Raw genomic sequence first — 56,983 nt, forward strand, 5'->3', positions numbered from 1 at the left:
GTTGGCCCGGCCAACGGCAACCACCAGAATATCGGCCTGGCTAGCCAATTGCCGGACATTGGCGCTACGCGAATGCAACACGGTGACGGAACAATGCGCCTGCAGTAACAGGGCAGCCATCGGTTTGCCGACAATATTGGAGCGCCCAATCACCACTGCATGTTTGCCGCCAAGATCCGGGCACGCTGTCTGCAGCAGCCGCATACAGCCGAGCGGCGTACAAGGCGTGAGCACCTCACGGCCCTGTACCAGCCCACCCACGTTCTCATGGTGAAAACCATCAACATCCTTCAGCGGGCTGATAGCATGGATCACTGCGTGTTCATCGATCTGCGGCGGTAACGGCAGTTGAACCAAAATGCCATTAACCGCCGGTTCCTGGTTCAACCGGGTGATGATCGCCAGCAACTCCGCCTGCGGCAGCGCTGCATTAAAGCGGTATTCATGTGAGGTAATGCCGGCATTTTCCGCCTGGCGGATTTTATTGCGCACATAAACGGCGCTGGCGGGATCGTCCCCCACCAGAATCACCGCCAGCGCGGGCTGAATGCCCTGTTCACGCAGCGCAGTCACCTCTTTGGCTACAGTGTCTAACAGCGCCTGCGCACAGGCTTTGCCATCAATGATTTGCGCACGGGCTTGTGCCGTTTGTGCCGAAGGAACCAGACTCATTTGAAAATCACCGTTTTGTGTTCATCCAGGAAGATACGGCGCTCAATGTGATATTTAACCGCCCTGGAGAGTGCGATAGTTTCGGTATTGCGGCCCACCACCACCAGATCATCCGGACGATAGGTGTGATCCACTCGCTGCACTTCCTGCTCGATGATCGGCCCTTCGTCCAGCTCGGCGGTGACATAATGCGCCGTTGCGCCAATCAGTTTTACCCCGCGGCTATGGGCCTGGTGATAGGGCATTGCGCCTTTGAAGCCGGGCAAGAACGAGTGGTGGATATTAATCGCCCGGCCTTTCAGCCGTTGGCACAAATCATCGGAAAGGATTTGCATATAACGCGCCAACACCACCAGTTCGGTGGCCGTTTCTTCCACTATCTGCAACAGCGCCGCTTCCTGTTGTGCTTTGTTTTCTTTATTTACCGGCAAATAAACAAAGCGGATCCCCTGCCGCTCCGCCATCGGGCGCAAATCCAGATGGTTGGAAACAATAGCGGTAATACGCATATCCAACTCCCCCTTGCCGTGGCGATATAACAAATCGTTCAGGCAGTGATCGAACTTGCTGACCATCAGCAGCACGCGCATCGGTTCAGCAATGTCATGGATTTGCCAGGCCATCTCAAAGCGGTTGGCGACGCTGGAGAAGCCACGGCGCACGCTATCAATATCGCCGTTCACTCCCTCATTAAAACGAAAGCGAGCACGTAAAAAGAAGCGCCCCAGTTGCTCATCATCATATTGTGCCAACTCACTGATATAACATTGGTTATCGCTTAAATACGTAGTGACGGCCGCAATAATGCCGGAGGTGGCGGCACAGGATGCGGTGATGATATAGGAATCCTGATTGGTCTTCATTCAAATCTCCACATACAAATATTCAATTTTATATATGAATATTTATGGCAATTATTTGCCTGTAACAGGCTTGAAATCGTTGCTCTGCAATACGTCTACTTCAAAAAAAATTGCTTGTCGAGATTTTTTGCTTCACACAGGTGAAAATAACCAAATTAATTTATATATAAATAAAAAAACTCATATATAAAATATAAAATCTAATTTACGCTAAATAACCACACTTATTGTTTATTTTTTACATTAAAAATTAAAATTTATTAACAACCACACGGCAACATACGCACCAAAAAAAATCACATTTCGCACTTAATTAGTGCACTGAACGCACTTTGCAGCATTAAAAATAACATTCATATATGAATTAACGTTTTGAGAAATTTCAAGACACTGATTCTCATTAGCAATTTATTTTCCCCGTTTAAATATTAGGCCGTACAGCGATCTTGGCACGCCGCCTGCATTTTACTTTTAAGAAAAAAAAATTCCCTACAGGAATTAAAACATCATCGGCGCAGCCGCACCTGCTTAGGCCGCGCAACATCGCAACCCTGCTGTTGAAGGAGAGATCATGTCCCCTGAAGAAGCTGTGAAATTTCTGCAAGACAATGAGATTCGTTACATCCTGGCGCAGTTCGTCGACATTCATGGCGTAGCAAAAACCAAGTCAGTGCCCGCCGGTTGCCTGATGGACATTGTGGAGAAAGGCGCAGGATTTGCCGGCTTCGCTATTTCAGGGATGGGCATGCAGCCACAGGGGCCGGACTATATGGCACGGGCCGATCTTGCCACGCTGTCGCTGGTACCCTGGCAGCCCGGTTATGCCCGCGTAGCCTGCAGCGGTTATGTCAATAATGCCCCCCACCCTTACGATAGCCGCGTGGTGTTGATCAAGCAGCTCAAGCGCTTGCAGGAGAAACGTTGGACACTGAACAGCGGCCTGGAACCGGAGTTTTCGCTATTCAAACGCGGCGAGCGTGGTGAACTGTTGCCAGCGGACTATAGCGATACGCTTGCCAAACCCTGCTACGACTACAAAGGGTTGTCGCGGGTGCGCGCGTTTCTGGAGCAACTTAGCGAATCGCTGATGGCCGTGGGTTTCGACGTTTACCAAATAGACCATGAAGACGCCAACGGTCAGTTTGAGATCAACTACGCCTACAGCGACGCCCTAACCTCGGCCGATCGCTTCACTTTTGTGCGCATGGCAGCCGGCGAAATCGCCTACGATCTGGGTTTGGTCTGTTCCTTTATGCCCAAACCTTTTGCCGACAAACCCGGCAACGGCATGCACTTCCACCTTTCGATCGCCGACGAGCACGGCCGCAACGTGTTCGGCGACGACAGCGATCCGCAAAATCTGGGGTTATCCCGTACCGCCTATCACTTTATCGGCGGCCTGCTGCACCATGCCAAAGCGCTGTGCGCCTTCGCCGCGCCGACGGTGAACTCCTATAAACGCCTGGTGAGCGGCGGTTCCAACAGCGGCGCCACGTGGGCGCCGGTCTTCATTACTTATGGCGACAATAACCGTTCGGCGATGGTACGAATCCCCTACGGCCGCCTGGAATTCCGCCTGCCAGACACCAGCGCCAACCCTTATCTGGTGCATGCAGCCATCATCGCCGCCGGGCTGGATGGTGTGCAGCGCGAGATCGATCCCGGCAAGGCCTGCAACCTTAACCTTTACCAATTGACCGGCGAACAGTGCCGGGAACAGGGGATCGACAAGCTGCCGGAAAACCTGAAAGAGGCGATTGACGCGCTGGCAGGCGACACCGTACTGCGCGAGGCGCTCGGCAATGAGATTGTCGACGAATTCATCCAGGTTAAACGTCAGGAATGGCATGAATACCACCGTCACGTCAGCGAGTGGGAATCCCGCCGTTACAGCGAAATGTTCTGAACCTTTTATGGCCTAAAACAGAGGAAAGTATATGTGTGGAATTGTGGGTTTGTACTTTAAAAAGGCCGAACTGGAAAGCCAGCTCGGCGCGCTGTTTGCTCCGATGTTGATCTCAATGACCGAGCGAGGGCCAGACAGCGCAGGCTTTGCGGTTTACGGCGATGACTACGATCAGGGTGTTAAGCTGACGCTGCGTAGCAGCACTGACAACTACAACTGGCAAGCCTTGGCCGAACGGCTGGGCAGCGCGTTCGGCACCGTCGATACCTGGTTCCAAAACGCCAGCGTCGCGGTTTATAAACTGCCGGCGGATGAAACTGCCGCGCTGAACTGGCTGGCGCAGTACGCGCCAGATGTAGACGTATTGAGCGCGGGCCATAGCATCGAGATCCTCAAAGGCGTCGGGTTGCCTGCCACGGTGGCCGAGCGCTTTAACCTTTCAGCCATGAAAGGCAGCCATGCTATCGGCCACACGCGCCTGGCGACGGAAAGTGCAGTTACCCTGCAGGGGAGCCACCCTTTTTCCACCGGGTTGGATCTGTGCCTGGTGCACAATGGTTCCCTCTCCAACCACAATCGCCTGCGCGAAAAGCTCAAACGCGCCGGCATAGTGTTCAAAACCGAAAACGACTCCGAAGTGGCGGCCGGATATCTCACTTGGCGCATGAGCCAGGGCGATAGCCTTAACCAAGCGCTGACCCATGCGCTCAAGGATCTGGACGGTTTCTTTACCTTCGCCGTCGGTACCCGCGATGGTTTTGCCGTTGTGCGTGACCCAATCGCCTGTAAACCGGCCGTGATCGCCGAAACTGATGATTATGTCGCCATGGCTTCAGAATACCGGGCGCTGGCGAATCTGCCCGGTATCAAAAACGCTAAAGTTTGGGAGCCGGAACCGGCAAAAATTTACCTGTGGCAACGTGGCGAGGAAAGCCACGCGGAGGTGGCACAATGAAAACCTACAATCTGAGCGCGGGTCTGCGCGCACTGAACCAAGCACTGCACGATAGCCAGATTACCGCGCAAGAAAAAGTATGGCGCGTCATTCAGCCCAACGGCGCGCACAACATCGCCTGCGGCATTAACGCCGATATCAGCGTCGATATCGACGGCCACGCCGGGTACTACTGCGCCGGGATGAACCAGCAAGCCGCGATAACCGTACACGGCAACGTGGGCGTTGGCGTAGCGGAAAATATGATGTCCGGTAGCGTGCGTGTCAAAGGCGATGCCTCGCAATCCGCCGGCGCCACCGGTAACGGCGGATTGCTGGTGATCGAAGGCAACGCCTCTGCGCGCTGCGGGATCTCGATGAAAGGCATCAACATCGTGGTGAAAGGCAATATCGGTGCTATGAGCGCATTTATGGGCCAGGCGGGCTGCCTGGTGGTATGCGGCGACGCCGGTGAAGCGCTGGGAGATTCGCTGTACGAGGTACATATCTACGTCAAGGGCAAAGTGGCGTCGCTCGGCGCAGACTGTGTGCAAAAAGAGATGCGTGCCGAGCACTATCAAGAGCTGGGCGAACTGCTCAAACAGGCCGGTTTTGACGACGAATCGCCTGAAGCGTTCACCCGCTACGGTTCGGCGCGCCAGTTGTACCACTTTAAAGTTGATAATTCCTCAGCATACTGACAGGAGCCGGAAATGAGCGATAAATTCAATCCTACGCTGAGAGAGTCAGCAACTTACGGCCGCGACGTCATTGCCGAAATCCAGCGCGCCGCCGAAACCGGTATCTACGATATCCGTGGCTGGGGCGCCAAACGCAAAGTCCCCCACTTTGACGACCTGCTGTTTCTTGGCGCCAGCATGTCCCGATATCCGCTGGAAGGCTACCGGGAAAAATGTGGCACGGAAGTGACGTTGGGCACCCGCTATGCGAAAAAGCCACTGGTGATCAGCACCCCGGTGACCATCGCCGGAATGAGTTTCGGCGCACTGTCGGCGCAGGCCAAAGAAGCGTTGGGGCGCGGCGCGTCGGCAGTAGGCACCTCGACCACCACCGGTGACGGCGGCATGACGCCGGAAGAACGTGGCCAGTCGTCAAAACTGGTTTATCAATATCTGCCTTCACGCTACGGCATGAACCCCGACGATCTACGCAAAGCCGATGCTATTGAAGTGGTACTTGGCCAAGGGGCCAAGCCGGGCGGCGGCGGTATGCTGCTGGGGCAGAAAATCTCTGAACGCGTTGCGGGCATGCGCTGCTTGCCGCAAGGAATTGACCAGCGCAGCGCCTGCCGCCACCCAGACTGGACCGGCCCGGACGATCTGGCGATCAAGATTGCCGAGTTGCGTGAGATCACCGACTGGCAGGTGCCGATTTACGTCAAGGTAGGCGCCACACGCACCTACTATGACGTCAAGCTGGCAGTACACGCCGGCGCCGATGTGGTAGTGGTGGACGGTATGCAGGGTGGCACCGCGGCCACCCAGGAAGTCTTTATCGAACATGTGGGCATCCCCACGCTGGCGGCCATTCCCCAGGCAGTTCAGGCACTGCAGGAGCTGGGCGTCCACCGTGAAGTTCAGTTGATCGTCTCCGGCGGTATCCGCAATGGCGCCGATGTGGCGAAAGCCATTGCACTCGGCGCCGATGCCGTCGCCATTGGCACCGCCGCGTTGATTGCCCTGGGCGATAACCACCCACGTTTTGAAGCGGAATATCAAAAGCTGGGTTCCGCCGCCGGCTTCTACGATGACTTCCAGGACGGCAAAGACCCCGCCGGCATCACCACCCAGGATCCGGAACTGAGCCAACGCCTCGATCCGGTCGCCGCCGGCAAACGGCTGGCGAACTACCTACGGGTGCTAACGCTGGAAGCACAAACTCTGGCGCGCGCCTGCGGCAAATCTCACCTGCATAATTTGGAACCGGAAGATCTGGTGGCGCTAAACGTGGAGGCCGCGGCAATGGCGCGGGTGCCATTGGCGGGCACCTCGTGGATCCCGGGGCAAAAAATCTGACACTTACTCCACTGGGGGCCTGGCCCCCTTTTCCCCATGCCGAATAATCAACCGCAGTCGAGGTTAATCATGAAGTCAGTTTCTTTACGGTGGAAAGTGCCGGCCGGCGCATGCTGCCTGCTGTTCGCCCAGCACGCCAGCGCGGCGGTGCCAACGGTGGTCATGAGCGGCGCTGATACCGCGTTTGTCTTTACCTGTTCGCTGGCGGTGCTGTTGATGACGCTCCCTGGCCTGGCGTTGTATTACGGCGGCCTGGCTCAGACCAAAAACGTGTTGTCGGTGCTGATGCAAGTGTTTAGCGTGGCCGCGCTGATGAGCCTGCTATTCGCCATTTATGGCTATAGCCTGGCATTTTCCGACGGCGGCGGCCTGCAAACCTTCATCGGCGGCATCGACAAGCTGTTCCTGCGCAACATCACCACTGACTCACTGGTGGGTACCCTGCCAGAATACCTGTACGTACTGTTTATGATGCTGTTCGCCTCCATCACCCCCTGCCTGATCGCCGGATCGTTCGCCGAGCGGATCAAGTTTTCAGCGGTGATGATATTTATGGCGATCTGGCTGACCATCGACTATATCCCGCTGGCCCATATGGCCTGGGGCGGCGGTTGGATCTTGAACTGGACGGATCAGGATTTTGCCGGCGGCAATGTGGTGCATGTGAATGCCGGTATCGCCGCGCTGATTGGCGCCTTACTGATTGGCCCACGCCGCGGTTTTGGCCATGCCATACTGCCGCCGCACAACATGACCATGACGCTTACCGGCGGCTGTTTGCTGTGGGTAGGCTGGTTTGGTTTCTGTGGCGGCTGCGCACTGGCCGCCAACGGCTACTCAATGCTGGTGGTGCTCAACACGATGTTGGCAAGCTGCGCCGGTGCAATATGCTGGCTGCTGATTGAATGGAAGATCCAACGTAAACCCAGCTTGTTGGGGGCGATAACCGGCGCCATCGCGGGGCTGGTCGCTATCACGCCGGCCTGTGGTTATGTCGGCCCTATGGGGGCGATCGCGCTGGGTGTTATCGTATCGCCAATCTGCATGTATGCCGTGATCCGCCTCAAAGCACGTATGAAGCTGGACGATGCCTTTGACGTATTTGCGATTCACGGCATCGGCGGCATCGTCGGCGGTGTGCTAACGCCGGTGTTTGCCCTGCCGTGGCTGGGCGGCCAGGGCTTTATCGAAGGCAGAAGTTTTATTGAACAGTTGGGGGTAAACGTGGCTTCGATGCTGTTTTGTATCATCTGGGCCGCCGTCGCCAGTTGGCTCGCCTATAAGGCCGCGGCGCTATTATGCGGCGGGCTGCGGGTGGATGACGAACAGGAGATCGACGGGCTGGATCTTTCCAGCCATGGCGAAGTCGGCTACCGCACAGTGAACTAGCGGCGGCCAGCGAGTGGGCCAGACAGGGCGCGAGTTATTTCCCTGCGTAGACTTCGGCGGCAATGATTTTCTGCGCCTTACCCTTCTCTGGCGTACGGGACTTCAGGTATTCCAACGCCACTGCCGCCGCAGCCAGTACGTGATCGACGCAGGCCTGATATGCTTTGTGCGGATCGCCGCTTTTTATCGCCGCCACCAGCCGTTCCATCTCCAGGTTACTGTGCCGGCGCCGGTCGCCCTGCGAAACCGTTGTGGCACGCAGATAGCTGATGCGAGCCTGCAGTTGGCGCAGCTGTTGGGCGGCAATCCGGTTGCCGGCGCCGGTCATTAGCACGTCATAAAAATCCTGCACCGATTTCAGAACCTGCGGCAGTTCGCCCTTTTCCAGCATGATTCGGTTGGTTTCCAGCGCAATTTCCAGCTCTTGCAGCTGTTTTTGTGTCGCGCGCTGGGTAAACAGTTGGACAATCATCCCCTCCAGCACGCAGCGCAACTCATACAATTCGCAGGCATCTGCCAGGGTGATCACCGCTACGCGCGGGCCTTTGGCACCGGCATACTCCACCAACCCTTCCGATTCCAGATGCCTTAACGCCTCACGCACCGACGTACGGCTAACGCCAAGCCGCTCGCACAGATCGCGTTCCACCAACCTGTCGCCCGGCAGCAATTGGAAATTCAAGATCGCGTTACGTAGCTTATCCAGCACGATCTCACGCAGCGTGACCTGATTGCGTTTAACTTTAAAACCATCGTCAAAAGGAAGGCGTTCCATAATAAGCTCTGTTTATCCAATAACGTTGGCCCAGCGAGTATCGCGGCCGGGCGCAAATAATACTGATACGTTAAATAACACGACACAAATTCAGCAAAAACATGGCTGCAGCGCCTACGCTGGCTGCCGAGTAAATTCGGCTACCGACAGCGGCCACATCGGGGCGAGGCCAGGGTTTGGCCGAGCTATCGCACCGGCGCACATGCAACCTAAAGTATGACGAGTCTATCAGACTAACGCATCACAAAAGGATCGGGCATCGGCTGCTGCGACAGGTTGATCCACACCGTTTTACACTCAGTATAGGCCAACAGCGAGTCAATCCCGCCTTCCCGGCCATAGCCGCTTTGCCCAAAACCGCCGATCGGCGCCATCGCCGACACCGCGCGATAAGTGTTCACCCAAATAATCCCGGCACGGGTATCACGCGCCATACGGTGCGCACGGCCGATATCGCGCGTCCAGATGCCGGCCGCCAGGCCATATTGGCTGTCATTGGCCAGCGCCAGCGCCTGAGCTTCATCCTGAAAACGGATGATAGCGGCAACCGGGCCAAACACCTCATCCTGCATGATTTCAAGCGCTGAATCATTGCATTCAAGCAATGTTGGCTCATAAAACCACCCACCCGCCGGCAGCGTCAGGCGGCGGCCGCCGAAACATAACCGTGCGCCTTGCTGCTGCGCGCGCGCCACCATACGCTCCACTACCGCCAATTGCTGTTTGGTCGCCATTGGCCCCATATGGGTGTTCTCATCCTGCGGCAACCCAATGTTAATGCGCTTTACCCGCTCATGCAGGCGAGCGACAAAGACATCATAGATCTCATCCTGCACCAACAGACGCGAACCGGCGACGCAGCTTTGGCCGGAGGCGGCATACACACCAGCCACTACGCCATTAATCGCATCATCCAGATTAGCATCGGCAAAAATAATGTTGGGCGATTTGCCCCCCAGTTCCAGTGACAGGCTAGCGAAGTTTTCAGCACTGTTGCGGATCACGTGCTGCGCCGTGGCACCACCGCCGGTAAACGCAATGCGGCGAACCAGTGGGTGGCAGGTTAATGCCGCGCCGGCGGCCGGCCCGTCGCCGGTTACCACGTTGATCACCCCAGGCGGGAAGCCAACCGTTTCCACCAACCGAGCCAGCGCCAAAATAGAAGCCGAGGCGTGCTCGGACGGTTTTAATACCAACGTATTACCGGCGGCCAGCGCCGGGGCGATTTTAATGGCGGTCAGATAAAGCGGGCTGTTCCATGGGATCAGGCAGGCGACCACTCCCAGGGCTTCGCGCACCGTGTAGGTGAACAAGTCGGGCTTATCCATCGGCAAGGTACCACCTTCCAACTTATCAGCTAACCCGGCCATGTAGTGAAAAAACTCTGGCAGATAGGCGACCTGGCCGCGCGTTTCACGAATCAGCTTGCCGTTGTCGCGGCTCTCTAACTGAGCCAACTGTTCCTGATGAGCAGCAATGGCATCCCCCAGCTTGTGCAGTAATTTACCCCGCTGCGTGGCGTTAATACCACGCCACGCAGCGGCGTTGAAAGCCTGGTGCGCAGCCCTGACCGCCCGATCGACATCCACCGACGCCGCTGCCGGGAACGTAGCCCAGGCTTCCCCGGTTGCCGGATTATAGCTAGGGAAGGTCTGGCCGCTTTGCGCTGCGACCCACTCGCCGCCAATCAGCATGCTGAAACGTTCGGTTGTCATCGCCGCAGTTCCTCAGTGTGTTGGTGATTGAAAAACGCATCCTGCAGGAAGGCCAACAGCAACGCATTTACTTGCTCCATCGCTTCCAGCACCATCATATGCTTTTGCCCTGGTATAATCGCCACGCGGGCGCCAGGTATTTTGCCGGCCAGCGCCTTGCTCATCGCCGGGGTCGAACCGCTGTCATATTCGCCGGTAGCGACCAGCACCGGTACGCGAATATTGCCCAGTTGTTCGCTCAGATACCGATCTTCGCGGGCGAACAACCGATAACTGGTCAGGTAGCCAAACTTGTCGTTGTTCAGCAACGTTTGCCGCAGCGCCGCCAACTGCGTGGCGTGGGTGCGGCGATACTCATCACTGAACCAACGCTGCAGCGCCGCTTCGACGTTAGCCGCCGGGCCATCCAGAGCAACCTGATGGGCACGCGCCACCACTGCGGCCTGCTGCTGCGGCGTACGTTCATAAACGCTGTTGAGGATCGCCAAACCTGAGGCGGCGGTGGGATAATGCAGCGCAAACGCACGCGCCACCAACCCGCCCATGGAAAAACCAATCACCAGTGCCCGTTTGATATGCAACGCCGCCAACAGCGCATGCAGTTGATCGGCATAAGTCTTCAGCGATGCATCCGGCGGCGGCGGTGGGCTACGCCCATGCCCCAGCATGTCATAGGTGATCACTTGATAATATTGGCTCAGGCAAACGACCTGCTGCGCCCACATATGCTGATCCAGCCCTACGCCATGAATCAATACCACCGGGCGCCCGCAGCCGGTGACCTGATAGCAGGTGCCTTGCGCGCTAAAGGCTGGTGCAGCGGCCGCAACCACAGAGTTTGTTTCATTCATCAGGCTTGCTCCGCTTGTTCCTTCGCCAGCGCTTCCAGATCCAGATAGCGGTTGCCAATACGCGGGTGTAAACGGCCGCCGTCAGCTGCGCCGAGCACCACGACGATCTCATCTGCGCGTGGCGCGTCTTCAATCTGCATTTCCAGGGTGACATAATGGGAACGCAAACCGCCATCATCCTTGTGCATCATCGGGATCTGGATAGATGTGCCAGCCCCGCCGCGCTTATTGGTGAAGCTTAAATAGCTCTTCGCATTGACTGCATCACGGTAATGGTTGCCGAAACGCAGGGTGTGGATCACCGCCGACGCGTGTTCAATTTCCCCGTCAACGCCCACTACCGCCGCTTTACCATAGGCTTCAATATTGCCGGCGCCACCGATCAGCCGGCATAAGCGTTCGACCATCATCACCCCCAGCGACGAGCAGTTGGCCTTGATGATCGGTTGCAGATCCTCAACGAAGCCTTTGCCAGCCCAAGGGTTAAGTATGACTACCGCCAGCCCCACCATGGTGACCGGTTTTTCCGCCGCCTTGCCGCCTTCAATCAACGTCTCTTCCGTGTAACTGACGATTTTTCTGATCTCGAACCCCATACGCACGCCCTCAGTAAGATTAAACTTATGGTATACCATAATACATATAGGCCGCGCGCATTCTCCAAGTCAATCAAATATTTTATTAATACTGGATAAAACAAAATAATAAAAAATGCCGCGGCAATATATAATTACTTGAAATTACACCCCTTCAACAACAATAATTTCCGCAAACGCCACGCCCATTCTTTCCGCCATCGCGTGTTGATACTGTTGTGAATGGTAACAGCGCAACGCATCATCAAAAGAATCAAACTCAATCACCACGCTGCGCTCAGGCTGCATAACCCCTTCCAGCACCCGTGCCTTACCGCCCCTGGCTAAAAAACGGGCTCCATAGCGAGCAAAGGCCGCCGGGGCCAGTGCAGTGTATTTCTCATACTGCTGTGGGTCTTTCACTACAACGTGAGCAATCCAATAAGCGGCCATTTAATGGTTCCCTAATTACTAAAGATAAACAGTATTAACAGGGATAGCATAGCCGGTGAATTATTTTCAATGACTATAAGAAAATGCTTTATCAAAAAGTCCGCCTTTAAAGCTGAACGTTGTCGACTATTCCCCTCAACACAATGATATAAAATAAAAAAATAGCCTTTATTTATTTATGAAAATTAAAATTGATATACAAACGCCATAAAAAACAAAATTAATTATTAGAAATCAATTAATTAAAACCACACCAATCCTATAAGATTTTCATATTGATGGATTATTGAAAAAAGTTTGGAATACCATAATATGATTTACCAGAACCACAGCATGTACCGGTAGCGCCGGTTTAAGGTAAGGCTGCGGCCATCGGCAGATTTTTCGTTACAAGGTTGGTGATTAGCGCAATAAAACACTGGACGCAGGCTTCGGCCCGTCTCCCTGACATCCTCAAGGATCCCACTATGAAATTGACACAGTTTTCACGTTGTGCCATCACGCTTGGGCTACTGGGCTTGACCAGTTTTTACGCCACGGCAAACGACACCATGAGTTTCATCAGTTGGGGCGGCACCACGCAGGATGCGCAGAAACAAGCCTGGGTGGCGCCATTCAGTAAGCAAACCAACGTCAAAGTGATTTCTGACGGCCCCACCGATTACGGCAAGTTCAAAGCAATGGTCGACAGCGGCAACGTCTCCTGGGACGTGGTGGATGTTGAGGCGGATTTCGCGCAACGGGCCGCCGCGGCCGGCCTGCTGGAACCGTTGGATTTCAAGGTCATTAAGCGCGAACGCATCGATCCACGCTTCGTTTCCGAACACGGCGTCGGTTCCTTCTTTTACTCTTTCGTGCTGGCCTATAATCAGGGAGCAACCGGCGGCGCTACACCGGAAGATTGGTCGGCGCTGTTCGACACGCAAAAATACCCCGGCAAACGCGCCCTCTACAAATGGCCTGGCCCCGGTGTGCTGGAACTGGCGCTGTTGGCAGACGGTGTCCCGGCGGAAAAGCTTTATCCACTGGATCTCGATCGCGCATTTAAAAAACTCGACACCATCAAACAGGATATTGTCTGGTGGGGTAACGGTGCGCAATCGCAGCAGCTCCTGGCCTCTGGCGAAGCGGCTCTGGGGCAGTTTTGGAATGGCCGGGTATACGCGCTGCAAAAAGACGGCGCGCCGGTCGGCATCAGTTGGCGGCAGAACCTGGTGATGGCGGATATCCTGGTGGTGCCGAAGGGCGCCAAAAACAAAGACGCCGCCATGAAGTTCATCAGCTATGCCAGCAGCGCCAAAGGGCAGGCCGACTTCGCCAATCTCACCGCCTACTCCCCGGTTAATCTCGACAGCGTAAAAAGCATCACGCCGGAACTCGCCGGCAGCCTCTCTACCGCCCATGAGAAGGATCAGGTTTCCCTGGATTACGTTTACTGGGCCCAGCATGGAGATGAAATCGCCGCCCGCTGGAATGAATGGTTGGTGAAATAATGGTCTCGCTCTCACGTTCGGAACAAACCGCCGGCCAGGTATCCCCACGCGACACGGTACGTTCTGCCAACCTGATACGCCTGCGCAACTGGCAGGGCGCCTGGAAACTGGTGCCGGCACTGCTGTTCCTGCTGTTGTTTTTTCTGGTTCCGCTGTGCAGTTTACTGGCGCACAGCCTGCTGGAACCGACACCTGGCTTGGCGAACTACAGCGCATTGTTCGCCAATGCCGCCTATCCGCAGATACTGCTTAATACCTTTACGGTCAGTATTCTGGTTACAGGCATCAGCCTACTGATCGCCTTTCCGCTCAGTTGGGTGATCACGCTGATGCCCAGCGGCTGGGGCCGCTGGATGCTGAATATTATCCTGCTCTCCATGTGGACCAGCCTGCTGGCCAGAAGCTACTCCTGGCTGGTACTGCTGCAAACCACCGGGGTGATCAATAAAACGCTGATGGCGCTAGGTCTCATCAGCCAGCCGCTGGCGCTGGTGCACAACCTGACTGGGGTAGTGATCGGTATGACCTATATCATGATCCCGTTTGTGGTGCTGCCGCTGGTCACCACGATGCGCAATATCGACCCGATGATCCTGCAGGCGGCGTCAATTTGCGGCGCCGGCCCCTTTAGCAACTTCTTTAAGGTGTTTTTACCGCTGTGCCGCTCCGGCCTGTTCTCCGGCGGGTTAATGGTGTTTGTCATGTCGCTGGGTTACTACGTTACGCCAGCGCTGTTGGGCGGTGCGCAAAATATGATGTTGCCGGAATTCATCGCCCAGCAGGTGCAGTCCTTCCTTAACTGGAACTTCGCCAGCGCAGCCGCCACGTTGCTTATCGTGCTGACCCTGCTGCTGTTTTACTTTTATCTGAAACTACAGCCGGAATCGCCGGTTGGCTCCCCACGGTAAGGAGGAAACTATGTTGCTTTCCCCACATGCGATTGGCTGGAGGCTGCGGTTTTCGCTGTATGCCGCCACCGGGTTGGCTGCCGTTTTCCTGCTGTTGCCCATCGTGTTTATTGTGCTGCTTTCCTTTGGCTCTTCACAGTGGCTGGTGTTTCCGCCCCCGGCCTGGACGACCAAATGGTATGCCGTATTCTTCGCCAACCCGGAGTGGATGGCTTCGGTATCCACCAGCGTCAAAATCGCCCTGCTGACCACCGGATTTTCCATTGCGCTCGGCGTGCCCAGCGCTTTCAGTCTGGTTCGCGGGCGTTTCCCTGGCCGCACCTTTCTCTACACGCTATTTACGCTACCGATGATCGTGCCGTTGGTGATCATCGCCATCGCCCTTTACGCCCTGTTCCTCAAACTTGGGATGATTGGTTCGCTGCTCGCCTTTGTGGTCGCCCATGTATTGGTAGCGCTGCCGTTTTCTATCATCCTGATCGTTAACGCTCTGAAACAGTTTGATAAATCAGTGGAGGACGCGGCGGTGATTTGCGGCGCATCCCGCCCGCAGGCGATTTATAAAGTCACTCTGCCGGCACTACGCGGCAGCATCATCGCCAGTGCGCTTTTCGCGTTTTTGTCCTCCTGGGATGAAGTGGTGCTGAGCATCATGATGGCCAGCCCCACCTTACAAACGTTGCCGGTAAAAATGTGGTCCACATTGCAGCAGGATCTTACCCCGGTTATTGCCGTGGCGTCCTCCCTGCTGATTATGCTCACGCTGATTTTCATGGCGATAGCCGCACTGGTGCGTAAGAAGAATCCGTTCAGTCTCTGACGTGGAGAATATAATGCAACATCTCGATAATACCCTGGCCCCACGCACGCCTGCGCGCACGCTGATGAGCCTGAACAACCTGAATAAACACTACGGCGACTTTGCCGCCGTGGACAATATCTCGCTCAATATCAGAGATGGCGAATTCCTGACCTTTCTCGGCTCCAGCGGCTCAGGCAAAAGCACCACCCTATCGATGCTGGCCGGCTTTGAAGAACCCACTTCCGGGCAGATCCTGCTGGACGGTAAATCAATGCTGCATGTACCGCCGCATAAACGCGATATTGGTATGGTGTTCCAGCGTTACTCGCTATTCCCGCACATGAACGTCAGCAACAACGTGGCATTCCCACTCAACATGCGCAAAATTGACGCCAGCGAACGCACGCGCCGGGTTAAAGAGATGCTGGAATTGGTGCAATTGGAAAAGTTTGCCCACCGCTTCCCGGCACAGCTCTCCGGTGGGCAGCAGCAACGCGTCGCCATCGCGCGTGCACTGGTTTACAAACCGCGCATTCTGCTGATGGACGAACCGCTGGGGGCGCTGGATAAAAAGTTGCGTGAGGACATTCAGCAAAAGCTACGTGAGATTCACCGTGAGCTAGGCATTTCCATCATCTATGTCACCCACGATCAGGAAGAGGCGCTGCGCCTTTCGCAGCGTATTGCCATTTTTAACCACGGCAAGATCGTCGGGTTAGGCACCGGGTACGATCTCTATCAGGCGCCGCCGGATGCTTTTGTCGCTTCGTTTCTGGGCAACTCGAATTTTCTGCGGGTTACCGTTCAGGATCGCCAGCATGTCTTGCTGGCCAACAAGAGGCTGTGTATCAAACCTGGGGGCGATCTCACCCCCTATCAACAGGTGCTACTGATGCTGCGCCCGGAGAAACTCCAGCCGCTGTCGTTGGCTCAGGCGCAAACCACACCACTGGCTGACGGCTGCAATGAAATCGACGGCGTGCTCATCGATAAAGTGTTCCTCGGCGATAACCTCAACCTGCAGGTCAATCTGCCGGACGGCACGTGGGTGACCACCAAAACCCGTCCCGAGTTGGGGGGCACATTCTCACCCGGCGATCGCCTGGCTCTGCGTTGGCACCAGGACGACGCGTGCCTATACAGCCAATGGAATGACAGCGATCTGGCGCAAAGCAAGGGCAAAGCATGAAAACCAGCGGCGCAGGCAAATGGGGAATGGGGATCTGCCCCTATTTTTTCAGTGAGAATATTTGGCGGGGCCTATCGTTCTCGGCGGTTGATTAACGGTTTTTATCCCTTAATTCTGACGAGAGATCCACCATGATTGACATCGCAACGTTTAAACAGGCCATGAGTTCGTTTCCTTCCGGTGTGACGGTGATAACCGTGCTCAATGAACAGGGCAAGCTTACCGGTATGACCGTCAGCGCATTCAGCTCGCTTTCGCTAGAGCCGCCGCTCGTGCTGTTTTGCCCCGACTACCGCGCTAACTCCTATCCGGTGTTAATGCAGCAGAAAAAATTCGCCATCCATATTCTGGCCGCCGAACAGGAGCAGGAAGCCTGGGCGTTCGCCAGCAAAAACGGTGATAAAAGCCAGGGGATTAACTGGCAGCTCAGCGCATTGGGCAACCCGCTGCTGGAAAACGCACTCACCACCATCGAATGCGAACTGTGGTGCGAATATGCCGGTGGCGATCACGCTATTGTGGTCGGCGAGGTCAAAAACATCCTGTTTTCGCCCTATCGTACAGACCCGATGATCTATTGCCGCGGAAAAATATTGGCGCCGGCGCAGCCGGCATAACGCCACCGACAACGGCCGCTGGCATCTGCCCGGCCTGTTCAGCACATTTCGGAGTCACCATGAAATTTTCACTGTTTGTCCATATGGAACGCTACGACGAGCTAACCAGCCACCGCCAGATGTTTGAAGAACTCACCGAGCTGGCGCTGATGGCGGAAGAAGGCGGCTTTAAAACCGTGTGGATTGGCGAGCACCACGCAATGGATTACACCTGTTCGCCCAGCCCGATGCCGTTGCTCTCCTGGCTGGCGGCGAAAACCACTACCATTCGACTGGGGGCCGGCACCATTATCGCTCCATTCTGGCATCCGATCCGTGTGGCCGGGGAATGTGCGCTGCTGGACGTCATCAGCAATGGCCGGATGGAAGTGGGGCTGGCGCGCGGCGCCTATCAGTTTGAGTTTGATCGCATGGCTGGCGGTATCCCCGCGTCATCCGGCGGTAAGCATCTGCGAGAGATGTTGCCGGCGGTTAAGGCATTGTGGCAGGGCGACTATGCTCACCGGGGGGAGATTTGGTCATTCCCCACCGCCACCGCTTCGCCGCGCCCGGTGCAAACGCCCTGCCCACCGGTGTGGATCGCCGCGCGCGATCCGGATTCGCATAATTTTGCGGTGAAGAACGGCTGCAACGTGATGGTAACGCCACTGATGAAAGGGGATCAGGAAGTGGCCGATCTGAAAGCGAAATTTGACAACGCGCTCCAGCAGAACCCGCAGGCGACACGGCCGGACTTTATGGTGCTCATGCATACCTATGTGCATGAGGCCACACAGCCGGAGGGCTGGATCACCGGCGCCAACGCTATCTCACGCTTCTACCGCACCTTTGACGCCTGGTTTGGCAATAAGGCCACCCCGGTCAACGGTCTGCTGCCGCCCAGCCCACCGGAAAAATTTGCCGAACGCCCCGAGTTCCAATTGGAGAACCTGCGCGCCAATATGCTGATCGGTACCCCACAGCAGATTATCGATCGGCTGAAAAATTACCAGGCATTGGGGGTGGATGAGTTCAGTTTCTGGAGCGACAACAGCCTGCCGTTTGCCGAGAAGAAAAAATCGCTGGCGTTATTTATCAAACACGTCATTCCAGCGTTTAACGCGCAGTAGGCGGGCGCTGCGGCATAAAAAAGCCCGGATATTACATACCCAGGCTTTTTTTACATGCTTATTCGCGGCCTAAAGCAGGCCGTTGTGATTAGAACTCGGCGTCAATATCCACAATGGAAATCAGCTTGTGGTTAACAAACTCTTTGATGCCCAGGCCGATCAGTTCGCGGCCGTAACCGGAACGGCGAATACCGCCAAACGGCAAGTCGGCCTTCACGCGGGTTGGGTGGTTAACATACACCATACCGGTAGAGATGCGCGCCGCCACCGCAGCGCCGTGCTGCGGATCGCCGCTGAACACAGAGCCGCCCAGACCAAACGGAGAATCGTTGGCGATGCGTACCGCATCGTCTTCGTCGGCTGCACGGAACAGCATGGATACCGGGCCAAAGAACTCCATGTGATAAGCCGGGTTTTCCGGCGTAACATTGGTCAGAATGGTCGGCTGAACAAAAGCACCTTTTGACGGCACTTTATCACCCACTTCCACCGCATGTGCGCCGTGGCTAACGGCCAGCTCGATTTTCTCTTTCACTTCGTCGGCAGCCCCCTGGGAAGACAGCGGCGCCAGCGTGGTTTTCTCATCCAGCGGATCGCCGGCTCGCAGTTCGGCAACCGCCGCGCTGTAACGCTTGACGAATTCGTCATACAGGCTATCGACGATGATCATGCGTTTGGAAGAGACGCAAACCTGGCCGCCGTTCCAGTGGCGGCCGAATACCGCCCACTTCACGGTTTTATCCAGATCGGCATCGTCCAGCACCACGAATGCATCCGCACCGCCCAGTTCCAGCGTAGATTTTTTCAGCGCCTTGGCCGCCTGCTGCGCGATCACCGCACCGGCGCCTTCGGAACCGGTCAGCGCAACGCCGTGCACGCGCGGATCGTTCAGGATGGTTTCGATCTGGCTACGGGTGGCATACAGGTTTTTGAATGCGCCAGCCGGCAGGCCGGCTTCTTTCATCAGTTGCTCAAAGATGGCTGCGCTTTGCGGCACGTTGGACGCATGTTTCAGCAGGATGGTGTTGCCGGCAGACAGCTGCGGCGCAATGATGCGGGCAATCTGGTAATACGGGAAGTTCCAAGGCTCGATGGCCAGCAGGATACCCAAAGGCTCATGTACCACTTTCGCCGTTGCTTCTTCCGGGTTGGCAACCGGCAGTTCTTCCGGCTCCAGCAGCTTTTCAGCATTGCGGGCATAGTATTCGAAAATCTGTGCGGATAGCTCCACCTCGGCGCGCGCTTCGACGATCAGTTTCCCCATTTCCAGCGTTAACAGACGGGCGAACTCTTCGGAACGCTGGCGCAGGATATCAGCGGCTTTCTGCATCACCGCGCTGCGCGCCGCAAAGGGGGTTTCACGCCAGGATAGGAAGGCCTGATGGGCGTTGTCGATGGCCGCAGAAACTTCAGCATCAGTCGCTTCCGGGAAGGTTTTGATCAATTCGCCGGTGTAAGGGTTTGTTGTTGCATATGCCATTATGGTTTCTCCTGAGGTACAAAGGTGCCCGACCAACAACCACGAAAATCGTTTATGCCATACCGTGATCAGTCATATTGCGGTGGTTGTTGCGCCAGGAAGCCAAGCTAAAAATCTACGCATGGTCACGGTCAGTAACTTATACAGTTATCATACTTACCAATACAGCTATCATACGCATAGGAAAAAACAATACAATAATAACCGGATGGCGGTACATTTCCTTACAGGAGGTATGGGCATGAAAAAGCAGCAAAACATTCAGGTGATTTCACGGGCGATCGGCATCCTGCGGGTTCTTGGCCACGAAGGGATCAGCCTGGGTGAAGTTGCACGCTTGACAGGGCTGCCGCGCTCAACGGTACAGCGCATCATCGATACGCTGGCCATGGATAACCTGGTTGAAGCGGGGAAATGCGGCGTTCGGCTCGGGTGGGGCATTAATGAACTGGCGAAAAGAAACTACTCCAGCGTGGCCGCCCGGCTACGCTATCCATTGGAAATATTGTTCGAGCTCACCCGCGAAACCGTGGATATCTCCACCCATCATGACCATGAAGTGATTTTTTTGGATCGCATCATCTGCGATCAGGCGGTGCGGGTCGTGCCCCTGCACGACAGGCCGCGCCCGCTGTACGCCATGGCAAACGGCAAGGCCATGTTATCAATGATGGCTGATGAAGAGATTAAAGAGCTGCTGGGCGCCGGGATGGCGCCGATGACCGAGCACACCATCGTCAGCCTGCAAAAACTGCTACGCCAGATTAATAAAGTGCGGGAAACCGGCTTTGCGTTTGATATCGAAGAACACGCCGAGGGCGTATGCGGCGTGAGCATCGCACTGCCCATCCCGCAACAGCCGCCGCATGCGCTTTCCGTAATGCTGCCGTCATACCGTTTTAAAACGCGGCTGGCGGTTATTCAGGATGCATTGAAACAGGTGCGGCAGGAGTGCGTGAAGATTTTTTCTGCCTAGTTTCCCCTTATTCCCCGCGCCCGTCATTTGCCCCCAGGCAAGAGAATGACCGGGGATGCGGGCGCTATGGCTTGCCTGGCGTAAACGCGACGGTGTTTTTTTCACGTTCATCGACCGTCAGCGAAAACACGTCCGGGCGTGAATAGTGCCCAACCACGTCCAGATCGTAACGGGCGCGCGCCAGCTCATCCAGATCGATATTCGCGATCAACAAGCCGCTTTCGTCTTGCATCGGCCCGGCAAGCACGTCGCCGAGCGGGCCGACGATGATACTGTTGCCACGGATCAACGGGCGATCGGCGTCCCAATGGGGTACCTCAATACCCAGCTCGCGCGGGGAAGGCTGCACCTGGCAGGCGCTGATCACAAACAGCCGCCCTTCGTGAGCAATGTGGCGCATTGATGCCTGCCAGATATCGCGTTCGTCTACGGTCGGCGCGCACCATACCTGCACGCCTTTGGCATACATCGCCATGCGCAGCAGCGGCATATGGTTCTCCCAGCAGATGGCCGCGCCAATCCGCCCGGCAGGCGTGTCCGCTACCGTGAGCGTGGAGCCATCCCCCTGCCCCCAGATCAGCCGCTCGGTGCCGGTCGGCATTAGCTTCCTGTGTTTGCCAACCAGGCCGTCCTGCGGCGAAAAGAACAGCGCGGTGCAGTACAGCGAGCTGGCCGCGCGCTCAATCACCCCTACCACCAAGTGTGCGCCGGTGCGTTGGGAAAGCGCCGCCAGCTCATCGGTTTCCGCCCCCGGCACCTCCACAGCATTGGCGAAATAACGCGCGTAGGCCTCGCGCCCTTCGGGCTGGCGATAGCCCAGATAGGTGCCGAACACCTCGCCCTTAGGGTAGCCGCCCAGCAGGGCTTCGGGCATCACCACCAGGCTAAGGTTGTGCGCCTTGATCTGTTGCTCATAGGCCAGAATATTTTCCAGCGTGGCGGCTTTGCCAAGCGGCGAGCTGCCTATCTGCAGCGCGGCGATAGTGGATTGCGACATAGGGAATTACCTGTATGAAAAGGCCGTTGCATGACCATATCGCCGCTGGCAATATTCATCAATCGCGTAAACAGGCTATCTGTTATGAACGAAATTAATTTCAGCAGTGCCGATCTCAACCTGCTTAAAGTATTTGAAGCGCTGTATGAAGAAGGCGGCGCCGGGCGGGCGGCCATCCGCCTTGGCCTGACCCAATCCGCCGTCAGTGCGGCATTGGGCCGGCTGCGCCAGCTATATGGCGATCATCTGTTTGCGCGCACCGGCCGCGGGCTGAAGCCCACCGCAAAAGCGCAGGAACTGCGGCCACTCATCGCCGACGCGCTGGACAAATGCCGGCAAAGCCTGGCATTGGCCGCCCCCAACAGCGCTAACGCGGTGGGGCGCACGCTGGCGCTGGGGCTTTCCGACGATTATGAGATTGCGTTGGGCGGCGCGCTTATCGCAGCCCTGCCGCACAGCGCGCCGGGGCTGCGCCTGATTCTGCGGCAAACCCACAGCCTGCTGGCGGGGGAGATGCTGATGGCGCGGGATATCGATCTTAGCCTGACCGCCGGCGGTGCGGCAATGCGCACATTGGGCCGCCAAGTGCTGGGCACCGGCGGCTACGCCTGTGTGCTCGACAGGCGCCATCCTGCCGCCACCGGCACGCTCAGCCTGGATGACTACCTGCACTACGCGCACATTTTGGTGTCTTCCGGCGGTTTCGTCGGCATCGTTGATGAAACGCTGGCCGCCATGGGCCGCCAGCGCAAAATCAGAGCATCGACCACCCACTTTGCGGCGCTGCCGCACCTGTTGGCGGGCAGCGACTGCCTGGCGACCTTACCCTGGCACGCGGCGCGGCAGTTGGCAGAAAACAGCGGGCTGTGCTGCATTGCCTGCCCGCTGGCACTGGCGCCCTATTCCGTCGAACTGGGCTGGCGCGCCGAAAGCGTACGCGATCCGGCAGTGCAGCAATTAAAAGCGTTGGTGATCGCTGCCGCCGGGCAACGGCTGGGCCTGGCCCCGCCGCAAAGCGCGCTTTAGGCCGCCAGCGATTCCACGTAGCTTAGCGCCGTGCGCAACGTGCCGTCGTTAAGCGGCACAGGCAAGAAATGAATAGACTCACCGGCCTGCAGCGTGCGGGCGATCAGCCGTTCGATCTGGGCTTCATCATGGATATCGACGTTCAACGCCGCCAGGCTGACCGGCAAATCCAACCGGCGGTACAACGCAATCAGCTGATTGACCACGTCATGTTGCCCCAGCAATGCGCTCTGCACCAGGATGCCGTAAGCCACTTTGGTGCCATGCAGGAAGACATCGGTTTGCGGCAATGCCGTCAGGCCATTGTGCACCGAGTGCGCGGCCGCGATGCGCGTATAGCGATCGCCAAGGCCACCCACCAACCCGCCGCCGGCGATAATCGCCTCCAGCACGTTGAGAAAGGCTTTGTTCAATTGCCCGTCGTCCTGCGCCTGCAGCGCCGCCTCACTTTCATCAAGCAACACGTCGCGGATGGTCAGGGCGGTATTGATGCCCAGTTGCACGCTGAGCGGCAATTGGGCCGGCTGTGGGCTAAGCACCACGGCTTCATACCATTTCGCCAGCGTATCGCCGATGCCGGCCAACAGATACGCTTTCGGCGCGCGCAGGATAATCTCGGGCTCCACCAGCACCAGGTGGTTGGCGACGTTGAAAATCTCGTAGCGCAGCGCCTGGCCCTGATCGTTGTACCACACCGAAAGCGGCGTCCAGGCGGCGCAGGTGGCGGCGATGGTCGGAATTGCCACCACCGGTAGCCCCAGCCGGCGCGCAACCACTTTGGCGGTATCCAGCACCGCACCGCCGCCCACACCGATCACCACCTGGCGTGCATCCCCAGCCTGACGCACGATGTCCTGTACCGTGGTTTCGCTGCAGTGGCTGTTGAACAACACCCGGCAGGCCTCCGGCGCATCGAACGCCGCTGGCAAAAAGGGTTTGGCCGCCGCCAGCGCGCGCTCGCCGTAAATCCACAGCGCGTTTTGCAACTGTTGCGGTGAATAAAACTGCGACAGGCGGTCAATGGCGCCGGGGAAAGCAAAATAGTTTGCCGGGCCGGCAACCACGCGAATGTCGGTATCACTCATGCTGAATTCCTTCTTTCTCTCTGATTATCGCCATCATAGGTGCAGCAAATACTATGGCGAATACTTTTTTGTATTAGCTTATGATTTTTCGCTCATTGACATGGGAAAGTGGCTCATTGATTAATCCCAAAGATAATGCATGAGGTGAATAGAGCACGGGCGTGGGAGCCATTAAAGGCGCCGAACGGCAGGAAGCCGTTCACCTCTTACAGCAACAACTCACGAATAGCCCCCGCCATGACCTGGCGCATGGCAGGACGCGGCCCGGCGAATACAATTTATCATCCCTATCGTCATCCTGCGTTCGGAGCGATCGGGGAAATAACAACGCCATGCAACATGGCCAAATAACATTGTTTTTATCATTAACCATGCAGGGTAACTTTACATGAAGCTGTTCAAAACCTCGTTGCTGGCACTTAGCCTGTTCTCGCTCACCCCGTGTTTCGCCGCCCCCGCAGCCGCTCCGGTGCCGGCTGCAATCGCCAACCACCAAGGCCCGATTCGCATTGCGGTAGTTCGCAACCTCGGCTCTGACGACAACACCACGCAGTTTCTTGCCGGCGCCATCCAGGAAGGCCGCAAACTGGGCTTTAAGGTCAGTACCTTTCTCACCAACGGCGACGATGCCAAATTCCAGGACTTCGTCAACCAGGCCATCAGCCAAAAATACGACGGCATCATTCTCTCTCAGGGGCGCGATCCCTACGCCACGGCGCTGATCAAACGCATTCGCGAAAGCGGGATCGCCGTGTCGGTCTACGATACCGCGGTTCAGGGCGAGATCCCCGGCGTCACCGTCACCCAGCAGGACGACGCTTCGCTGAGCGAACTGTCATTTGGCCAGTTGGTGAAAGACTTTAACGGCAAGGCCAACATCATCAAGCTGTGGGTCGCTGGCTTCCCGCCAATGGAGCGGCGCCAGGCGCAGTACCAAAAGATGCTGAAAGAACAGCCGGGGATCCACGAGCTTGAATCGATCGGCGCGGTATCTTCCGACGTGCAGGGCGATACGGCCAACAAGATCGGCGCGATCCTGGCGAAATACCCAAAAGGCAAGATCGACGCGATCTGGGGCACCTGGGATCCGTTCAGCCTGGGCGCGTATAAAGCCCTGCAGGAAAACGGCCGCACGGAGATCAAGCTCTACAGTATCGATATCTCCAACCAGGTGTTAGCATTGATGCACGCCAAAGACAGCGCCTGGAAGATCAGCGTGGCGGTGGATCCGAAGTTGATCGGCGCGATGAACCTGCGGTTGATCGCCAACAAAATTGCCGGTGAACCAACCCCGCCAGTGTATGAGTTCAAAGCCGTCGCGATCCCACAAGCGCTGGTGCAAAGCCACCCGGAAGCCACCAACGTCGCTTCGCTGGCGAAAATTATCCCAGGTTGGGGCCAGTCTGCTGATTTTGTTGCGCCCTGGTTCGCGACCCTTGAAGCACAACAGCCGAAAAAATAAGGAGTCATGATGGCGAAACCGCCTCTTCCACAGCCTGAATATAGCCGCAATATGCGCCTGATCGGCCACAGCGATCAGGGCGGCAAGCCAGACGGGGTGCAGGTGATGGTGCACCGTGGCTATGCCTATATCGGGCACATGGTTTCACAGGGCTTTTCCATCGTCGACGTGCGCGATGCCAAAAATCCCCGCCCGGCCGGCTTTATCCCGGCCCCGCCGGGCACCTGGAATATCCATTTGCAGGCCCATGACGACCTGCTGCTGGTGGTCAACGCGCGCGATCTGTTCGCCGATACCCGCTTTGCCGACGAAAAAGTGTATTACACCAAGGCAATCAGCGAGACGGTATCAGGCAATAATGCGGGGCGCGGCTGGAGCGCCGGTATGCGGGTTTTTGATATCTCTACGCCGGATAAACCGCGGGAAATCGGCTTTCTGGCGCTGGACGGCATCGGTGTGCACCGCATCTGGTACGTTGGCGGGCGCTGGGCGTATGTCTCGGCGCTGATCGACGGTTATACCGACTACATCTTCCTGACGGTCGATCTGGCCGATCCGCGCAACCCGCAGGTCGCCGGGCGCTGGTGGCTGCCGGGCATGCACAGCGCCGGCGGCGAAACGCCAGACTGGCCGGAAGGCAAACGCTACGCCCTGCACCATGCCATCATTAGCGGCGACACCGCCTACGCCAGTTGGCGCGACGGCGGCCTGACCTTACTGGATGTGAAAGATCGCAGCCAGCCGCAACTGATCGCCCACCGCAACTGGAGCCCGCCGTTCGGCGGCGGCACCCACACTGCGCTGCCGTTGCCGGACCGGGATCTGCTGGTGGTGCTGGATGAAGCGGTGCTGGATAACCAGGAGGACGGTGAAAAACTGATCTGGCTGTTTGATATCCGTGAGCCGAGCAACCCGGTGAGCATCGCCACCTTCCCGCAGCCGGACGAGCGGGACTATGTCAGCAAGGGCGCCCACTTCGGGCCGCACAACCTGCATGAAAACCGCCCAGGCAGCTTTATCAGCTCGTCGTTGATTTTCGCCACCTACCAAAACGCCGGTGTGCGCGCCTACGACATCAGTAATCCTTATCAGCCGAAGGAAACCGGCGCGTTGGTGCCCGCCAACCCACAGGCCATGATGGATAAGCGGCCGGGGCGCCCACACGTGATCCAATCCTGCGATGTGTTCGTTGATGCGCAAGGCATCATCTACAGCACCGACTATAACGCCGGGCTGTCGATCATCGAATATCAGGGATAGCGCGTAGTTCAGGTACGCCGTTCCAGCGCCGCATCCGCGTTGGAACGGCGTTGGCTTTCCTGCCAAAGGCGCACGCATTGGCGCGCCAGCGCGCGCGCAGGATCAAGGGCTAACGGTAGGCTGCGCGATTGTACGGCAGCCAGCGCCGGCGGCACTTCCGTGCAGGCCAGCACCAGCTTCTGCGCACCGCGCGCCAACAGTGCGTTGGCCAGTTCATCCAGCAATTCGCCGCCACGCTGCAACTCGCCGCGCTTCACCGCATAACAGCCGGGCACAAACAGCCGTTCCAGCTCCGCCTGCGCCGGCAGCAACGCGGTGATGCCCTGCGCCGCCAACCGCTGCTGATACCAGCCCGCGGCCAGCGTCCCTGCCGTGGCGATAATGCCCACCTTATCCGGCGCCCCGGCCCGCAGCTCATCCGCGCAGGCATCGACAATATGCAACAGCGGCGCCGTGCTGGCCGCCGCCAGTTCGTCATACCAATGGTGGGCGGTATTGCAGGCGATTACAATGTGGCTGGCGCCAATGCGGTTGAGCCGCTCCACCGCCGCCAGCAACGCCGGCAACGGCGAAGGCCCTTTACCGGCCAGGGCCAACTGGCGATCCGGGATCTGCGGCACGTTCCACGCCACCACCGGCACATGCTCCTGATCGCGCGCAGCAGGGGTTTCCTCAATAATCTTTTGCTGTAGATCCAGCGTGGCCAGCGGCCCCATGCCGCCAAGCACGCCAATCAATAGCTGCCCGCTCATTGCGCGCCCTGCTCCAGCCACTGGCGGTAGCCGAACAGGCCGGCAGCGCCGCCGGTATGGACAAACACCACATTATCGTCCTTGGCGAAATACCCTTTGCGCACCTGATCGATAAGCCCGGCCATGCCTTTACCGGTGTAAACCGGATCGAGCAAGATGCCCTCCAGCCGCGCCAGCAGTGTTAAAGCTTCGCGCACGCCATCCGTCGGCAGGCCGTAACCTTCGCCGACGTAGTCACCGTTGGCGACCACCGCACTGCGCGGCAACTCGCCGGCAATGCCCAACAATTCGCGGGTGCGCTGCGCCAGATTCCACACGTTTTCTTCTTGTTTGGCCTTCGGCGCCCGCACGCTGATACCAAGCACCGGGATACCGCTGTGGGTGGCGCTCAGCCCAGCCACCAGGCCGGCCTGCGTGCCGGTGCTGCCGGTGGCGTGCACTACGTGATCGATACGCAATTGCTGCTGGCTTGACTGCCAAAGCAGTTCTTCGGCACAGGCCACATAACCCAGCGCGCCGATCGCATTGGAACCGCCGCCCGGGATGACATAAGGCTTATGCCCTTGGTCACGCAACTGCGCGGCCAGCGTTTCCAGGGCCTGCTGCATATCGGTGCCGCCCGGCAGATGATCGACAATCACGCCACCGAGCAAATCATCAAGCAGAACGTTGCCGGAGCGCTGATACTCTTCACCGAAATCGTTAACGCGCCTTTCCAACAACACCTGGGTTTTCAACCCAAGCCTGGCCGCGCCGGCGATGGTCTGGCGCACATGGTTGGACTGCGTGGCGCCCTGGGTCAGCACCACATCGGCGCCCTGCTGCAAGGCGTCGGCCAACAGGAACTCAAGCTTGCGGGTTTTATTGCCGCCGGTGGCAAGCCCGGTACAGTCATCGCGTTTGATCCAGATAGTCGGGCCGCCCAACGCTTTCGACAGTTGGGGCAGTGGTTCCAGCGGAGTGGGAAAATGGCCGAGCCGAACGCGGGGGAAACGAGCGAGATGCATAATTTTTTCCTTTAATGAGGCGTTTCAAATAGGCGGCCAGTATAGAAGCGAGGGTAATTTTTTATTTAGCAAAAATATGGCTATCGATAGTTAAAAAAAAGATATTGCATTCATAAGCAATAAAATAACGCCTATTAGCCAGCGTTAATGCATTTATCAGATAAACAAAGAAAAACGGTTGCTATAGAAATGGCGACAAAAATACCTATCCAAATGAATTTTATAGAATTAGTTTTTAATATTAAATATATCAAAAAAGAATTTAACAACTCAGGCGCACAGCCGTAGGCTTCAACAAACACATTCAAAACCATTATTTATAATAGCGATTTTTCATCAGGAGAAATAATGAACCTAAATTTTGGGAAACTGCGCCTGCGCGCCGTTGCCGGCGCCCTGATGTTAGCCAGCCTGGGCACCTTTGCCACCCAAGCCCAGGCTGAAGGCAGCATCAGCATCGCGCAGCAGTTTGGCATTGGTTACCTCATTCTGGACGTGGTGCGAGATCAAAAATTAATCGAAAAACACGGTAAGGAACAGGGGCTGGATATTAAAGTCGACTGGCGCACCCTTTCCGGCGCCACCGCCATTAACGAAGCGCTGCTTTCCGGCGCGCTGAACGTAGCCTCTGCCGGCGTGCCGCCGATGCTGACGGTGTGGGATCGCACCCGTGGCCGGCAAAACGTGAAGGCCATCGCGTCGCTCGGCTCCATGCCCAACTATTTGCTCAGCAATAACCCGGCGGTGAAAAGCGTTAAGGATCTGAGCGATAAAGACCGCATTGCCGTGCCGGCCGCCGGCGTTGGCTTCCAATCACGTACCTTGCAAATCGAAACCGCCAAACTGTACGGCGACAGCGAATTCAAGCGGTTTGACAATATCAGCGTTAGCCTGCCCCACCCGGACGCCAGCGCAGCGCTGATCGCCAACGGCACCGAGATCACCGCGCACTTCTCCAGCCCGCCGTTCCAGTACCAGGCGCTGGAGCACCCAAATGTGCACAAGATCCTCAGTTCATACGACGTGCTGGGCGGGCCGGGCACCTTCAATGTGCTTTACACCACGCAGAAGTTCCACGATCAAAACCCGAAAACCTACCGCGCTTTCTATGATGCGCTGGCGGAAGCCGCGCAGATCATCAAGGCAGACAAGGCCGCCGCCGCCCAAACCTACATCCGGGCGGAAAACTCCAAACTGCCGCCGGCCCTGGTGCAGAAAATCGTGGAAGATCCGGAAATCGACTTCACCATTTCGCCAGAGCGCACCTTCGTTTATGCGGAAAAACTGCACCAGCTCGGCGTGCTCAAGAATAAAGCCGACTCCTGGAAGGATTATTTCTTCCCTGAGGCCTATGCCAACCCAGGCAGCTAACCCGAACCAAACAGGAGAACGATTGTGACCATAGCCCTTGCCGCTGAACCAACGATTGCCGGCCAGAATTTTACCGTACGCCCCCTGGGTGGGCTGGGTGCGGAAATCATTGGGCTGGATCTCGGCCAGCCGCTGAATGAGCGTGACTTTGCCCGCATTCATCGTGCCCATTTGGAGCATCACGTGGTGGTGTTCCGCAACCAACAGATTACGCCGGAACAGCAAATCGCCTTCAGCCGCCGTTTCGGCAAGCTGCAGATCCACGTATTGGCGCAGTTCCTGTTGCCCGGCCATCCGGAGATCCTGATCGTTTCCAACATCATTGAAAACGGCAAACCGATCGGCTTGGGCGATGCCGGCAAATACTGGCACTCGGATCTCTCTTACAAGGCATTGCCAAGCCTTGGCTCGATGCTGTACGCACAGGAATTGCCGGCGGAAGGCGGTGACACGCTGTTCGCCGACATGCACCAGGCGTGGGATACCCTGCCGGCCGTACTGCGCGCCGCCGTTGAGGGGCGCAATGCGGTGCATGCCTATACCGCCACCTACAGCAAGCCGAAGTTCGGCGAACACTGGCGGCCACAGTTAACGGCGGAGCAGTTGGCGCAGGTGAAAGCCGTTTCCCACCCCATAGTGCGCACCCATCCGGAAACCGGGCGCAAGGCGCTGTTCGTCAGCGAAGGTTTTACAACCCATATCGAAGGGCTACCGGAAGACGAAAGCCACGATATCCTGCAGGCACTGTATGCCCACAGTATAAAGCCGCAGCATATTTACCGGCACGTTTGGCAGCCGGGCGATCTGGTGTTTTGGGACAACCGCTCGTTGATCCATCTGGCGACCGGTTGCCCTGCACACCTGCGCCGCAAACTGTATCGCACCACCATCGAAGGTGATGCGCCGTTCTGATTTTCAGGCCTCGGGGGAAAACACCATGACTCACTCAAGCCAAAACCCGCTGTTGCAAGTCCGCAGCGTTGGGCTGGAATACCGCACCCGCCATCGCCAGGTGCGCGCCACCCATGATGTCAGCTTCGACGTCTGGCCCGCCGATCGCTTTATTTTGCTCGGCCCTTCCGGCTGCGGTAAATCCAGCCTGCTGAAAGCCATCGGCGGTTTTTTACCGCCGGTCAACGGTGAGATCCAGCTCGATGGCAAACCGGTGGTACAGCCCGGCCCCGATCGCATGATGGTATTTCAGGAATTTGATCAGTTGCCACCGTGGAAAACCGTGCTGGAAAACACCCTGTTCCCGCTGCTGGCCAGCCGCAAGGCCACCCGCGCCGAAGCGCGCGAGCGGGCGCTGCACTTTTTGGATAAAGTGGGGCTTGCCGGCTTTGCCGATGCGTTTCCTCATACCTTGTCCGGCGGCATGAAACAGCGCGTGGCGATCGCCCGCGCCTTGACCATGCAGCCGAAAATCCTGTTGATGGATGAACCCTTCGCTGCGCTGGACGCGCTGACGCGGCGCAAAATGCAGGAAGAGTTGCTGGCGCTGTGGGAAGACGAGCGCTTCACGCTGCTGTTCGTCACCCATTCGATCGAAGAAGCGCTGGTGGTGGGCAGCCGCATTTTGCTGCTGTCACCGCACCCAGGGCGGGTGCGCGCCGAGCTGAACAGCCACCAGTTCGCCCTGCACGACAGCGGCAGCGAACCTTTCCAGCATGCCGCGCGGCAGATCCACGATCTGCTGTTTACGCCTGAACCTTCCGCGCCGCAGCCGGCGCCGCGCCCACTGTTGCCGCTAACCGCGAGTGCTTTGCAATGACCACACCAAGCCCTGAAACCCTGACGCCGCCGATCCGGCCCGAATACCAGCGTGAGCTGACGCCGCTGCACAACCTGCCGCTTGAACGCCCGTTGCCGCTTGCCACACGGTTATGGAACCAAACCTGGTTGCGTAAAAGCGTGCTGCTGGCGGCCCTGCTGCTGCTGTGGCAAGGCGCGGCGTATTGGCAGCAAAACGATCTGATGCTGCCCAGCTTTACCCAAACGCTGCACGCCTTTGTTGATGATATGCTCAGCGGCGAACTGCCGGCTAAAATTGCCATTTCGATCGGCACCTTGTTGAAGGGCTACGCGATTGGCAGCCTGTTGGCGCTGACGCTAAGCGCACTGGCGGTTTCCACCCGCTTAGGGCGCGATTTGCTTAGCATGTTGACGTCAATGCTCAACCCGCTGCCCGCGATCGCCCTGTTGCCGTTGGCGCTGTTGTGGTTTGGCCTGGGGGAGAAAAGTCTGATTTTCGTGCTGGTTCACTCCGTGCTGTGGCCGATGGCGCTCACCACCTGGTCGGGCTTTATGTCGGTTTCCGAAACGCTGCGCATGGCCGGCCGCAACTACGGCCTGAGCGGGTTACGCTACGTCTGGCATATTTTGATCCCGGCGGCATTGCCTTCGATCCTGGCCGGCCTGAAGATCGGTTGGGCTTTCGCCTGGCGTACGCTGATCGCCGCCGAACTGGTATTCGGCGCCTCCAGCGGCGCGGGTGGCCTGGGGTGGTATATCTTCCAAAACCGCAATGAACTGTTTACCGATCGGGTGTTTGCCGGCCTGGCTTCGGTGATTATCATCGGCCTGCTGGTGGAGAGCCTGGTGTTCGCCACGCTGGAGCGGATAACGGTGAAACGCTGGGGAATGCAGCGCTAATTTTAGGCTACTGCCAGCCACCTGCCGGCCATCGCCGCAGGTGGCTGGCGTGATAAATCAGAGCGCAGGCGCCAGGGCCTGCAGCTGTTGCCAGCTCACCTCGTCCACCTCAATGCCGTGTTGCAGGCGATGTTGATAGGCGTTGCGTTCAGCATCGCCCGGCAAAAGCAGTTCACCGTCATCGCGCGAACTGCGTACCCAGGCCAGCAACGCCGACACTTCCTGCCGCCAACTCTCGGCCCCCCCTAAACGATCCGGATCGATATAAATCGACAGCATACTGTTGATAATGCGCTTTTTGCCTTGCGCAACATGGCGCTCGGTAATACCGCCGGTCAGCGCCGCCCCCAGCAGCGAACAGACCAGCGCCAGGCCGGATCCTTTATGTTTACCGAACGGCAGCAGCGCGCCCAACGGCGGCTGCACCACCCAACGCGGATCCTGCGTCGGCTGGCCGGCATCGTCAACGATACAGCCCGGTTCCACCTGCTTGCCGGCGTTCCAGGCAATGCGCGCCTTGTTGCCGGCAATCGCGCTGGTGGCGAAATCCAGAATCACCGGCGCCCCTTCGGCCTGCGGAATACCCGCGCAGAACGGGTTGGTGCCCAACCGTGAATACTGCCCTTGCCAGGGCATGACAATTGCCCGGCTGTTGACGTTGGCGAAGTGCAGTGAAACCAGGTCGGCTTGCGCGGCCTGCTCCGCAAAGGCGCCAATCCGCCCCAGATGATGCGCATTGGCCAACCCCACTACCGCTACCCCCAACTGTGAGGCGCGCGCAATGCCCGCCGCGGTGGCCTGGCAGCCCACCACCTGGCCAAAACCGTGCTGGCCGTCAAATGCCAGTAGCGCCCCATTGTCTTGCAGCAACTCGGCGCCCGCCGCAGGGTTAAGCCCGCCCTCAGCAATGGCTTCCAGATAGCGCGGCAACATACTCACCCCGTGCGAATCGTGCCCCTTAAGGCACGCCTCCACTAAATTTTCAGCCACCTGTTCGGCGGTTGCCTGATTAACGCCATTTTCGACCAAGCGGGCCGCCACATAGTCGCGCAAAAACGGCGCAGAGAAAGTCGGCATAGTAATCCCCCTGTAAAAGGCGCTAGCTTATTACCGCGTTTATTCAGCGCTAACTATGCCTTTCGCATAAGCAATACCGTTTTTGTGCTAATACCGCCCGGTAGCCCCCTCTTTTCAAAACCCGCTGACGGTTAAAAACCCAACTTATGATCCAGGTCAATGTAACGCCATACCAACAAATGATAATAATAACGATTATCATTAACACGCTAATGGTGTGTGCCTCTAATGCCCATAATACGTTTTCTGCTCATCCTCCTCAGCGTACTGAGCAGCGCGGGTGCATGGTCAGCTTCCGGCTATGCGCCTTATATCAACGATATTCAATCCCGCCTGGACAAAACTGCCGCGCTTTACCACAACCAGCAAGCCAATGACGCCCGCCGCGAAGTGCAAATGGCGTATTTTGAAGTGTTTGAAAACCTTGAAGGGCCGATTCGCATTAATATCTCGGCGCAAAAAAGCTATCAGATGGAAGCTGCCTTTGGCGATATCCGCCGCATGATCGGCGAAGGGAAACCGCAGCCGGAAGTGCAGGCAAAAATCGACTGGCTGAAAAGCGAGCTTAGCGGCGTTGAAGCCGTGCTGGACGGCGGCCACCAGTTAGTGGCCGAACAGCAGCACGGCGCCTATGACAACCAGGCCATCGCGCTCTACTGGCAGCAGAGTTTTAAAACCATTGACGATCTGCTAGCCCAGGCTATCAGCCAATATCAGGCCGGCGACCGCGCCGCGGCGGCCAAAAGCATCCAGCAGGCACATTTCCAGGGCTTTAAAAATTCAGAAATGGAAATGTCGATCCGGCAAAACCGCACTTCGCAAACGGCCGCCGGCATCAATCAACAATTTACCGCGTTGATTGCGCTGAGCAACCAGCCAGACCAATTGAGTGAACTGGGCTACCGCACCACCGAACTGCTGCAAACGCTGGAAGATATACTGCCGGGGCTGCCCACCACCCGCGCCGATCAGGCGGTGGCCGCGCCTGGCCCCGCTGGCCAACCTGCGGCAGATGCTGATGCCAACGCCACGGCGGACTGGAGCGCGGTGGCCGCTAGTATTAACCAAAGCGTGCAGGCAGCAATTCAACAATACCGTGCCGGGCAGGCGCAGGATGCCATTCTGGCCATACAGGACGCCTACTTCGATCACTTCGAAGCCAGCGGCATGGAAAACAAAATCGGTTCGCGCGACGCCGCCTTCAAAACCACGCTGGAGGGCCACTTTACCCGCCTGGTCAGCCTGATGAAATCCGGCCAGGCCACGGCGCAGATAAGCGCGGAAGCCGACGCACTGCAACAAGACCTGGCCCAGGCGGTGGCGCTGGTCGGCCAGAGCGGCGAAAGCCCGTGGAGCCTGCTGGTGTACAGCCTGCTGATTATCGTGCGTGAAGGGATGGAAGCGCTGCTGATCGTCGCCGCTATCGTCGCCTACCTGATTAAAAACCAACAGCATGACAAACTGCCGATGATCCGCCAGTCGATATGGGCCGCTCTGGCCTGCAGCGTGGTGACCGCGCTGCTGTTCCAGTGGCTGTTTACCAATTCGGGGGCCAGCCGTGAGCTGCTGGAAGGCATCACCATGCTGATCGCCGTGGTGATGCTGTTCTTCATGAGCTACTGGCTGCTGTCAAAAGTGGAAGCGCGCCACTGGAAAGCCTACCTCGAAGGCAAACTTTCGCACGCGCTGACCAGCGGCTCGCTGCTTGGCCTGTGGCTGACCAGCTTCCTGGCCGTGTACCGCGAAGGGGCGGAAACCGTGCTGTTCTACTATGCCCTGCTGGGGGATGCCCAGACGGTCACCGGCCATGCGGCCGTGCTGGCCGGGTTCGTGCTGGGTTGCATTATCCTGCTGCTGGCCTGGTTCATCATGCGCTACACCGTGCTCAAACTGCCGCTGAAGCCATTCTTCATGTTTACCGGCTCGTTCATGTATTTGATGGCCTTTATCTTTGCCGGTAAAGGCATTTTGGAACTGGTGGAGGGCAAGTTGTTCCAGCCGACCCTACTGCCGGGATGGCCGGAGATCGGTTGGCTGGGCATCTACCCCTATGTCGAAACGCTGTTGCCGCAGGCGGTGCTGGTGCTGGCCGCGCTGATCGCGCTGTGGATCATGCAGCGCCGCAAAACCGCTTTACCACCCATGTAATGAACCACACAACCGTTAAACCAAGAGGATGAGTGAATGAGCATCAACAAAAGCCTGATCGCCGGCGCCATAATCACCAGCGTCTTCACTGCGCCCGCCGCTTTCGCTTTCAAAGAGTACCCGGCCGGTGAAGCCGTGAAGATCAATGAAATGGAGATCGCCGCCGTTTATCTGCAGCCGATTGATATGGAACCCCGCGGCATGGGGCTGCCCGCCGCCAAAGCCGATATTCACCTGGAAGCCGACATCCATGCGGTGGAAGGCAACAAAAACGGCTTTGGCGCCGGCGAATGGATGCCGTTCCTGACCATCGCTTATACGCTGGTCAATACCGATACCGGCGCCAAACAGGAAGGAACCTTCATGCCGATGGTCGCCAGCGACGGGCCGCACTACGGCGCCAACATCAAAATGATGGGGGTGGGCAACTACAAGGTGACCTACCATATCGATCCACCGTCCAAGGCCGGTATGCACCGCCATACCGACAGTGAAACCGGGGTTGGCCGCTGGTGGAAACCGTTTGACGTCAGTTATGACTTCAAATATGTCGGTCTGGAATAACAGCAGGATAACCGGTTGCGCACAAGGGCGCGCCGCGGCCGCCCTTTTGCTTCATGCTGAGCCCAGGTTTTCATGAACTATTTTTTTGTCGTTACCCTGCAGGCGTTTGCCTGCATCGCCCTGCTCGCCGGCCTTAATGGCTGCCGCCAGCCCAGCCCTGTGCTGCGCCGGCTGCTGTTGCTGAGTTTGATTGGGCTGCTGCTGGGGGGCTGGGCCGGGCTGAACGAGCCGAAATCCCAAACGCTGCAGTTGGCCATCACGGGGGTTGAGATCGCCGCGCTGCTACTATTTTTACTCAGCCTGTGGCGCTGCCCTGCCCGCCTGGTCTATGCCTGGCAGGCGCTGCTGGTCTTCGGCGCCGCGCGCCATTGGGCCAACAACCCCAATCTTGGCGCACTGTCCACCACCCATGTATTGAACACCGATCTGCTCATTAACCTCAGCGCTCTGGTGCTGGCTTTCTTCTGCCTGGCGTTGGCCGCGGTGTTGACCGCGATGCTTTGCCGCCGCATCACCTGGCTGCGCTGGCCGGTGGCGCTAATTACCGTGCTTTCGCTGCTGTTGCCGCTCACCGGCAACGTCCTGTTGCTGCTGATGAAACTGCAGGCGCTGGCGTTGACGAAGCCGCGGCTGAGCTTTGTCGCCCACGTGACCAATAACCTGCCGCTGCTAAGCTACCTAGCCGCGGCGCTGCTGTTGCTGCAGGCGTTGCTGTGGTTGCCCCAGGCGCTGGGGCGCCGGCAGGTTGCCCGGCAAACCGAGGCGGCGGTCGCCAGGCGGCTGGCGCAGGCCCGCGCGCGCAACGGTTGGCGTTTGTTTGCCGCACCGTTGGTGCTGGCCGCTTTCGTGGTTACCAATCAGCTTTACTGGGACAACGTGGCCTCCAGGCCGCCGCGCCTGTCAGAAGCGACGCCGGTTCAGCTTGCCGCCGATGGCCTGGTGCACCTGCCGATCGCCCAAATCCGCGACGGCAAACTGCACCGTTTTGTCTGGGTTGCCGACGACGGCAAAGCGGTGCGCTTTTTCGTGATTAACCGCTACCCGGATCGCCTGCGGCTGGGGGTCGTCTTCGACGCCTGCCTGCTGTGCGGCGATCAGGGCTATGTGATGGAAGGCAACCAGGTGGTCTGCGTGGCCTGCGGCGTGCATATCTTTATCCCGTCGATCGGCAAGGCCGGCGGCTGCAACCCGGTGCCGATCGACGGTTGGCAAAATAACGAGCAGGAACTCACAATCCCACGCGCGGCGTTGGAAGCCGGGGTCAATTACTTTTCTACCGTCGTTACGCTGCAGGTTACCGATCCGGTAGACGGCAGCCGGTTAACCAACGTACAGGCGGAATACAAATACCAATACGGCGGGAAAACCTGGTTCTTCGCCTCGGAGGCCAACTACAACCGCTTCCGTAACGCGCCGGATCAGTTCGTTGCACAGGCGGAGGGGGAATAATCATGCTCTGGCGGATGCTGTGGCAATCCTGGCGGCGCAACCTGCGGCGCAAGGCGCTGGCGGTGCTGACGGTATTTTTGGCCGCGGGGCTTATCTCGGCGCTGTTGGCGGTTTCCATTGACGTGGGCGATAAAATGTCGCGCGAGCTGAAATCCTACGGTGCCAACATTTTAATCGAGCCCGCCAGCCAGGCTATTTTGCCGGCGATATCCGGCGAAAGCGGCAACCCGCTGGACGGGCAAGATTTCCTCGATGAAGCCGAACTGCCGGCCATCAAAGACATTTTCTGGCGCAACAATATCGTTGGCTTTGCACCGCTATTGAGCGGTGAAGTCACCACGGGCAACGATCGCATCAGCGTGCTGGGGACGTTTTTCCTTCAGCCGGTAAATGTGCCGGACGAAGAAGATTACCGCACCGGCCAGCAAGCGATCAGCCCATACTGGCAGGTTAGCGGCCAGTGGCCCACGGAGCCGCCAACGCCGGGTAAGCTGCAGGCCTTGGCGGGCGCAGCGTTGGCGCGCCACTACGGTTGGAAGCCAGGCGACACGTTGCAGTTACATGGGCCGAGTGGTGAACGCACGGTCACGCTAAGCGGCATTCTGGCCAGCGGCGGCGATGAAGATAACCAACTGGTGATGCCGCTGGCGATCGTCCAAGACCTGTTGGGGCTACAGGGCAAAGTACAGGCGATCCGCGTTTCCGCACTGACCGTGCCGGAAAATTCCCTGTCCCGCCGGGCGCGGGAGAACCTGGATGCGCTGAATGCCGAGGAATACGATCTGTGGTACTGCACGGCGTACGTTTCCTCGATCGCCCATCAGCTTGAAGAGGCCATTTCCGGTTCCGTGGTGCGGCCCATCTGGCAGGTAGCCGCGTCCGAAGGAGTGATCATCGATAAAATCCAGCTGCTGCTGGGCGTGGTTACCGCAGCGGCCTTGCTGGCGGCGGCGATGGGCATTGCGTCGTTGATGACCAGCACCATTATGGAACGGGCGAAGGAGATCGGGCTGATGAAAGCGCTCGGCGCGCGCCAGTGGCAAATCCTGCTGCTGTTTTACCTAGAGGCGGCGTTGAGCGGCGTGCTAGGCGGGCTAGCCGGTTGCCTGGCTGGCTGGGGGCTGGCGCGCGCCATCGGGCTGATGCTGTTTGGCGCGCCGCTTGATTTTGCCTGGGTGGTGGTGCCCTGCGTGCTGGTGGTTGCGGTGCTGATTGCGCTGATCGGCACCTGGTTCCCGGCGCGGCGTATCGCCCGGCTCTACCCGGTGGAGGTGCTGTATGGTCGTTAACCCCGGCATGTTCTGGCGCCTGGTTTGGCGCGCGCTGCGCCTGCGGCTGCAGCGGGTGAGCGTGGTGTTCGCCGCCCTCACCGTGGGTGCGGCCATCGTTACCGCCATGTCGGCCGTGTGGTTCGATATCAATGCCAAAATGAGCGAAGAGCTGCGTACCTTCGGCGCCAATTTTTACATCGGCCCGGGCCACGGCAATACCCTGGCGCAAGCGCAGCTGCAACCGATACTTGACGCCGCGCCACCGGGGTTAATCAACGCCGCCAGCCCCTACCTGTACGGCATGGCGCGTACCGAGCTGGAAAAAGTGGCGCTGATGGGCGTGTGGTTTGAATCGCTGCAAAAGCTGGCGCCCTACTGGCAGGTTAGCGGCAGTTGGATCGGCGTCAGTTTTGACGATCGCAACGCCATGATCGGCGTGCGCCTCGCCCAACGCCTGAACCTGCGGCTTGGCGATAGCGTCACCCTGGTCAACGGCAGCGAACGCCAACGCTTGACGATCAAAGGCATCGTCGAAGCCGGCGACGCCACCGACAACATGCTGATCGTCAACCTGGATCTGGCGCAAAAATGGCTTAACAAAAGCGGGCAGATCAGCAACGCGCTGCTAAGCGTTAATAACGATCTGGGCCAGGTCGATCGCTACGCCGCACGGCTGCAGCAAACATACCCGCAGCTTGAGATCCGGCCGATCCGCAAAGTATCGGCCTCTGAAGGCCAGGTGCTGGATAAGATCAAAGGGCTGATGGGGCTGGTATCGGTGGTAATTCTGGCGCTGTCTTCCCTGTGTGTGAACACCACGCTGATGGCGATTGTCAGCGAACGCGCGCGTGAATTCGCCTTGCAGAAAGCGCTCGGCGCCCGCAATCGCGACATTATTTACCAGATGCTGGCGGAAACCGCGCTGATCGCGCTGGCGGCAATTATCTGCGGTTGCCTGCTCGGTTATCTGCTGGCGCAGTTGCTGGGCCTGACGGTGTTTAACGCCACCATCTCACTGCGCCTGCCAGTGTTCCCGATCACGCTGGTGCTGTCGTTACTGATCGCCACGCTGGCGGCCATTTTTCCCGTCAGCCAGGCGGTGCGTATTGAACCCGCGAAAACCCTGAAAGGAGAGTAGCCTATGCCACTGTCACCACGCCCCAACACGGTGATTGAAACCCGCCATCTGTTCAAACGTTTCGGGCAGGTAACCGCGCTGGACGACATTAACCTGCATATTCAGCGCGGGGAGTTTGTCGCCATCATGGGCGCTTCAGGATCGGGCAAAACTACGCTGATGAATATCCTCACCTGCCTGGATACCGCCACCAGCGGCCAGGTGTTCCTGGACGGCACCGATGCCGCCACGCTGGATGAAGAAGGCCGCCGCCGCTTCCGCGCCGAGAAAATCGGCCTGGTGTTCCAGCAGTTCCATCTGATCCCGTATCTGAATGCGCTGGAGAACGTCATGCTGGCCCAGCACTACCACAGCGTCACCGATGAGGCGGCGGCCAAAGCCGTGCTGGCGCAGGTGGGCCTTGAACACCGGATGACTCACCTGCCCAGCCAACTTTCCGGGGGCGAGCAGCAACGGGTGTGCATTGCCCGCGCGCTGGTCAATGAGCCGCCGGTGATCTTCGCCGATGAACCCACCGGCAACCTGGACGAAGAAAACGAACAGCGCGTACTGGACGTGCTGAAGGCCCTGCACCGCCAGGGGCGCACCATTGTGATGGTGACGCACAATCCGGCATTGGGCGAATTTGCCGATCGCATTATCCGCCTGCAACACGGCAAATACCTTAGCGAGGAGGCGCCATCCCATGCGCTGGCTTAATTTTTTTCTGCTTATCTTGCTGCTGGCCGGCTGTAAACAGGAGCAGTTGACGATCGGTGAACCGGCGCCGGCGCTGGCGGCGTTCGATCTGCAAGGCAAACCGACGGCGCTCAGCCAATGGCAGGGGCGGCCGATCTACCTGAACTTTTGGTCAGCCAGCTGCGGCGGTTGCCTGGCGGAAATGGAAACGCTCAGCAAGCTCAGTGAACAATGGCAAGGCAAAGTGGTGGTGCTGGCCGTTAACACCGACGCGGACGATTTGGACATCATGGCGCTGCTGCGCCAGCGGCGTATCCATTACCCGGTGATCCGCGATCAGCTTAACATCACCCAAGAACGCTACCAGGTTATCGGCACCCCAACCTCTTTCCTGCTGGATGCCCAGGGGCGGGTGATCGCCCAGCATCAGGGCGCCCACAGCCCGCAGGAACTGGCGGACATCTTTCGCCGTCTGGCGCAGGAAGGCTGACCATGAAAACGTTCTTGTCATCCCCTCGCCTGCCGTTGCTCGCCGCCGGGCTTCTGCTTTGCGCCCTGTTGCCGGCAGCCCCCAGCGCATGGGCCGACGTTGCGCGGGACTATCAACGCGACTGCGGCGGCTGCCATGGCCGCAAGGCGGATAAACCGGCATTCAACCGCGCGCCGCCGCTGACGAGCCTTTCCCGGCAGGAAATCATCGCCGGCATGACCCGGTTACGCGACGGCGGCGGCGCTGATGCCGCCAGCCGCGCCAAAGCCCGGCTCAGCGACGCGCAAATCAATGCCTTCGCCGATTACATCATGACGCTATCGCCCAGCGGCGGCCAGCCGGCGGCGCCAGACAAACCCGGCAACGCCGGGCAAATGCCCTAAAAGCAAAAAGCCCGCAGGCAAACGCCTGCGGGCTTTTTTTGCGCAGCCTATCTACAGGCTGCCGGCGCGGGTTACTTCACTTCACCCATCGCTTTCAGTTTCTTCGACAGATCGCGGCGTTCTTTCGACAGATCGGCGTTTTTGATGATGTAGTCATCAACGCGATCTTCATAGTCGCTACGCATGTTGGCGATGATTGCCTGAATGTCTTCGATGCTCATACCCGGCTTGATATATTGACTCAGGTTGTCAAGCAACAGTACGCGCTTCTGGTTGTCACGAATTTTCTTTTCGTTGTCGATAATTTCACGCTGCAGCTTATTTTTACGGCGGAACATACGCACAAACTCCAGAACGTCCTGGAAACTCTGCTTATTTGCATTATCCATCTTCATACCCTTGCTTAAGTAATACACAGATTCATTTACTTACGGCCACGATGCCACCAAGATACAGGTTAGTGGCCGCCAGACACAACCGGTCATTTCCCTATCTTACCCGCTTTAGGCTCCCTGACCAAAACCCGAAGCGCCCGCTTCATGATCTCACCCCTTAATTTCGCAGCGGAGTGGTACAAAGCTTGAGCAAATCGCCCAGTTCTTCCAGTTGTTTCGCTAGTTCCATACTCAGCCAAACGTAACCGTAGATCGGCGCCTCGTTGTGCGGGCTGGTGCTTGCCTGCTGCATCAGCGCCTTCAGTTCGCTGGATATTTCGCTCAGTTCACCGGCCACTTCACGCTCTTCATCTTCCTGCACGCCGTTACGCATAATGTCGGCCAGAGATTCCAGCGAGCGCAGCGTCAATAACTGCGCGCTGCGCAAGGTTTTGGCATTCAGCATGATGAAGTGCGTCTCACGCGAGGCCCAGTAGGCATCCGCCAGCAGTTCCAGCGTGCACACCAGATTGCGGCTCAGGGTTTGCACGGCCTCAAGCACCGGTTTGGGAATATGGGTTTCATTGCTGCTGGGGGTGATCATCGTGCGCAGCTTGACCACTTTGGTGAGCAGTTTCTTCAGCCGCAGCTCAAGACGGGGGCGCTCGATGATGTTCAGCGACAGGTAAGCGCCGTAGATTTTACCCACTTCGTCCAGGCAATCGGCCATGTGCATACGCCAAAGTATGTAGGCGCGCTGCGGATAAATGCTGGTAAACAACAGCGCCAATAGCGAGCCGATGATCACATCGCCGCTGCGCCACAGCGCGGTATACATATCCCCCGGGCTGGCGCCGCACACCACCGCCAGCGTGATACCAATCAGCAACGCCATATAAGGCCGTTTACCCAGCGTTAAGTAGCCGCAGACAAACATCACCACACCGCACCACAGCAGCATAATCGGTAAGGAGAACAACTCCAGATAGAGCGCGATCAAGCCGGAAACCGCGCCAAATACCGTGCCTGCAATACGCTGCAGCGCGCGCTGCACCACGTTGCCCCAAAACGACAATGGCCCCATTACCACCACCAGCGTAATCAACGGCCAAGACCCCTCAGGCACGTCCAACAGGCGGACGACCAAAAAGGTCAGGATGAATGCCAGCGCGATACGCAACCCATGCACAATGCGGTGGTTACGGTAAATCAGCAATTCGAAAGGGGAAATTTTCCTGTCCAGACGCACAACGAAACTCACTTGCCAAAACAAAGAGCACATAGTTTAGCGGAGGAATCACTTCAAGGTATATCAGTTCTGTGTTGGCAGATATTTCCCCTGCGCCAATATCAGCGGGCGTGACGGCATCAACCGGTGTATTTCTCCACCAGCGCCCGCAGGATTGCTGCAGTTTCCGCGTCCATCACGCCGTTATAGTGCTGCGGGCGGAAATGCAGTTGGAAAGCGCGCACTAAACGGCGGTAACCGTCATCGCTCTGCGCGCCGGTAATGTCGTAGCCGTATAGGGCAAAAGAGGCCAACAACGCTTGCCGATCCGGCAGGCCGTTGCGGCAATAGTCCTGATGATAGCACCGCTGGGTGGCCCGATCGTACCAGGCGCCGATCCCCGCCTGGTAGAGCCGGTGCCAGGGGAACTGCGGGCCAGGATCGCTTTTTCGCCCTGGGGCGATATCCGCGTGGGCGAGCACATTGGCCGGGGTAATATCAGGGTAGCGCGGCAGAATGTTTTGCACCAGTTGAATCACTGCCGCAATCTGCTCTGGGTTAAACGGAGGAAAAGTGGCCTCTTCCCCGTCGCCGCTGGCCAGATTGACGATCTCAATGCCGATGGCGCTATCATTGATATTGGTGCGATCGCCCCAGCGGCTGGCGCCGGCATGCCAGGCGCGATCGTTTTCATCCACCAGGTTGAAAATACGCAGATCGGTAAAACCGGCCTGCCGATAGCTGGGATCGGCCGGATCCGGCACCAGATAATGCGCGCTGACCGCATCGCCAGTCAAAGATTGTACCGAGTCGGCAAAGTTCTGCGCGGTATAGTGCAGCACCAGGAAGCGAACGCGGCGATTGAAACTGGCTACCGCCCGGTAGCTATGGTAATCGATACTGAACATTAAGACCCTCTTTTCACTGGCAATACCGGCCCGGCGGCCTGGCTTTTTCGCCACGGTGGGATTTATCTTTTGGCTAAAGAGTGAGAGTATCGCGCAATGGAAACGAAAGAAATACGCCGCAATAACCTGCGCGATCTGATGGGGCACTATGCTCGCCAGGGCGTTAGCCAGAATGCCTTCGCCATCCGGGTGGGCTCTTCCGCGCCGACTCTCAGCCAAATCATTGGAGAAAAATTCTCCCGTAACCTGGGCGATAACCTGGCCCGGCGCATTGAGGCCAGCCTGGATCTGCCCAAAGGCTGGCTGGACGTTTACCATGAAAAGCGTCTGGCGCACCCGTTCGACAACGCGGCAACGGAATCCGACTTTCAGCTGGCGCGGCTAAAGCCCGCCGTGTGGGAAGATACCCCACAGGACAAAGAAGAGTTTGTGGAAATATCACTGCTGGATATTGATTTCTCAGCCGGTGATGGCTGTTACGAGCTGATCGACCGCGAGGAGTTTTCGCTGATCTTCCGCCGTTACTATCTGCACAAAATGGGGGTGGCGGTGAATGCCGCCCGCATTATCCGCATCTGCGGTTCCAGCATGGAGCCACGCCTGCAGGATGGCGATGTGGTCGGCATCAATACCGCCGATACTCGCATCCGCGACGGCAAAACCTACGCCATTCGCCACGGCAACCTGCTGCGCGTTAAAATGCTGCTTGTACAACCGGACGGCGGCGTGCTGATCCGCTCATTCAATCAGGCGGAATACCCGGATGAATACCTAAGCTATGCGCAGCGTAGAGATCAACTGGTGGTGCTCGGCCGGGTTTTCTGGTCGTCGTCATCCTGGTGAATCCCCCCGGGATTCACCAGGATGACGCGTTATTTTAAAGAGAATTGATACGTTTAATCACAACTTGCCAGCCAAGTTATACTTTTTTCTTCACAACAATACCCGTCGTAAATAGCACGATACCCCCTCCCCCTCTACAGCAGAAATAAAACGGTAAAAAACCTGCAATAAAAGATAATAAATCAACACAGACAAGTTACAGCAAAATATTAATTTAACCATTAACAAGTAAGCCGGTGAATATCCCGTCCCCCTGCAAATTGACCTATCTTTAAAGAAAAACAAATAACCTCAGATAAAATTATATTAAATTACAATGGTGAATGATAAGTAACAAAATGATAGGTATTGATTATGCATTTCCCGCCGATGTTTAGTCCGCATTGAGGTTTCCTGTGTTTTAATTAGCGGGAAATTTAAATCATCTCTCGCCAAGGAGCCTCTAATGAGCTACAACAGCAGGGTTTGGTGGTGTATGTTAGCCTTGTGTGCCTTGTTTTGGTTAACGGTGTTTGCTAGCCTATTTATGCTTCAGCAACATATTTTTGAAACTACGCACCACTACCAACATAAGACGATAACAACAACGCATTCAATGAATGACTATCAGGCGGCATCCTTGTTTGCCCATCATTCTGGCTAGCAACAGCCAGCAATAGTGAGGTAATGCTACGCTATGGCGGCTTTCGGTTATAAGGAAATAACATGAACATGAAAGTGTGGTTAGGCATACTCATTATTTGCTCATCGTTTTGGTTGGCCATCGTCAGCGGTTTGCTCTTCATCTGCGGTATATTTTGACCATTAACGAGGAGGCATTCGCCAAATTGCAACGTATCACACTAACAATGGAATATTCTCTTTAGCGAACGGGAGATGAATACAATGGATAAAGACAAGGATCGCTCGCCACAAGCCGAAGATGAAAGAGTCGCGGCTGATTTGCTCGCGCTGACAGTGACCTATCACGAACGTTATGGGCACGAATCCAACCTGAAAACCGCCGAGAAACAGGTTCCAGCGCATTTGCGCAGTTACTTTCACCAGCAACTCAAGAAATACCGCACTACGCCATCGCTGAAAGACTAACGTTTCTCTGGGCTGGTGCGGCTTTACTTGGCATCAGGCATGGTGAGGTTACAATAGGCGCATATGCATTCCGCCACTGAAGAGATAACACGTTGAGTAGCAAGGTACCGGCCACATTCTACATTCACGATTACGAAACCTTCGGCAAGAGTCCGGCGCTGGATCGCCCGGCCCAGTTTGCCGGCGTACGTACCGATATGGACTTCAACATCATTGAAGATCCGCTGGTCATTTACTGCGCGCCATCAGACGACTACCTGCCCGAGCCGGAAGCCGTGATGATCACCGGCATTACGCCGCAGGAAGCCTTGGCCAAGGGCCTGAACGAAGCGGAGTTCGCACGGCAGATCCACGCCGCTTTCAGCCAGCCCAACACCTGTGTTCTGGGCTATAACAACGTCCGTTTCGATGATGAAGTCAGCCGCAACATCTTCTACCGCAATTTCTATGATCCCTATGCCTACAGTTGGCAGAACGGCAATTCACGCTGGGATCTGCTTGATGTGATGCGTGCCTGCTATGCGCTGCGCCCAGACGGCATTGTCTGGCCGGAAAACGAAGACGGCTTCCCCAGCTTCCGGCTGGAACACCTGACGCAGGCCAACGGGATTGAACACGAACATGCGCATGATGCCATGTCCGATGTGTACGCCACCATCGCCATGGCAAAACTGGTCAAGCAGGCGCAGCCGCGGCTGTTTGATTACCTGCTGCAGCATCGCAGCAAGCATAAGCTGAACACGCTGATCGATATTGTGGAGATGGCGCCGCTGGTACACGTTTCCGGCATGTTTGGCGCCGCACGCGGCAACACCAGTTGGGTGGCCCCGCTGGCCTGGCACCCGGAAAACAAAAACGCTGTGATCATGTGCGATTTGGCCAGCGACATCACCCCGCTGCTGGAGCTGGACGCCGATCAACTGCGTGAGCGGCTCTATACCCGGCGCGATCGCTTGGAAGACGGCCAGGCCGCAGTGCCGATCAAACTGGTGCACATCAACAAATGCCCGGTATTGGCGCCGGCAAAAACGCTGTTACCGGCCAACGCCAAGCGGCTGGGCATTGACCGCCAGGCCTGCCTGAACAACCTGCAAACCCTGCGCCAGCATCCTCAGGTGCGGGAAAAAGTGGTGGCGCTGTATGCCGAGGCGGCCCCGTTTACCCCACCCGATGACGTTGATGCCCGGCTGTATGACGGTTTCTTCAGTGATGCCGACAAGGCTGCCATGAACATTATCCAGCAAACGCTGCCGCAAAACCTGCCGGCGCTGGATTTAACCTTCAACGACAGCCGGATGCAGGAACTGCTGTTCCGCTTCCGCGCGCGCAACTACCCAAAAACGCTGGATGACGCCGAGCAGCGCCGCTGGTTGCAACACCGCCGGGACGTGCTGACGCCGGAGCGAGTACAAGCCTATGTGCTACAACTGGAAGCGTTATACAACCTGTATGAAGGCGATCAGGAAAAAATGGCGCTGCTGAAAGCGCTGTTTGACTACGGCCGTGAACTGGTGGAGTAACAAAAAGGGCCTGCTCAGCAGGCCCCTTGCTACGTAAATACGGCCCGGCGCACGCCGGGCTGTTTCATCAATGGCGATCAGGCAAGATCTTCGCTTGCCTGCGGCACCGGCAGGCGGAATCTGCGGGTAACGAACGCCAGATAGATCAGGCCGATCGCCGCCCATACCAGGCCCAGCGTCATCGAGCTGCTTTCCAGGTTCAGCCACAGCGCACCCACGGTCAACGCGCCGATAACCGGCAGCACCAGATAGTTGAGGTTATCCTTCAACGTTTTGTTGCGTTTCTCGCGAATGTAGAACTGAGAAATCACCGACAGATTGACGAAGGTGAACGCCACCAACGCGCCAAAGTTGATCAGTGCGGTGGCCGTTACCAAATCAAACGATACGGCAGACAGCGCAATCACCCCCACCAGCAGCACATTCAAGGCCGGCGTACGCCACGTTGGGTGTACATAGCCAAAGAAGCGCGATGGGAACACACCGTCACGGCCCATCACGTACATCAGGCGGGAAACGCCCGCGTGCGCCGCCATGCCGGAAGCCAACACGGTCACGCAGGAAAACACCAGAATGATCGACTGGAAGAACTTGCCGGCCACGTACAGCATGATTTCCGGCTGCGATGCGTCCGGATCTTTAAAGCGTGAAATATCCGGGAAATACAGCTGCACAAAATAAGACACCACGATAAAGATGATGCCGCCGATCAGCGCCGTCAGGAAGATCGCCTTCGGGATCACCTTTTCCGCGTCTTTGGTTTCTTCAGACAGCGAGCTGATGCCGTCAAAGCCCAGGAAAGAGAAGCAGAGGATGGTCGCACCGGTGATCATCGGCACCACGTGTGCGCCCTCGCCCCAGAATGGGCGGCTGCTCACCAGGGTACCCGCCCCTTCACCATGTGACACACCGTTGATCACCAGCCCCAGGAACACCACCATGATCGCCACCTGCACAACCACAATGATGGCGTTTAGGTTAGCCACCAGCTTAATGCCGCGCAGGTTAAAGAAGGTCATCAGCGCCACCAGCGCCGCGACAAAAATCCACGACGGCACGCCTGGGAAAATCGCCTCAAGGTAAATTTTCGCCAGCAGGATGTTGATCATCGGCATGAACAGATAGTCCAGCAGCGATGACCAGCCCACCATAAAGCCCACGTGCGGGCTGATGGCCTTCTGCGCATAGGTATAGGCAGAACCGGCGGAAGGGAACTTACGCACCAGTTTGCCGTAGCTGACCGCCGTAAACAGAATCGCCAACAGCGCGAAAGCGTAGGCGGTGGCAACGTGGCCATCGGTCAGGCCGGAAACGATGCCGAAGGTATCGAAGATGGTCATCGGTTGCAGATAGGCCAGCCCCATCATCACCACAGGCAGCAACGTCAGAGATTTACGCAGCGTCGCGCGCTGTTCCGGTGCAGCGGTGCAGATGTTATCGGACATTGTTCAGCCCTCCCTGACCTTCAACCTTGCGCAGAGTCGACTCGCCAAGACTTAAGGCAGCAGGGAAACGTCGCAACGTGCGAACCAATGCTGAAAGAGGGGTATTTGACGCTGGATAACAGCGCAAAGCGGCCTGAGTTGCTCCATAATCGCTGCCGACACAGCGGGATCCGGCGGGTACCGGCGCTAAGGTGAAAAATTGCCCCATCTTACTTATTCCTCAATAGTGGCGATCATGAAGTTTTGGTTGATCGCGCACAAAACGGTTTATCTATCCGGCTCTCAGTCCGGCCTCTCTATGAATGAAACACATGGTTGCAGAACGCAAATGCAAAAAAATAACCGACGCTTTAAGGCGTCGGTTATTTGCATGGCGGGTATTTTGCACCAGAAAAGCGCCGGAAGGCAAGATCGATAAAACAGACAACCGCTATTCTTTTAGCGTTCGTCTGGGAAACATCCGAACGGGCAAACGATTCGTCTGGTTATCCTCTCATTGGATCAGCGCCGCCGCGGAGCCGGCTCAGATTATGCTGCCAATCGTTCGAGAAACGAGCTTTTACACCACCATAACCACTTTTATCTTCGTTAGATCATTTAGTTTATTGCTAAAAAATAAATCTGTGTTAAAAAAGGGCTCTCTAGCCATCTAAACACCTAAACGTCTTTAAGTACATTATGCCAACCGTAACGCCAGCACGCCTTGAGATGCGCAATATTTCCATCGCCTTCGCCGGCTTTAACGCGCTGAAAAATGTCGATTTTACCCTGCAGGGCGGCTCGACCCATGCGCTGATTGGCGCAAACGGCGCGGGGAAGTCCACGCTGATGTCGATCCTGTCCGGGGCCTACAGCCACTATCAGGGCGATATTTTCATCGACGGTGAAAAGGTGGACATTCACTCACCGCAGCAGGCGCGGCGCCATGGCATTCACGTGGTGCAGCAAGAAGTGGACGTCGCCCTGATCCCAACGCTCTCCGTTGCGGAAAACATCATGCTGGACTGGCTGAATCAGCCGGGCCACCTGCTCAGTTGGAAGCAATTACACCAACAGGCACGCTCGCTGCTTGGCCAGCTTGAGCTGGCCATCAACCCGCGCCAACCGCTGGCCGATTGCACCCTGGCGGAAAAACAGCAGGTGCTGCTGGCCCGCGCGCTGTCGCACCGCTGCCGTTTTCTGGTGCTGGATGAACCCACCGCCCCGCTCGATCGCGCTGAAAGCGAACGCCTGTTCAAGGTTGTACGCCGCCTGCGCGCCGAAGGCATCGGCATCGTGTTTATCTCGCACCGTATTCATGAGCTGAGCGAAATCTGCGATCGGCTCACGGTGCTGCGCGACGGGCGCCACGTAAGCGAAGACGCCATGCGCGGCCTGAGCGGTGAACAGATCGTGGAAAAAATGCTCGGCCACCGTCTGGACGATATTTACCCACCGCGCCGGCCGCCGCATGGTTCACAACCATTGCTCCAAGTCAGCGGGCTGAACGATCGCGACAAGCTGGACGATGTCTCCCTGACGCTGCATAAAGGTGAGATTCTCGGCATCGCCGGCCTGGCCGGCGCAGGAAAAACCGAGCTGTGCAAGGCGCTGTTCGGCGCCAGCCAGGCCAATGTGGCGCAAGGCGAACTGCACGGCAAAGCCTGGGCGCCGCGTTCGCCACACCATTCCGTCGCGCAAGGGCTGGCATTGGTGCCGGAAGAGCGCCGCAAGGAAGGCATTTTTATTGATGAAGCGATCCCAATGAACCTTAGCGTCAGCGCCGACGACAGCTTTTCACGCTGGAGCCTGTTCAGCCGCCGTCGGGAACTGCGCTGGGCGCTGGACATTATGCAGCGCCTTGGGGTACGCGCTTCGGGGCCACAGCAAAAACTGGCACGCCTTTCCGGCGGGAACCAGCAAAAAGTGGCGATCGGCAAATGGTTGCGCGGCGGTGCCGACGTGCTGATCTTCGATGAGCCCACCAAAGGGGTGGATATCAAGGCCAAGCAGGATCTGTTTACCCTGATCGACGGCCTGGCGCGAGCCGGCAAAGGCATTATCTATGCCTCCGGCGAGTTCTCTGAGCTGGTTGGGCTGTGCGATCGCATTTGCGTGCTATGGGATGGCCGCGTGGTGGCGGAAGTGAACGCCGCCGATATTGATGAAGAAACCTTATTATTATATTCCACCGGAGGAAAACCAGAGTGAGTAAAGAATCATCCCTGCAGCGGGCGCTGCCGTGGCGCCACCAACTGTTTGAATTTTTGTATAAATGGGGAATGTTACTCACCGTTGTCGTATTGATTGCCCTGTTCGGGCTGGCTTCGGATAATTTTCTCGATCCTAACAACATCATCAATATTCTGCGCTCGATCGCCATCGTCACCGTTATCGCTATCGGCGTGTCCATTTCGCTTTCTGTCGGCGGGTTCGATCTGTCGGTGGGCTCCACCGCGTCGCTGGCCAATGCGTTGGTAGTTTCTCTGTTCGTCTGGTACGGCTTCGGCACTACCGGCGCCATTGTGCTGACGCTGCTGATTTGTATGTTGGTCGGCCTGTTCAACGCCTTCCTGATCGTGGTGTTGAAAATTCCGGATATGCTGGCCACTCTCGCCAGCCTGTTCGTGATCCAGGGTGTCGCGATGACCTACAGCTACGGCGGTTCCATCACCGAGAATATGGTGCTGCCAAGCGGCGATATGGCGGAAGGGGTGATCCCGGCGGTGTTTTCCAGCCTGGGGCAGGTGCCGGTGATTGTGCTGATCATGCTGGCGGTGACCATTGTGATCCAACTGTTCCTGTCGTTGACCAAGCACGGCCGCCGCATGTACGCCATCGGCGGCAACCCGGAAGCGGCGCGCCTTTCCGGCATCCGTACCGTGCGTTACAGGGTTATTGCTTACATCATATCTTCACTGCTGGCGGCGCTTGGCGGCATTCTGCTCGCGTCACGTATCGGTTCATCGCAGGTGAATGCCGGCGGCGGTTATCTGATGGATGCGGTCGCCGCGGCGTATATCGGCTTCTCACTGGCCGGCTCCGGCAAACCCAACGCATTGGGCACGCTGGTGGGGGCGGTGATCCTCGGCGTATTGCAAAACGGCCTGGTCATGCTTTCCGTACCCTACTATGCCATGGATATCATCAAGGGGCTGGTGTTGGCACTAGCGCTGGCAATCACCTATATCCAGAAACGCTAATCTTATCGGCACGGCGCCCAGCCGTGCCTTCCCCTGCAAGCCCCCTTCCCCCACTCATACCCAACCGCTCACTCTGGCGGCTACGTTGATCGCCCAATAAACACATGAATGCTAGTGATTATCATTTGTGTTTACATTCTTTTCTATTTGCTTACAATGCCTTTGCAATAGACGCACAGTGTGGAGATCGCTCGCACGCAGCGAACGCCACAATCAAACTTTAACGTAATGTGTTAACAGGGATTTTTTCCCCTCAAGCCAGGAAATTAGCAACATGGACAAGCTAAACGAGAACAAAATCGGGGCATTACTTATCGCAACGCTCGCCAGCACCGGCGCCTATGCCGCCCAGGAAGACACCATGGTGATCACCGCCAGCGGCTTCCAGCAACGGATTCAAGATTCCGCCGCGTCGATTTCAGTGATCCCGCGCCAGCAGATTGAGAATAAAGCCTACCGGGATATTACCGATGCGCTGAAAGACGTACCGGGTGTGGTGGTTACCGGGGGAGCCAGCAGCAGCGATATCAGCATCCGCGGTATGTCTTCCAAGTACACGCTGATCCTGATCGACGGGAAACGCGTGGACACCCGCGGCACCCGCCCCAACAGCGACAATGCCGGCATAGAACAAGGCTGGCTGCCGCCACTGGAAGCGATTGAACGCATTGAAGTGGTGCGCGGGCCGATGTCTTCGCTGTACGGCTCCGACGCCATGGGCGGCGTTATCAATATCATTACCCGCAAAACCGCCAATAACAAAAGCTGGCTGGCGTCGGTGCGCGGCGACGCCACCTTCCAGGAGCGTAGTGCCGCCGGCGATCAGTTCCAGACCAATGCTTACGCCTCCGGCCCGCTGATTGACGGGCTGCTCGGCCTGCGCGTCAACGGCCTGTTATCACGCCGGGCCGAAGATCGCATCATCAACGGCTATAACGAACAACGTATGCGCAGCGGCACCGCCGTCTTCAACCTGACGCCGGATGAAAAAAACGAGTTTGATTTTGAAATCGGCCGTTCATTGCAGGATCGCAACAGTACGCCGGGGTTTTCCATGGCGGCGGAAAACTGCCGCAACGGCCGATGCACGCCAAACAGCGCCAGCAACAGCCTTTATGCCCGCACTAACTACGCCATTACCCATAACGGCTATTACGATTTTGGCACTACCACCAGCTACGTTCAGCGCGAAGAAACCACCAACCCCGGGCGCGATATGAAGCTGAACAACACCATATTCAACACCCAAACCCAGTTGGATCTGGGCAGCCATCTGTTCAGCATCGGCGGCCAATACCGCTACGAAGATCTGCACGATGGCGGCAACCAGCTGGAATCCGCCGATGGCTTGAGTAAATTGACGCGCTGGAGCTGGGCGCTGTTCGCTGAGGACGAATGGGCATTGACCAATGATTTTGCCCTCACCAGCGGCATCCGTATGGATAATGATCAGAACTACGGCAGCCACTGGACGCCGCGCATGTATGGCGTATGGCACTTAACCGAACAGTGGACGCTGAAAGGCGGCGTTTCCGCTGGTTACCGCTCGCCCGATCTGCGCATGGCATCGGCCAACTGGGGCCAGATCACCGGCGGCGGCAGGAAATCCATTATCGTCGGCAACCCCGATCTGAAACCGGAGAAAAGCCTGGGTGAAGAGCTCGGGGTGATGTGGGACAACCAGCAGGATATGAGCGCGGGCCTCACCCTGTTCAATACCGATTTTAAAGACAAGATCACCGAAATGCGCCGCTGTGACAGTGGCAACGGCGATCCGGTTTGCGATCTGGGTGGTACGGCATATTACTTCATCAGCGATCGCGTGAATGTGGATAAAGCCAATATTCGCGGGGTGGAAGGCAACGCCAGTTGGGTTATCACCCAGGCCTGGCAAGTGACGGCCAACTATACCTACACCGAATCCGAGCAAAAAAGCGGTGTGCAGAAAGGCAAGCCGCTGAACAAAATGCCCAAGCATATGTTCAATACGGTTATCGACTGGAAAGCCACGCCGGATCTTGATGTGTGGTCGCGTCTTAATTTCCGCAGCAAAACCTCGGATTATTTGAGCCGCGTCTCCATGAGCAAGGGTTCGCCGTCTTATACCTTTATTGATGTGGGGGTGAGCTATAAGGCGAATAAGCGGCTGACGGTGAATGGCGGGGTGTATAACCTGCTGGATAAGACGGTTGATTACAGTAACTATGAAACGGTATTGGATGGGCGGCGTTATACCGTGGGGCTGGCGTATACGTTCTAAGCGTTACGCTGTTTGGCGCCTTCAATGGCTTCAACACCGGTGCTCCACTCACCAAATCGCTCGTCTTTGAGATTAACCCATGTCAAAACTGGTGGTTAGGTTTCCCGGTGGCGATAGATTGGGGTGTTGACGTTTAGCGCGCATCTTGGGCTGCCGAGCAAGGCGCCGTTGCCAGGGGCAATCGTCCAAGGACGGACGATTGAGGCGAGACAAACAGGAAGGTTTGTCGTAGCCGACCCGCCCGGCGACGGGGCCGCCGCGAGGGGACTCGCGCAGCGGGCAGACCATGTTAAGCGCAGGCCGGGGTGTCGGGGCCGGGCCTGCGGCCCTGACAATTGCCGTGCGCGATTGCCGCAAAGAAACGCGGAGTGATTAGGGAAATTCCACTGACACAGCGGGTTACAGAGTACGGTTTCGGCATCGTTCCTTGCCCTGACCGAGAGGGTTTTGGTCGCCATACTATCGGGCTTTTTGTCGCACCGTAGCCCGCGCCCTAGTCAAGGCAATTCCACTTACAGGTGAGTTACAAAGTGCGGTTTCAGCAATACGCTAATTACATCACCGACTCATTGATCAAACCATCAATCAGCACCTGCGGCGTTCCCCGCGAACAACGCTCAATGCGCCCGCGCACGCCATATACCTGCGCCAGACTCTCCGGCGTAATCACCACCTCAGGAGCCCCATCGGCAACCACATTACCGTCTTGCAGCATCAATACGTGGTCACCGTGGCGCAACGCAATATTGATATCATGCACCACCACAATGGTAACAATATTGCGTTTGCCGGTTTCCCTGCGCACCAGATCCATCACGTGGAACTGATAATTGAGATCCAATGCGCTAAGCGGCTCATCAAGCAACAGTAAAGAAGGCTGGCGAATCAACGATTGCGCCAACCCCACCAGTTGCTTCTGCCCGCCGGAGAGCTGATCAAGATAGCTCAACGCCAAATGAGCGATGCCCAACTGCTCCAGCAGAGCCATCACCTCGGCCTCGCTGCCGGCATGGCTGCGCCCGCCCGAAGCGCGCTGTGCCACAATCACCGATTCCAGCACGTGCAAATGCACACCGGCCGGCAACGATTGCGGCAAATACACCACCTTCTCGGCCCGGCGGGCAAACGGCATTGCCATCAGATTATCGCCATCCAGCCACAGCTTGCCCTGCGCCGGGTTCAGACCGGCCAGCGAACGCAGCAGGGTTGATTTCCCGCTGCCGTTCGGCCCCAGCAGCACGGTGATTTTACCGCGTGGCAACATCGGCACCGATAAGTTGCGGATAACCTGGCGCTTGGGATAACCGGCGCAAAAATCCTCGATCCGTAATCCAACGCTCATCAGACGTTCCCCCTATGGCGCAAAATAATACTCAGGAAGAACGGCACACCCACCAGCGACGTCACAATACCGACCGGGATGATAATCCCAGGCACCAGATTCTTCGAGGCGACAGACGCCATCGACAGCACCAATGCACCGATCAACGCGCTCGCCGGCAGATAAAAACGGTGATCCTCGCCAAACACCATGCGCGCGATATGCGGCGCCACCAGGCCGATAAAGCCGATGGGCCCAACAAATGCCACGGCCAGTGACGACAGGATACTGATGCGCAACAGCGTCGCCAGCCGCAGGCGGCGCACGTCAATACCGAAACTGACGGCGCGATCTTCCCCCAGGCGCAGCGCGGTCAGCTTCCATGAGCTCATCATCGAAAGCGGCAACAGCACGGCAAACACGCCAAGCAGAATGCCAAGCTTTTCCCACGAGGCGCGCGCCAGGCTGCCCATGGTCCAGAACACCAGCCCTTGCAGGGTATCTTCGCTGGCGATGAACTGCATCATCGAAACCAAAGCATTAAAGGTAAACACCAGGGCAATGCCGAACAGCACCACGCCAGAGGTCGCAACGCGTGTCCAGCGCGTAATGCCATCCAGCATCAGCGCGGCAAACAAGGCGAACAGAAAGGCGTTGGCGGAAATAAACCATTGATCGGAAATGCCGGGGATACCGATACCCAGGACAATCGCCAGCGCTGCGCCAAACGCAGCGGCGGAAGAAACCCCCAGCGTAAACGGGCTGGCCAGCGGGTTATTGAGGATGGTCTGCATTTCCGCGCCCGCCAGGCCAAGCGCCATGCCCACCACCACCGCCATCAGCGCATAGGGCAAACGGATGTCCCATACGATAACCCGCGTGCCGGCGTCCGCCGCGGCGGGATCGAGCAAGGTTTGCCAGAGTGCAGTAAGAGAAAGCCCGGAAGGCCCCATGGTGAAATCCAGTAACAGCGATCCGACAATCGCCAGCGCAAACACCCCCATGATCAACAAACGGTGGTGGAGAATATGGTGATAGCGCCCCATGACGTGCGCGCCGGGCGAGCTTTTTACATCTGGCCTGGGATCGGTGGTTAGGCTCATTATTTCGGATACCTGTTACGACAATGACATACCGGCGCCCCAAAGGGCCGGTTTTACCGGGAAAGCGCGCTAACAATAAATGAAAGGATAATACTTATCAATCGTAGTCATCAGCCTGACCGCCGCTCAACGCAGGTAACATGTTCTTATATAGAGA

Annotated in this window: 54 protein-coding genes (1 of these 54 only partly in view); 35 read left to right on the plus strand and 19 right to left on the minus strand. The window is 57.3% G+C overall.

Annotated elements, in window-relative coordinates:
* Positions 1-672: the 5' portion of a bifunctional 5,10-methylenetetrahydrofolate dehydrogenase/5,10-methenyltetrahydrofolate cyclohydrolase gene (folD, locus tag AC559G_RS15150; RefSeq protein WP_498913090.1), read on the minus strand. The gene continues 249 nt to the left of window position 1, outside the view; only the first 672 of its 921 coding nucleotides appear in the window; the start codon lies at positions 670-672; the stop codon falls past the left edge of the window.
* Positions 669-1,535 carry a formyltetrahydrofolate deformylase gene (gene purU / locus AC559G_RS15155; RefSeq protein WP_498913091.1) on the minus strand — a complete coding sequence of 289 codons (867 nt, stop codon included), beginning with the start codon at positions 1,533-1,535 and terminating at the stop codon, positions 669-671. The genes folD and purU overlap by 4 nt, the downstream gene beginning before the upstream one ends.
* 571 nt (positions 1,536-2,106) lie before the next feature.
* Between purU and glnT the strand changes: the two genes are divergently transcribed.
* The 5 genes from glnT to AC559G_RS15180 all read left to right on the plus strand — a co-directional run bounded on the left by glnT (position 2,107) and on the right by AC559G_RS15180 (position 7,800).
* Entirely contained in the window at positions 2,107-3,441 is a 1,335-nt protein-coding gene (glnT, locus tag AC559G_RS15160; RefSeq protein ID WP_498913092.1) for a glutamine synthetase, read from the plus strand.
* 31 nt (positions 3,442-3,472) lie between these two features.
* Entirely contained in the window at positions 3,473-4,396 is a 924-nt protein-coding gene (locus AC559G_RS15165) for a class II glutamine amidotransferase (protein ID WP_498913093.1), read from the plus strand.
* Positions 4,393-5,076, plus strand: coding sequence for a protein glxC (locus AC559G_RS15170; protein WP_498913094.1), 684 nt, complete (start codon positions 4,393-4,395; stop codon positions 5,074-5,076). Before AC559G_RS15165 ends, AC559G_RS15170 begins: the two co-directional genes overlap by 4 nt.
* A 12-nt stretch (positions 5,077-5,088) precedes the next feature.
* The gene (locus AC559G_RS15175; protein ID WP_279027464.1) at positions 5,089-6,411 is read left to right on the plus strand and encodes an FMN-binding glutamate synthase family protein; all 1,323 of its coding nucleotides are present in this window, start codon (positions 5,089-5,091) and stop codon (positions 6,409-6,411) included.
* Positions 6,412-6,480: 69 nt separating this feature from the next.
* Positions 6,481-7,800: an ammonium transporter gene (locus AC559G_RS15180; RefSeq protein WP_498913095.1), complete on the plus strand. Its 1,320-nt coding sequence runs from the start codon at positions 6,481-6,483 to the stop codon at positions 7,798-7,800.
* A 34-nt stretch (positions 7,801-7,834) separates the two neighbouring features.
* Here AC559G_RS15180 and AC559G_RS15185 read toward each other — a convergent pair whose 3' ends face one another.
* The 5 genes from AC559G_RS15185 to AC559G_RS15205 form a co-directional block, all read right to left on the minus strand.
* Positions 7,835-8,575 (minus strand): GntR family transcriptional regulator, encoded by a 741-nt coding sequence (locus AC559G_RS15185; protein WP_498913096.1) that lies wholly within the window; start codon positions 8,573-8,575, stop codon positions 7,835-7,837.
* 233 nt (positions 8,576-8,808) lie between these two features.
* A complete protein-coding gene (locus AC559G_RS15190; RefSeq protein ID WP_498913097.1) occupies positions 8,809-10,290 on the minus strand; it encodes an aldehyde dehydrogenase in 1,482 nt (493 codons plus the stop codon).
* Complete coding sequence (locus AC559G_RS15195; RefSeq protein WP_498913098.1) at positions 10,287-11,141, minus strand: alpha/beta fold hydrolase; 855 nt, start codon at positions 11,139-11,141, stop codon at positions 10,287-10,289. The genes AC559G_RS15190 and AC559G_RS15195 overlap by 4 nt, the downstream gene beginning before the upstream one ends.
* Entirely contained in the window at positions 11,141-11,737 is a 597-nt protein-coding gene (locus AC559G_RS15200; protein ID WP_498913099.1) for an amino acid synthesis family protein, read from the minus strand. Before AC559G_RS15200 ends, AC559G_RS15195 begins: the two co-directional genes overlap by 1 nt.
* Before the next feature lie 144 nt (positions 11,738-11,881).
* The gene (locus tag AC559G_RS15205; protein ID WP_498913100.1) at positions 11,882-12,169 is read right to left on the minus strand and encodes a DUF1330 domain-containing protein; all 288 of its coding nucleotides are present in this window, start codon (positions 12,167-12,169) and stop codon (positions 11,882-11,884) included.
* A 467-nt stretch (positions 12,170-12,636) separates the two neighbouring features.
* On the opposite strand from AC559G_RS15205, the gene AC559G_RS15210 reads away from it, so the two are divergent.
* The 6 genes from AC559G_RS15210 (at position 12,637) to AC559G_RS15235 (ending at position 18,287) form a co-directional block, all read left to right on the plus strand.
* Positions 12,637-13,662, plus strand: a complete 1,026-nt coding sequence (locus AC559G_RS15210) for a polyamine ABC transporter substrate-binding protein (RefSeq protein WP_498913101.1) — start codon at positions 12,637-12,639, stop codon at positions 13,660-13,662.
* Positions 13,662-14,570, plus strand: a complete 909-nt coding sequence (locus tag AC559G_RS15215) for an ABC transporter permease (RefSeq protein WP_498913102.1) — start codon at positions 13,662-13,664, stop codon at positions 14,568-14,570. The genes AC559G_RS15210 and AC559G_RS15215 overlap by 1 nt, the downstream gene beginning before the upstream one ends.
* A 10-nt stretch (positions 14,571-14,580) precedes the next feature.
* Entirely contained in the window at positions 14,581-15,390 is an 810-nt protein-coding gene (locus AC559G_RS15220) for an ABC transporter permease (protein WP_498913103.1), read from the plus strand.
* 13 nt (positions 15,391-15,403) lie between these two features.
* A complete protein-coding gene (locus AC559G_RS15225; protein WP_498913104.1) occupies positions 15,404-16,561 on the plus strand; it encodes an ABC transporter ATP-binding protein in 1,158 nt (385 codons plus the stop codon).
* Positions 16,562-16,692: 131 nt separating this feature from the next.
* Entirely contained in the window at positions 16,693-17,178 is a 486-nt protein-coding gene (locus AC559G_RS15230) for a flavin reductase family protein (protein WP_498913105.1), read from the plus strand.
* Positions 17,179-17,237: 59 nt separating this feature from the next.
* On the plus strand, positions 17,238-18,287 hold the full coding sequence (locus AC559G_RS15235; protein WP_498913106.1) for an LLM class flavin-dependent oxidoreductase: 1,050 nt from the start codon (positions 17,238-17,240) through the stop codon (positions 18,285-18,287).
* Between the two features lie 88 nt (positions 18,288-18,375).
* On the opposite strand, the gene AC559G_RS15240 is transcribed toward AC559G_RS15235, so the two are convergent.
* Positions 18,376-19,767 carry an NAD-dependent succinate-semialdehyde dehydrogenase gene (locus AC559G_RS15240; protein ID WP_498913107.1) on the minus strand — a complete coding sequence of 464 codons (1,392 nt, stop codon included), beginning with the start codon at positions 19,765-19,767 and terminating at the stop codon, positions 18,376-18,378.
* Between the two features lie 241 nt (positions 19,768-20,008).
* On the opposite strand from AC559G_RS15240, the gene AC559G_RS15245 reads away from it, so the two are divergent.
* Positions 20,009-20,743, plus strand: a complete 735-nt coding sequence (locus AC559G_RS15245) for an IclR family transcriptional regulator (RefSeq protein ID WP_498913108.1) — start codon at positions 20,009-20,011, stop codon at positions 20,741-20,743.
* A gap of 64 nt (positions 20,744-20,807) precedes the next feature.
* On the opposite strand, the gene AC559G_RS15250 is transcribed toward AC559G_RS15245, so the two are convergent.
* Positions 20,808-21,740: a carbon-nitrogen hydrolase family protein gene (locus tag AC559G_RS15250; protein WP_498913109.1), complete on the minus strand. Its 933-nt coding sequence runs from the start codon at positions 21,738-21,740 to the stop codon at positions 20,808-20,810.
* An 84-nt stretch (positions 21,741-21,824) separates the two neighbouring features.
* Here AC559G_RS15250 and AC559G_RS15255 point away from each other — a divergent pair, with 84 nt between their 5' ends.
* Positions 21,825-22,766 (plus strand): LysR family transcriptional regulator, encoded by a 942-nt coding sequence (locus AC559G_RS15255; protein WP_498913110.1) that lies wholly within the window; start codon positions 21,825-21,827, stop codon positions 22,764-22,766.
* Here the strand turns inward: AC559G_RS15255 and AC559G_RS15260 are convergent.
* Complete coding sequence (locus AC559G_RS15260; protein ID WP_498913111.1) at positions 22,763-23,851, minus strand: dehydroquinate synthase/iron-containing alcohol dehydrogenase family protein; 1,089 nt, start codon at positions 23,849-23,851, stop codon at positions 22,763-22,765. The two genes, AC559G_RS15255 and AC559G_RS15260, sit on opposite strands and share 4 nt — an antisense overlap.
* 388 nt (positions 23,852-24,239) lie before the next feature.
* Between AC559G_RS15260 and AC559G_RS15265 the strand changes: the two genes are divergently transcribed.
* Positions 24,240-25,313, plus strand: coding sequence for a sugar ABC transporter substrate-binding protein (locus AC559G_RS15265; RefSeq protein ID WP_462615656.1), 1,074 nt, complete (start codon positions 24,240-24,242; stop codon positions 25,311-25,313).
* A 9-nt stretch (positions 25,314-25,322) separates the two neighbouring features.
* Positions 25,323-26,573, plus strand: coding sequence for an LVIVD repeat-containing protein (locus AC559G_RS15270; RefSeq protein ID WP_498913112.1), 1,251 nt, complete (start codon positions 25,323-25,325; stop codon positions 26,571-26,573).
* 8 nt (positions 26,574-26,581) lie between these two features.
* Here AC559G_RS15270 and cuyB read toward each other — a convergent pair whose 3' ends face one another.
* Both cuyB and cuyA read right to left on the minus strand, forming a co-directional pair.
* Positions 26,582-27,325 carry an aspartate/glutamate racemase family protein gene (gene cuyB / locus AC559G_RS15275; RefSeq protein WP_498913113.1) on the minus strand — a complete coding sequence of 248 codons (744 nt, stop codon included), beginning with the start codon at positions 27,323-27,325 and terminating at the stop codon, positions 26,582-26,584.
* Positions 27,322-28,332, minus strand: a complete 1,011-nt coding sequence (gene cuyA, locus AC559G_RS15280; RefSeq protein ID WP_121555298.1) for a D-cysteate sulfo-lyase — start codon at positions 28,330-28,332, stop codon at positions 27,322-27,324. Before cuyA ends, cuyB begins: the two co-directional genes overlap by 4 nt.
* 399 nt (positions 28,333-28,731) lie before the next feature.
* Between cuyA and AC559G_RS15285 the strand changes: the two genes are divergently transcribed.
* The 4 genes from AC559G_RS15285 to AC559G_RS15300 are packed head-to-tail and all read left to right on the plus strand — an operon-like array spanning position 28,732 to position 32,355.
* Positions 28,732-29,703 carry an ABC transporter substrate-binding protein gene (locus AC559G_RS15285; RefSeq protein WP_279024941.1) on the plus strand — a complete coding sequence of 324 codons (972 nt, stop codon included), beginning with the start codon at positions 28,732-28,734 and terminating at the stop codon, positions 29,701-29,703.
* A 24-nt stretch (positions 29,704-29,727) separates the two neighbouring features.
* Positions 29,728-30,615: a TauD/TfdA dioxygenase family protein gene (locus AC559G_RS15290; RefSeq protein WP_498913114.1), complete on the plus strand. Its 888-nt coding sequence runs from the start codon at positions 29,728-29,730 to the stop codon at positions 30,613-30,615.
* A gap of 25 nt (positions 30,616-30,640) precedes the next feature.
* Positions 30,641-31,474 carry an ABC transporter ATP-binding protein gene (locus AC559G_RS15295; RefSeq protein WP_095848904.1) on the plus strand — a complete coding sequence of 278 codons (834 nt, stop codon included), beginning with the start codon at positions 30,641-30,643 and terminating at the stop codon, positions 31,472-31,474.
* On the plus strand, positions 31,471-32,355 hold the full coding sequence (locus tag AC559G_RS15300; protein WP_498913115.1) for an ABC transporter permease: 885 nt from the start codon (positions 31,471-31,473) through the stop codon (positions 32,353-32,355). Before AC559G_RS15295 ends, AC559G_RS15300 begins: the two co-directional genes overlap by 4 nt.
* 57 nt (positions 32,356-32,412) lie before the next feature.
* On the opposite strand, the gene AC559G_RS15305 is transcribed toward AC559G_RS15300, so the two are convergent.
* Complete coding sequence (locus tag AC559G_RS15305; RefSeq protein WP_498913116.1) at positions 32,413-33,432, minus strand: malate/lactate/ureidoglycolate dehydrogenase; 1,020 nt, start codon at positions 33,430-33,432, stop codon at positions 32,413-32,415.
* Between the two features lie 228 nt (positions 33,433-33,660).
* Here AC559G_RS15305 and AC559G_RS15310 point away from each other — a divergent pair, with 228 nt between their 5' ends.
* The 8 genes from AC559G_RS15310 to AC559G_RS15345 all read left to right on the plus strand — a co-directional run bounded on the left by AC559G_RS15310 (position 33,661) and on the right by AC559G_RS15345 (position 41,553).
* Positions 33,661-35,580, plus strand: coding sequence for an FTR1 family iron permease (locus AC559G_RS15310; protein ID WP_498913117.1), 1,920 nt, complete (start codon positions 33,661-33,663; stop codon positions 35,578-35,580).
* 36 nt (positions 35,581-35,616) lie between these two features.
* A complete protein-coding gene (locus AC559G_RS15315; RefSeq protein WP_095845091.1) occupies positions 35,617-36,144 on the plus strand; it encodes an iron transporter in 528 nt (175 codons plus the stop codon).
* A 72-nt stretch (positions 36,145-36,216) separates the two neighbouring features.
* Positions 36,217-37,593 (plus strand): Fe-S-containing protein, encoded by a 1,377-nt coding sequence (locus AC559G_RS15320; protein ID WP_498913118.1) that lies wholly within the window; start codon positions 36,217-36,219, stop codon positions 37,591-37,593.
* A gap of 2 nt (positions 37,594-37,595) precedes the next feature.
* Positions 37,596-38,882 carry an ABC transporter permease gene (locus AC559G_RS15325; RefSeq protein WP_498913119.1) on the plus strand — a complete coding sequence of 429 codons (1,287 nt, stop codon included), beginning with the start codon at positions 37,596-37,598 and terminating at the stop codon, positions 38,880-38,882.
* Positions 38,872-40,002 carry an ABC transporter permease gene (locus tag AC559G_RS15330; protein ID WP_498913120.1) on the plus strand — a complete coding sequence of 377 codons (1,131 nt, stop codon included), beginning with the start codon at positions 38,872-38,874 and terminating at the stop codon, positions 40,000-40,002. Before AC559G_RS15325 ends, AC559G_RS15330 begins: the two co-directional genes overlap by 11 nt.
* 3 nt (positions 40,003-40,005) lie before the next feature.
* A complete protein-coding gene (locus AC559G_RS15335; RefSeq protein WP_498913121.1) occupies positions 40,006-40,701 on the plus strand; it encodes an ABC transporter ATP-binding protein in 696 nt (231 codons plus the stop codon).
* A complete protein-coding gene (locus AC559G_RS15340) occupies positions 40,688-41,170 on the plus strand; it encodes a TlpA family protein disulfide reductase (RefSeq protein WP_438597837.1) in 483 nt (160 codons plus the stop codon). Before AC559G_RS15335 ends, AC559G_RS15340 begins: the two co-directional genes overlap by 14 nt.
* Positions 41,171-41,172: 2 nt before the next feature.
* On the plus strand, positions 41,173-41,553 hold the full coding sequence (locus AC559G_RS15345; protein ID WP_498913122.1) for a c-type cytochrome: 381 nt from the start codon (positions 41,173-41,175) through the stop codon (positions 41,551-41,553).
* Positions 41,554-41,624: 71 nt separating this feature from the next.
* Here AC559G_RS15345 and tmaR read toward each other — a convergent pair whose 3' ends face one another.
* The 3 genes from tmaR to AC559G_RS15360 form a co-directional block, all read right to left on the minus strand.
* On the minus strand, positions 41,625-41,942 hold the full coding sequence (tmaR, locus tag AC559G_RS15350) for a PTS system regulator TmaR (RefSeq protein ID WP_095845098.1): 318 nt from the start codon (positions 41,940-41,942) through the stop codon (positions 41,625-41,627).
* A 163-nt stretch (positions 41,943-42,105) separates the two neighbouring features.
* Entirely contained in the window at positions 42,106-43,176 is a 1,071-nt protein-coding gene (locus AC559G_RS15355; RefSeq protein ID WP_438597834.1) for an FUSC family protein, read from the minus strand.
* Positions 43,177-43,295: 119 nt separating this feature from the next.
* A complete protein-coding gene (locus AC559G_RS15360; RefSeq protein ID WP_498913123.1) occupies positions 43,296-44,063 on the minus strand; it encodes an N-acetylmuramoyl-L-alanine amidase in 768 nt (255 codons plus the stop codon).
* 96 nt (positions 44,064-44,159) lie between these two features.
* Between AC559G_RS15360 and AC559G_RS15365 the strand changes: the two genes are divergently transcribed.
* The 4 genes from AC559G_RS15365 to sbcB all read left to right on the plus strand — a co-directional run bounded on the left by AC559G_RS15365 (position 44,160) and on the right by sbcB (position 47,515).
* A complete protein-coding gene (locus AC559G_RS15365) occupies positions 44,160-44,906 on the plus strand; it encodes a S24 family peptidase (protein ID WP_498913124.1) in 747 nt (248 codons plus the stop codon).
* Positions 44,907-45,351: 445 nt separating this feature from the next.
* Positions 45,352-45,549 carry a hypothetical protein gene (locus tag AC559G_RS15370; RefSeq protein WP_498913125.1) on the plus strand — a complete coding sequence of 66 codons (198 nt, stop codon included), beginning with the start codon at positions 45,352-45,354 and terminating at the stop codon, positions 45,547-45,549.
* Between the two features lie 242 nt (positions 45,550-45,791).
* Positions 45,792-45,995 (plus strand): DNA polymerase III subunit theta, encoded by a 204-nt coding sequence (locus tag AC559G_RS15375; RefSeq protein WP_498913126.1) that lies wholly within the window; start codon positions 45,792-45,794, stop codon positions 45,993-45,995.
* Positions 45,996-46,087: 92 nt separating this feature from the next.
* Entirely contained in the window at positions 46,088-47,515 is a 1,428-nt protein-coding gene (gene sbcB, locus AC559G_RS15380; protein ID WP_498913127.1) for an exodeoxyribonuclease I, read from the plus strand.
* 77 nt (positions 47,516-47,592) lie between these two features.
* Here sbcB and AC559G_RS15385 read toward each other — a convergent pair whose 3' ends face one another.
* Positions 47,593-48,960 (minus strand): APC family permease, encoded by a 1,368-nt coding sequence (locus AC559G_RS15385; protein WP_462615643.1) that lies wholly within the window; start codon positions 48,958-48,960, stop codon positions 47,593-47,595.
* A 311-nt stretch (positions 48,961-49,271) separates the two neighbouring features.
* Between AC559G_RS15385 and AC559G_RS15390 the strand changes: the two genes are divergently transcribed.
* The 4 genes from AC559G_RS15390 (at position 49,272) to AC559G_RS15405 (ending at position 54,402) form a co-directional block, all read left to right on the plus strand.
* Positions 49,272-49,613, plus strand: a complete 342-nt coding sequence (locus tag AC559G_RS15390; protein WP_498913128.1) for a hypothetical protein — start codon at positions 49,272-49,274, stop codon at positions 49,611-49,613.
* A gap of 25 nt (positions 49,614-49,638) precedes the next feature.
* A complete protein-coding gene (locus tag AC559G_RS15395) occupies positions 49,639-51,150 on the plus strand; it encodes a sugar ABC transporter ATP-binding protein (RefSeq protein ID WP_498913129.1) in 1,512 nt (503 codons plus the stop codon).
* Positions 51,147-52,142 carry an ABC transporter permease gene (locus AC559G_RS15400; RefSeq protein WP_498913130.1) on the plus strand — a complete coding sequence of 332 codons (996 nt, stop codon included), beginning with the start codon at positions 51,147-51,149 and terminating at the stop codon, positions 52,140-52,142. Before AC559G_RS15395 ends, AC559G_RS15400 begins: the two co-directional genes overlap by 4 nt.
* Before the next feature lie 274 nt (positions 52,143-52,416).
* Positions 52,417-54,402: a ligand-gated channel protein gene (locus AC559G_RS15405; protein ID WP_498913131.1), complete on the plus strand. Its 1,986-nt coding sequence runs from the start codon at positions 52,417-52,419 to the stop codon at positions 54,400-54,402.
* A gap of 553 nt (positions 54,403-54,955) precedes the next feature.
* Here the strand turns inward: AC559G_RS15405 and AC559G_RS15410 are convergent.
* A complete protein-coding gene (locus tag AC559G_RS15410) occupies positions 54,956-55,744 on the minus strand; it encodes an ABC transporter ATP-binding protein (RefSeq protein ID WP_498913132.1) in 789 nt (262 codons plus the stop codon).
* Positions 55,744-56,826 (minus strand): FecCD family ABC transporter permease, encoded by a 1,083-nt coding sequence (locus AC559G_RS15415; RefSeq protein WP_498913133.1) that lies wholly within the window; start codon positions 56,824-56,826, stop codon positions 55,744-55,746. Before AC559G_RS15415 ends, AC559G_RS15410 begins: the two co-directional genes overlap by 1 nt.
* Positions 56,827-56,983: the final 157 nt, after the last annotated feature.

The organism is Gibbsiella greigii (genome assembly GCF_039540155.1).
Classification (GTDB): domain Bacteria; phylum Pseudomonadota; class Gammaproteobacteria; order Enterobacterales; family Enterobacteriaceae; genus Gibbsiella; species Gibbsiella quercinecans.

Bases quoted from the DNA above. Each gene is read 5' to 3' on its own strand.
- purU (WP_498913091.1), bottom strand. From the start codon at position 1,535: ATGAAGACCAATCAGGATTCCTATATCATCACCGCATCCTGTGCCGCC.
- glnT (WP_498913092.1), top strand. From the start codon at position 2,107: ATGTCCCCTGAAGAAGCTGTGAAATTTCTGCAAGACAATGAGATTCGT.
- AC559G_RS15165 (WP_498913093.1), top strand. From the start codon at position 3,473: ATGTGTGGAATTGTGGGTTTGTACTTTAAAAAGGCCGAACTGGAAAGC.
- AC559G_RS15170 (WP_498913094.1), top strand. From the start codon at position 4,393: ATGAAAACCTACAATCTGAGCGCGGGTCTGCGCGCACTGAACCAAGCA.
- AC559G_RS15175 (WP_279027464.1), top strand. From the start codon at position 5,089: ATGAGCGATAAATTCAATCCTACGCTGAGAGAGTCAGCAACTTACGGC.
- AC559G_RS15180 (WP_498913095.1), top strand. From the start codon at position 6,481: ATGAAGTCAGTTTCTTTACGGTGGAAAGTGCCGGCCGGCGCATGCTGC.
- AC559G_RS15185 (WP_498913096.1), bottom strand. From the start codon at position 8,575: ATGGAACGCCTTCCTTTTGACGATGGTTTTAAAGTTAAACGCAATCAG.
- AC559G_RS15190 (WP_498913097.1), bottom strand. From the start codon at position 10,290: ATGACAACCGAACGTTTCAGCATGCTGATTGGCGGCGAGTGGGTCGCA.
- AC559G_RS15195 (WP_498913098.1), bottom strand. From the start codon at position 11,141: ATGAATGAAACAAACTCTGTGGTTGCGGCCGCTGCACCAGCCTTTAGC.
- AC559G_RS15200 (WP_498913099.1), bottom strand. From the start codon at position 11,737: ATGGGGTTCGAGATCAGAAAAATCGTCAGTTACACGGAAGAGACGTTG.
- AC559G_RS15205 (WP_498913100.1), bottom strand. From the start codon at position 12,169: ATGGCCGCTTATTGGATTGCTCACGTTGTAGTGAAAGACCCACAGCAG.
- AC559G_RS15210 (WP_498913101.1), top strand. From the start codon at position 12,637: ATGAAATTGACACAGTTTTCACGTTGTGCCATCACGCTTGGGCTACTG.
- AC559G_RS15215 (WP_498913102.1), top strand. From the start codon at position 13,662: ATGGTCTCGCTCTCACGTTCGGAACAAACCGCCGGCCAGGTATCCCCA.
- AC559G_RS15220 (WP_498913103.1), top strand. From the start codon at position 14,581: ATGTTGCTTTCCCCACATGCGATTGGCTGGAGGCTGCGGTTTTCGCTG.
- AC559G_RS15225 (WP_498913104.1), top strand. From the start codon at position 15,404: ATGCAACATCTCGATAATACCCTGGCCCCACGCACGCCTGCGCGCACG.
- AC559G_RS15230 (WP_498913105.1), top strand. From the start codon at position 16,693: ATGATTGACATCGCAACGTTTAAACAGGCCATGAGTTCGTTTCCTTCC.
- AC559G_RS15235 (WP_498913106.1), top strand. From the start codon at position 17,238: ATGAAATTTTCACTGTTTGTCCATATGGAACGCTACGACGAGCTAACC.
- AC559G_RS15240 (WP_498913107.1), bottom strand. From the start codon at position 19,767: ATGGCATATGCAACAACAAACCCTTACACCGGCGAATTGATCAAAACC.
- AC559G_RS15245 (WP_498913108.1), top strand. From the start codon at position 20,009: ATGAAAAAGCAGCAAAACATTCAGGTGATTTCACGGGCGATCGGCATC.
- AC559G_RS15250 (WP_498913109.1), bottom strand. From the start codon at position 21,740: ATGTCGCAATCCACTATCGCCGCGCTGCAGATAGGCAGCTCGCCGCTT.
- AC559G_RS15255 (WP_498913110.1), top strand. From the start codon at position 21,825: ATGAACGAAATTAATTTCAGCAGTGCCGATCTCAACCTGCTTAAAGTA.
- AC559G_RS15260 (WP_498913111.1), bottom strand. From the start codon at position 23,851: ATGAGTGATACCGACATTCGCGTGGTTGCCGGCCCGGCAAACTATTTT.
- AC559G_RS15265 (WP_462615656.1), top strand. From the start codon at position 24,240: ATGAAGCTGTTCAAAACCTCGTTGCTGGCACTTAGCCTGTTCTCGCTC.
- AC559G_RS15270 (WP_498913112.1), top strand. From the start codon at position 25,323: ATGGCGAAACCGCCTCTTCCACAGCCTGAATATAGCCGCAATATGCGC.
- cuyB (WP_498913113.1), bottom strand. From the start codon at position 27,325: ATGAGCGGGCAGCTATTGATTGGCGTGCTTGGCGGCATGGGGCCGCTG.
- cuyA (WP_121555298.1), bottom strand. From the start codon at position 28,332: ATGCATCTCGCTCGTTTCCCCCGCGTTCGGCTCGGCCATTTTCCCACT.
- AC559G_RS15285 (WP_279024941.1), top strand. From the start codon at position 28,732: ATGTTAGCCAGCCTGGGCACCTTTGCCACCCAAGCCCAGGCTGAAGGC.
- AC559G_RS15295 (WP_095848904.1), top strand. From the start codon at position 30,641: ATGACTCACTCAAGCCAAAACCCGCTGTTGCAAGTCCGCAGCGTTGGG.
- AC559G_RS15300 (WP_498913115.1), top strand. From the start codon at position 31,471: ATGACCACACCAAGCCCTGAAACCCTGACGCCGCCGATCCGGCCCGAA.
- AC559G_RS15305 (WP_498913116.1), bottom strand. From the start codon at position 33,432: ATGCCGACTTTCTCTGCGCCGTTTTTGCGCGACTATGTGGCGGCCCGC.
- AC559G_RS15310 (WP_498913117.1), top strand. From the start codon at position 33,661: ATGCCCATAATACGTTTTCTGCTCATCCTCCTCAGCGTACTGAGCAGC.
- AC559G_RS15315 (WP_095845091.1), top strand. From the start codon at position 35,617: ATGAGCATCAACAAAAGCCTGATCGCCGGCGCCATAATCACCAGCGTC.
- AC559G_RS15320 (WP_498913118.1), top strand. From the start codon at position 36,217: ATGAACTATTTTTTTGTCGTTACCCTGCAGGCGTTTGCCTGCATCGCC.
- AC559G_RS15325 (WP_498913119.1), top strand. From the start codon at position 37,596: ATGCTCTGGCGGATGCTGTGGCAATCCTGGCGGCGCAACCTGCGGCGC.
- AC559G_RS15330 (WP_498913120.1), top strand. From the start codon at position 38,872: ATGGTCGTTAACCCCGGCATGTTCTGGCGCCTGGTTTGGCGCGCGCTG.
- AC559G_RS15335 (WP_498913121.1), top strand. From the start codon at position 40,006: ATGCCACTGTCACCACGCCCCAACACGGTGATTGAAACCCGCCATCTG.
- AC559G_RS15340 (WP_438597837.1), top strand. From the start codon at position 40,688: ATGCGCTGGCTTAATTTTTTTCTGCTTATCTTGCTGCTGGCCGGCTGT.
- AC559G_RS15345 (WP_498913122.1), top strand. From the start codon at position 41,173: ATGAAAACGTTCTTGTCATCCCCTCGCCTGCCGTTGCTCGCCGCCGGG.
- tmaR (WP_095845098.1), bottom strand. From the start codon at position 41,942: ATGGATAATGCAAATAAGCAGAGTTTCCAGGACGTTCTGGAGTTTGTG.
- AC559G_RS15360 (WP_498913123.1), bottom strand. From the start codon at position 44,063: ATGTTCAGTATCGATTACCATAGCTACCGGGCGGTAGCCAGTTTCAAT.
- AC559G_RS15365 (WP_498913124.1), top strand. From the start codon at position 44,160: ATGGAAACGAAAGAAATACGCCGCAATAACCTGCGCGATCTGATGGGG.
- AC559G_RS15370 (WP_498913125.1), top strand. From the start codon at position 45,352: ATGAGCTACAACAGCAGGGTTTGGTGGTGTATGTTAGCCTTGTGTGCC.
- AC559G_RS15375 (WP_498913126.1), top strand. From the start codon at position 45,792: ATGGATAAAGACAAGGATCGCTCGCCACAAGCCGAAGATGAAAGAGTC.
- AC559G_RS15385 (WP_462615643.1), bottom strand. From the start codon at position 48,960: ATGTCCGATAACATCTGCACCGCTGCACCGGAACAGCGCGCGACGCTG.
- AC559G_RS15390 (WP_498913128.1), top strand. From the start codon at position 49,272: ATGGTTGCAGAACGCAAATGCAAAAAAATAACCGACGCTTTAAGGCGT.
- AC559G_RS15395 (WP_498913129.1), top strand. From the start codon at position 49,639: ATGCCAACCGTAACGCCAGCACGCCTTGAGATGCGCAATATTTCCATC.
- AC559G_RS15405 (WP_498913131.1), top strand. From the start codon at position 52,417: ATGGACAAGCTAAACGAGAACAAAATCGGGGCATTACTTATCGCAACG.
- AC559G_RS15410 (WP_498913132.1), bottom strand. From the start codon at position 55,744: ATGAGCGTTGGATTACGGATCGAGGATTTTTGCGCCGGTTATCCCAAG.
- AC559G_RS15415 (WP_498913133.1), bottom strand. From the start codon at position 56,826: ATGAGCCTAACCACCGATCCCAGGCCAGATGTAAAAAGCTCGCCCGGC.